Raw genomic sequence first — 57,671 nt, 5'->3', positions numbered from 1 at the left:
TTTTAAAAGATAATAATAAAAAAGATGAACTGAGTTTTTCTATAATTCCTCTTCTTCCTTCAAACCTTTTCTTCAATTTATCAAGTGAAAATTAGATTTCAATAAAAAAGAGATTAAGAATAAATGAAATTATTTCTTAATCTTCTTTAATCAATCATATAAAGCTACTCTCGAGATTCCCCTTAGAACCTTCGATGTCAAACGTCATGGTGAACTGTGCATATTCTTACTATTAAAATTTAACTTTCTTTAATGGTGTATCCTATACCTCGAACAGTCTCAATGAGTGAGGTACTAAATCCTTCTTCAACTTTCTTTCTCAAATAACTTATATAAACATCAAGTACATTTGTGTCGCCATCGTATTCATATCCCCATACATTCAGTAAGATACCTTCACGCGTAACCGTTTTATTTTTATGAAGGACCAAATAAACCAATAAATTATACTCCTTAGGTGTTAAGCAGATTTTTTGCCCAGCTCTAATTACTTCTCTTGATTCGGTATTTATAACTACATCTTTAATTAATAATAATGAGTCATTTTCTGTCTTATCTCTAATAACAAGATGCTTATAACTTAGTAAAGAACGTATCCTAGCTAGCAATTCTTCAGTTTTAAATGGCTTAGTTATATAATCATTTGCTCCATGATCTAATCCCATTACCTTGTCTAGAGTTGAATTACGGGCTGTTAAAAGAATAATAGGCACGTAATTTTCTCTCTTTCTTAATTTACGCAAGACCTCTATACCACTCATTTTCGGCAGCATAATGTCAAGTAGAATTAAATCAAACAAATCTGATAAGGCTGTTTCGAGACCATCTCTTCCATTGTTTTTTATTTTCACTTGGTAACCTTCATGTTCAAGTTCCATTTTTAATATGTTTCCTATTTCTACTTCATCTTCCACAATTAGAATGCTTTCTTTCATCGAACCCCTCTTTTCAAACTCTGGATTTTTACATATCGTTGTTCCCATAACGAAGAGAAGTGTATAGCTACCACAAACCAACACCTCGTTGAAAGATAGGGAATTTTAAGTGCTGAACATAAAAACATAAGATAAAAGACTGCTATTAAGATGTGATATCAAATTCCCTACCCATTGTTCTTTGCTTTAATAACAATTACTTCACTAATATCATTAAAGTTGGATGAGGGTTTTACAATGGCCAATTGTGTTAGTCCATATTCATCGGGTTTTACTTTAATTACTTTTCCTAAAGCTAATTTCCCTTGAAAAATTGAACTGATAGGAGAGGTTTGAACTTTATCTCCTACATTGACCTCAGCCTCACTAGGAATTTTTCTAATAATTAAATTACCCTTTTTATCATCATAGCCTTCTAATGTTCCATTTACGTTTTTCTTATCCTTTAACATTACCGCCATGCGATTTGTCCTAAGGTTTGAGCTAATTAGTTCTACTATAGAGGTTGACGAGAAAACTTTAGATACCTTCCCAATGACTCCATTTGTACCTAGCACATTCATATCTATTTTTAACCCCTGATTCTTTCCCTTATCAATTGTTATTTCATTGTTCCAATTGTTCGTTGAGCGACCAATTACGGTAGCTGTTACAGGATTATAGGCTTTCACCTTAGCTTCTGTTTTTAGAATTTTTTTAAATGCTTTATTTTCATATTCCAACTTATAAACATTTGCTTCATCCTGATTTTCAGTGGCTAGTTTATTCTTTAAGGTAACGTTTTCCCGGTAAGTGGAAAATAATTGACTCACTTGTTGAGGTTCACTCCAAGAAACCTTGTCTAGAAAAGGTAAGCTATCTTTGTACAAGCTCCCAACAACAATGAATCCTCCTATAGCAAGAATCCCTCCTATCAAAATATATCTATGTCTTCTCTTCTTTCTTTGAAAACGTATCAAAATGGCACCTTCCTACCAATAGTCATGCTATTTATAATATTATTAGCTGTTTCTTAAAAACTTCTTAAGTATTATCATCTTTGAACTCTTAATAGCTGTTTGACATTCTCCTTCTTTCAATGAATTGTACTTATTTTCTTGTTTCAGAAGCTGAAGGCATAACGTTAAGTTTAAAAAAATTGGCTCATATGATTTAAATTTAATACTGTGTAATGAAATTTAAATGAAATTTAAATGAAATTTAAATGAGAATTCAATGAAAAGTTTTTTATAGAAATCTCATTAAATTCTTATTTACTTTTCATTTTCATTTTATAAAAAGACTGTACAGTTTGAATTGCAATGATAAGGCTTTTAAAGAATTTTTTAGAAAAACTTTAGGTATGTGTGCCGTTTATTTAAGAGAATAAACAGTTAGCACAAGAAGGAGAGAAAATTTAAAAATGCAAGCATCTTCGCCAATGAATAAAATTGCACAAATTACCCTTGTTTTTTGGATTATGAAGATTTCTGCTACGACACTAGGTGAAACCGCAGGTGACTTATTAGCACAAACACTGGGAGTTGGATACGCAGTTAGTACGCTAATCTTTTTTAGCATATTTTTAATTACACTTGTAGCTCAACTGAGCTCTAGGAGATATATTCCGGCCCTTTATTGGACTGTTATTCTGTCAACTAGCGTAGCTGGCACAACAATGTCTGATTTTATGGACCGTACACTGGCATTAGGTTACGCAAAAGGCTCGATGATATTAATCACTATATTGTTGTCGATATTTGCATATTGGTATTTTAGCGAGCGTTCATTAAATATCAATTATATTAGAAATCGCAAGGCTGAAGTACTTTATTGGATTGCCATTCTTTTCTCAAACACATTAGGTACAGCTTTAGGGGATTTTTTGTCTGATACGTCTGGCCTTGGGTACATAGGTGGAGCTATTTTAATCGGCAGCTTACTAGCATTCATCGTTATATGTACCTTCTATACAAAGATTTCTCGTGTATTTTTATTCTGGGTAGCATTTGTTTTAACTCGCCCTTTCGGAGCAACATTTGGAGATCTTTTGACAAAGCCACATGAAAAAGGTGGTTTGGACTTAGGTACGACAGGATCTTCTCTAGTCCTAGCCTCCATTCTTATTGCCTTTATGATTTATACAACATTTAAACAAAATAACGTAAGTTCAGAACAAGCGCTGTAGATTTTCTTTTTTATTTAATACATTATAAAATTCATAAAAAGGAAAAATCTAATGAAGTGACTGATTGCATGAACACCCCCTTTTTCGCACATACTCGTACGGAGGTGGTGTTTATGGTTAATCAGTTAGAAGTTCTTACCCAGCATGTCAATGATAAACAATACTATTACTGGCTTCATCACGATTTATTTAGTGCCCAATGGTGGCTAATTGTGATTTTAAGTGCGCTCTTTCTATTCATTTTTTATCTGCTAGTTGACCGACAACGAATGGTATTTATTCTCTTAGTATTTTTCATTAGCTTTGTATTAGTAGGTATTGTGGATGAACTGGGAAAGTTCTTTGATGTATGGAGCTACCCTCATCAATTCCTAGTGTTTACCCATCGGTTTAATTCCGTTGATTTTGCGGTTATCCCAGTTATACTTACGTTGGTGTACCAATTCTTTAGCAAATGGAAGTTCTATTGGATTGCACTATTATCAAATTTGTAGTCCCACTTATAAGCCCCTACTTTGGATGCTGGCTCATACTTAGCTAAAAACCATTTGTTATTTACATTCATCTTTATATTTTCCTTTATAACCTTTATATTTTGCCATCTAAATAGACTAAATCACAGGTTTATTCTATTTTAATTATATATCAAAATTGAGTTGGGAAACTTGAATATCATATACAAAGTTAGTTAACATAATCACTCTTTCCAGAAAATATGTGAAAAACGATCCCTTGATAATCAAGGGATCGTTCACTTTTTGTTTTTCTTTTTTATCTTTGAAATACCATTGGTTATTGTACATTTTTACCACTTATAGCTTAAACGAGATTGTAAGAGATTGTCCTTAGTGACCCATAAAAAATTCCCCTCCACGTATAGTGTAACCCTCACTCTCAAAGAGTAGTTTTTTCACACTATATTTAGAGGGGATAATACCAAATTTTACTTATTTTCTCGCATTACTTGAGCTACTTCAGTAAAAATTACGCCTAAGCCATGTGCACCTGCGTCCGGATAACCAAGACTTCTTTCTCCAACCGTACCAGCACGTCCCATACGTGCAACAATCTGTTCGGTTGATTTTGCTCCTTCAACAGCAGCTTCTGCTGCTTTGACAAGAGCATGTTTCAAGCTTTCACCTTCAGCAGCACTTGATGTTAACGTATCTGCATAAGGTACTAAGGCATCGATTAAAGTTTTATCTCCCACAACAGCTCCACGTCCAAAAGAACGTTCTCCTGTTGCTTGAATTCCTTTTACAGACGCTTGGACCATTTTAGCAAATTCTGCTAAAGTGAGTTCGGTTTTAGATTCGGTGTTCTTTCCAGCCGCACGAAACGCTGATCCCCAAATAGGTCCTGATGCTCCACCACAGTGCTCCATGATAACGATAGAACACGCCTCTAAAAAGTTGCCAATATCATTTGATTTATTTTCTAGAATTTCGTGCCATTCAGATTTCAACTGTTTGAATCCTTTAGCAACACTCATTCCAAAGTCCCCATCACCAGCATGGGAATCTAATTCACAGAATGGTATTTCATTTCTAATAATACATTCACTCATTTGGTCAACCATAAAAATAATATTATTCAACGTTAATCGATTTTCCGTTACTACGGAATATTCTTTGTTGGTTTGCACCTCATAGGACACTTTCGGGGCCTCCACGGTACCGATGATTTCATCATAAGTGACAGCTGGTACTTCACCTTTGATTCTTAGCGCAGGAGTATCGCACTCTTCAGATAAGAGACTCTTTAAGTTTTCATCTAATTTCATAATTGAAATAGAAGCACCGGCCATATCAATGGCTGTCATATAGTTTCCGACAAACGTTCTTGCAATCGTTACTTTTCTACGTGACAATTCACGAATGACAGAATGATTTAATAAATATAATTCTTGAAGAGGTGTGCTTCCAAATCCATTAATTAGGACAGCCACTTCTCCTTTTCCATCTTCTATACCTATTTCTTTTAATAATGCCGTTACCATGCGCTCTGCAAGTTCGTCTGCTGAAATGATTTTTTCACGACGGATACCAGGTTCTCCATGAATGCCAACCCCAAATTCCATCTCATCTTCTGCAAGCTCAAACGTAGGAGTTCCTTTAGCAGGAACTGTACAAGAAGTTAGCCCAATACCAATGCTTTTAACATTCGCAATAGCGTTTTCTGCTGCCTCTTTCACTTTTGGTAGATCATATCCGCGTTCTGCTGCAGCACCTGCTATTTTATGGACAAGAACAGTACCAGCTACTCCACGTCTTCCAACTGTATATAAACTGTCCTGTACAGCAATATCATCATCTACTTTTACATAATCCACTTGAATTCCATCTTCTTCTGCCAGATAAGCAGCATTCTTGAAATTCATCATGTCACCACTGTAGTTCTTAATAACTAGTAAAGCTCCCTTATCGCTTGCTGTTTCTTTAATGGCTTGATAAATCTGTATTTGAGAAGGTGAGGCAAATACATCACCACAAACTGCTGCATCTAACATGCCCTTCCCAACATATCCAGCGTGAGCAGGTTCATGTCCACTACCGCCCCCACTAATTATACTTACTTTGTTTTTATTAATTTGCTCTTTTTTAATGACTTTATATTTTTCAATTAAATTCAGTTCAGTATGTGCTAGAACCATTCCTTTACACATTTCAAGTACGACATCTTCTGGTTTATTAATAATTTTTTTCATCTTATATTAACCTCTTCTTATAATCATTTCCAATTTGATCTGCTGCGATGATAGCTGCAGCTACTGACTCTGGAGTAATAGGGAATGGCATAGAATAAATAGATTCCTCTGGAATACAAGCTTTATTAGCTACTTCCATTAACTCTTCTTGTGTGATTTGTTCTACTCCAATATCAGCAAGACAAACTGGAAGTCCTACTGCTAAACAGAAATCTAACACTTCTTCTATTTCCTCAGTTGGGGCATTTTCCAATACCAATTGTGCTAATGTACCAAAAGCTACTTTTTCACCGTGGAAGTAGTGGTGCGCACTTTCTAAAAGAGTAAGTCCATCATGAATTGCATGTGCGCCAGCTAATCCACCACTTTCAAACCCTAATCCTGATAATAAGATATTGGCTTCAATAATGTTTTCTAAGGCTGGAGTAACAACATTATGATCGCTTGCAGCTTTTGCTTTAACCCCGTCCTCTAATAGAGTGTTGTAGCAATGTTTTGCTAAAACTAACGCTGCATTTGTACCTTTTGCTGGTGCACATAAGTCCTCACGCACTCCACAAGGTAATCCAGCATTTACATTAGAGAAAGCACGTGCTGTTGCTCTTGCTTCGAAATAAGTGGATAATGCATCTCCCATACCAGATACTAAGAATCGAGTAGGTGCATTAGCAATCACTGTTGTATCAATCAATACAACACTTGGGCTTTGCTTAAAGTATGCGTAATTATCGAAAGCACCCTCTGGTGTATATATAACTGCGGAATGACTTGTAGGTGCATCTGTAGCAGCGATTGTTGGGACGATAATTAATCCCTCTCCCTCTGCCACACATTTTGCTGTATCAATTGCCTTACCGCCACCTAAACCAATTGTACAATCACAGTTGTTTTCTTTTGCTATTTCCTGCAATCTAGAAATTTCTGGTCTTGAACATTCGCCATTGAATCCGCCTTCAAAAAATGTAATACCATATTTTTCTGCTGTTGCATCTAATTTGTCTTGTACACGTTTAATATCTTCAGGATGTGCTATTAAAAGTGCAGAAGTACCAAATGTTTTCACGAAATAACCTAGGTTTAAAATTTCATTTTCACCTTGAATGTATTTTGAAGGACTAATAAATGCTTTCCTCATAAGTAAAACCTCCTAATTGACTTTGTAATCCCTTACAATTGGAATTTTACTATCTTTTGTCCAAGATTACATTAGTCTTAAATGACGAGTTTTTACAACCTTTTATCGTATTTTTTTGCTCTCTTCATTTAATATGGTATTATTATGACATTATTTCAGGTAAAAATATTACCAAGTTCATGTTGAGCAGAGATGACCTTTATCGCTAAGAACTCTTTTATTTCATGAACTAAAGAATAAAGAAAAAGTATTCTCAAATAGTTGATTTAAACTACCACAAGGTAAGTAAGGGAGATAAAAACATCATTGAAAACTACTTACATGAATTTAGATAAAATACTAGATTTAAAAAAGTGGCGAAATCTTCAAGATTCGCTTGCTCTTGTTACAAAATTAGCGATTGTCACGGTTAACTATAAAGGAGTGCCCATTTCTCAACACAGTAGCGTACGTCCATTTTGTGAGACTATGCGTAAAAATCCTAATACAGCAAAACTTTGTGAAAAGTGCGATGCGCGGGGAGGACTAGAGGCAGTCAGAACCAATGCTCCTTATATCTATTTATGCCACTGGAATATTGTCGATATTGCCATTCCCATTATAATTGATGATAAATATGTAGGTGCCATCATGGCGGGAGAAGTGAAAATTAAGGATGGTGACAAACATCCTCCCTTGGAGCAAATGCTTACTGTTCCATCAAAGAGATTTGAACAGAATTTAAATAATAATGAGGAAATACAGAGTCTATATGATTCTATTCCTACTCTATCCTATACAGAAATTAACGACGCTGCTCAAATGTTATATGGGCTTTGTAACTACATTGTAGAGGAAGCTATGAATAAAAACTTAATTTTAGAAGTATATGAAAAGATGGCTCCAGTAAAAGAGGACCTTTCTACTGAAGACATTTCTTACGGTTATTCTCTAGATAATATTCAAAATATAAAAAAGGAATTAGCCAACACAGTTACTAATGCTTACGTAAAAACGTCTATTAACGATCACTTAGTTTGTAAAAACAAAGTATTACAGCCAGCCTTTGACTACATTTATAAACATAAAAGAGAAAAAATATCTCAACAAAAGATGGCCGATTTATGTCACATTAGTACAGGTTATTTCAGCCGTATATTTACCAAAGAAACGGGTATGAATTTTTCTGTTTTTATTTCTCTCAAAAAAATAGAGTGGTCCAAACAATTATTAGAAAAAACGGATTTGTCTATTGCACAGATTAGCGATGAATTAGGTTTTAACGACCCCGGGTATTACATCAAGACATTTAAAAAATATGAAAATATAACTCCTAACGTCTATCGGAAATATTATCAAGAAAAGCTGTAGAATTTTCAGTCCTGATGTAAGAAATATATATAACTTTTCCATACTGATACTATTACTCTAAAAAGGGATACTCTCAGTATGTAAAAGCAAAATCTCTTTAAGTGGAAACACGATTGATTTTTATCTGAGTAAAATAAGAAATAAACAAGCAGCATATTAAATAAACAAATTTTTTATTTACTCCATCCACTTCATTGGGAGTATATCACACATGAATGAACCCATATAAAAAGACACCTTGATTGCCAATATCGAGGTGTCTTATACTTTTTTCATAAAAAATAAGAACTAATCAGCCGTAGAGGCCTCTTTTAATTGGTTTAGCAATTGATCAATGGATTGGCTAATTACAATGGTATTTTCACTGGTGAATCCTTCCTCTAAAACAACTTGAATCATAAGTTCTCTTCCTACCTCTATATCTACAAGTAAAGCTTTTATTAAAAATTGTTCTTTATATATACTTGCACTTACCTAATCACCTATTGTTCTAAGTTGCTACTTTTTTATTTAACACTAACTATATTTTGGCTTTTCAACAATTTTTTTCCTGTAAAATCCAATTAAAAGCTCGGAATCCCCTTTTTAGGATTTGAATAGCTCATTTTTTATAATTAACATAGAGATATTCAATTTTTAAATTAGAAATTGAATATTTACCCTACCACCAGAATGACAAAAAGGACAAACATGATGACTTGTTTGTCCTTTTTACATAGATGATATGTAAGATTTAATTTGCTATCAATCACTTATTTGTTTTAAACGTACTAAAGTTAAACAGTATAACAGCAATAATAAGCTCTATGATAGCGCCTATTTTTCTTTTAAATCAGAGGTAGGCATGAAGAAAGAGACATTTTACAATAAGGTAAAAGTATAGGGGGCAAGGAAGTAAAGTCTTCTTCGTTTCCTAATTTTATTAGATGTCCTAACAAAATAAGTGACTCAACAGTTTGTTAATAATCAAGCTTATAGCTTTAATAAAATCACAGTTTTTTTAAAAATACGTTGATTTAAAAAAACACCCTGAATTAGGTATTCTTCATTTAGATATTCATACTTCCAATTTGGATCATGTTCAACTACTGTAATGTTCATTTTTCTCCCCCTTAATCATTTATTACATGGACAATATAATAAATGATTAAATTAATTCAAAAATCTTAGTATCTCCTAAATTATAATATGTGCCTTCCTATAAAGTACCCTTATTCTCCAATGCATTAACGATGAGGGTGCTTTTTTCTATGTGAAAAATTCATGAGTGCTTGCCAACTGTATGATACAAGTATGGTTTGATAAAAATACATAGCGAACAGGTGTAATTAACATGACAGAAAGGAAGAGGGCTGCTCAGTCTTCTGGCTGCAACTCCAATCAAAATATCAAATAAAAAAGAGCTTATTTCTTTTGCAAGTTTACATAAGATAAATTATAAGAAGTAACAAACCTTTAAAATCCCTATTATTAAAGGTTTTTGTATAGTTGTAATTCAAATGTCGTAAAAGAAAAGTTCCTAAAAGGATAATAACTCTTGCCTTGTTATATTCTTTAGGATAAAATACAATACTGAGATATATTCTCACCATTTTTATTCTGATTTGAAAACCTACTGTACTCTTGTTTGCACAGTAGGTTTTCTATTATAGAAAAGCGTACAATTCAATCACAGTACAAATGATTGGAAAAGGAATGATTAACTACTAAATAGTGATAATTGTTATCTTTATGTAAAATCTAATAACTCTTCTTATAGCTGTAAGTAGATAAAAAACATATTGACATTTAATTTCAAACTAACTAATATGATATACATTACATACACTTTAATTTAATAAACAAAAGCTAAGATAGGATCTTAAGTAATCCTAATCTCCCTGTTATAGAGAGCTGATAATTGGTGGAAGTCAGTACAAAGATTAGAGATGAAATTCACTCCTAGAGCTTCCTCTTCTAATGGTGTTTTAGAGAGGACGGGTAAAACCGTTATGCTAATTAAGAGGTAAGATGTTTTTACAATATAGGGTGGTACCGCGAAATTTTCGTCCCTGCTGAATAATTCAGCAGGGACTTTTTTATGTTAAAAGGAGGGCATCATGAAAGAAAATACTGCATCAAAGAATACGTTAAAAAAGCAATTATTACCGCGACACATTCGAATGATTGCTATTGGAGGAATGATTGGGACAGGGATTTTCAAAGGGAGTGCTGATACAATTGGATTAGCAGGACCTTCGGTTATCTTTTCGTATCTATTTGCTGGACTATTGCTTCTTATTGTAATGGGAGCTTTGGCTGAAATGGCTATTGTATACCCATCCCACAATATGAAAGATCTAATTCAAAAAGCTTTTGGAAGACGTTTTTCTTTTGTAACGGGAGCTACTTATTGCTTTATGTGGCTTACTGTATGCGTTATTGAAGTCATCGCTGCAGGTAGTTTTCTGCAATATTGGTTTTCTTCTATCCCCTTATGGATTCTTTGTCTTATTTGTTCAATTGTACTTATTTTAATTAATGCTACAAGCGTAAAGTCTTTTGGAGAAATTGAGTTTTGGTTTGCTGGTATTAAAATCTTTGTTATTATTGCTTTTATTTTATTAGGTATAGCGATACTATTTGGAATTATGCCAAGCAATAATTCATCTTCTCATTATCTTCATAATTATAGTGATTTTATGCCAAATGGCTGGAAAGCCGTTTTCTCTACATTACTTGTAGTCATTTTCTCGTATGGAGGATCAGAACTCATTGGTTTAACTATTACAGAGACGAAAGATGCTGAAAAGGTATTGCCAGGGGTAGTTAAAGGCGTTATGTGGAGAGTAGTTCTGTTTTATACTTTGCCTATTTTTATTATCTGTGGCTTGATACCATGGGATAAAATTGATGCAAATGCTAGCCCTTTTGTCCAAGTATTTGAAACAGCCGGGCTTCAAGGGGGTTCTCATGTTATGAACTTTATTTTATTAACAGCTGTCCTTTCAGCAGCCAATTCAGGTATTTATGGCTGTACAAGGATGCTTCATTCTTTATCTCAGTCGGGAGATGCTCCTAAAAGTTTGTCCTATGTAAATAAACAAGGCGTACCTGTTTACAGTTTAGCTTTCAGTGTCCTATTTTTATTATTGGGAACGTACCTCGTATACTTATATCCTGAAAAAGCTTTTTCTTATTTATTAGCTATTCCTGGATTTACAGTTTCTCTTATATGGATTAGTATTTGCTTAGCTCAGCTAAAGCTACGTCCTCAATATAAAGAAAAACCATATTTTAAACTTTGGGGCTTCCCTTATTTAACGCTTTTTGCCGCATGTACATTAATTATTAGCTTCATAGTCTTTCTCATAGACAGTGCGAATAGGTTAAGCTCTATAGTTTGTGTAGCATTCGTTCTTGTAATGGTAATTCTTTCATTTTTCAAAAGGAACACCAAACCTACTTCTCTTGAAGTACCGAATGATACCAATTAGATTTTACATTCTTCAAAAACTTAAATCAAAAAAAGATACTTTATAAAGTATCTTTTTTTGATTTATAGAATCACTTGCTTCATCTGAGAGCATTTTTAGTGATTTAACGATTTGTTTTTGGGATTTTTGCTCTTCATTCCAAGCCTCTAAGGTTTCAAGACCTGTTAAGTGCAAGATACTCTTTGCATCTCCTTATAGTTGTTTTCGCTGTGAGTGTAGTTTATTCCTTTAGCGTAATATGCCATGTTCATTTTGAACAATTCTTTCATTTTCTGCATAGCTTGTAGATTAAAATAAGCAACATCGATTTCCATTAAGTGCCCAAAATGGTGATGTACGATTGTGTTTGACATACCTTTGTTATCCACACTGTAAATTCGTTAATCATGTTAATTAACTCACGAATGTACTTGTTTTTGTGATGATCAAACTGTTTGTACGTTTCCTCTACTTTGCTAAAATCAATCCATTTCTTTAGTTTAATCATAGGCGGATTAGTGCTCAAAAAATACGCGAGTTCTTGCAGCTGATTACTGATCCTCAGCCATGTTTCTGCTTTGATTTCTGTCACTTGGGTAGGTTGATACTGTGGCACATACTTGCAAATCGTGGTGTAGAAATAAGCAAAAGCTTCATCAGCAAAATAGACCGATTCTTTATTCCAATACTTTGCATTGTACTCACCTGGTTTCACTTCTATATAATAAGCATTTTCGACCTTGTCCACATTGGTTATCATTTCAAAAGGAGATTCCATAGTAACACCTCTTTTTTAGATAACGTTAGTATGTCCTTTTTTATTAGTGATTTACCTAAAAATTACTCCTAAGTTAATATCATGTACTTTTATTTTTTTAACCATTTATAAAACATAGGTATGATTGCCTTTCCTTTGAATAGGTTAGTTGTAAAAAACCATATAGCCGAAAGGAAGTAGCAATTATGCATATAGAAATGAATATCTTATTTACTTTAGGTTCTTTACTGGGTTTATTAGTAGGAGGAGGAATTCTCAAATTAGTAAACCATCTGGCAAGGGGAAGAATCCAATTTATGTATGCTATATGCGGTGGAATCTTATTGGGCTTATTGTTCTTTGATATCCTTCCGTCTACTTGGCATCTATATGATTTAAGAGGCGTTTTATTAGGAATTGTAGTCGGATATATCATCATGCTATGCATTGATCTCTTTTTGCATAAACAAAACAGCGAAATTTCACCCTTACAGGCACTTATCTTATTAACGGTTGCTATCTTTTTTCATAATGTCATCACAGGTATTACCTTTGGAATAACAGATATGCACCAATCAGCTTCTGTATTCGCAGCTACCCTTTTACATCAGGTCCCAGAGGGGATGGCAATTATGACAGTCCTCTCTATAGCAAAAATACCGAACACCTTCTTTTTACTAATTATAGCCCTTCTATCGCTGTCCTTAGGAGGCAGTTTATTTATTGGTGAAAGTGTACAAGTTTCCTCACTTAAACTACAAGCTTTATCGACTGGTGCAGCAATCGGTACACTGTCTTTTGTTATCTTTCATGAAATAATTGGAAATACCATCAAGCACTTCAGGAAATTGCATGTATGGCTACTAATTTCGCTAGGATTCGTAATTATTTATGTTTATCAATATTCCCTTTCATTATTTCATGGCCATTAGAATGATTAAGTTTAAGTGTCAAAAAGACAACTACAAATGTATGAAGCTATACCTCATTCTGATCATTTGTAAAAGAAGAACATTTCATACAATGTTCTTCTTTTACATTACTCCCTAAGCATGGTGCAGGAAAGCAGTGCTATGCCCTTTCTTTTAATGGAGATATTGATGGGAAGAACTACCTTTACTTACTGCTTTAAAACATGCAGTAGGCTATGGGTTTCCTTCTCTTATTGTATGTATTCCAAACAAACTTGCCTATTTTGAAGCTGAGTAAGTTTATGGCCCTCCACCACGTTACATTTTAAAGCGATAAATTAAAAATAAATACAATCTCCAGGTTTACATAATGCGTGTTCTTAGTAATAACGTATAAAAGCCCTTTAAAAGGGCTTTTATACGCGATCCATTTATCTATTTATTTTTATTAGTAGCTTCTTCCCATGATAATTGCTCAGTAGGTTTTCTCAACTGCTCCCCTACCTCTGGATATTCTTTGATAACAACGGTATGTAGTTCCTTTAAAAATAACTGCTTAGAATCCATATTTCATTCTCCTATATGTAAGCATCTGTATGTTACCACTCTCTCCACTCTTCTGTGATATCCTCTTCAGTCTCTAAGCCAGCTGCATTTGCGACTTTAATGATAAACTCGCAAAGTTCTTCTCTTTCTAACGTTTCAATGAAATAGTCAAATTGTTCATTTAACTCATTTAATCCTATAACTATCTCTTGTACATATTCTAAGATATCTTGTTCTGACATTTTATCTACAGAACCTTCAAGTTTATTCATATAAATATCAAGGATTTCATCGGTGGCTTTAATATTCTCTACAGTGAAAATCTCATCATCTTCCATTCTTTGTTGCCAAGCTGTTGTCGGTTTATTATTTTTTAGTTCTTCCATCATTGTATTATCACCTTAATCTTATTTGGATTTCCATTTAGCCATAAGCTTAATGCTTATATGATTATATACCAAACTTAACCTAGAAGGTTGTAGATACCTTTTTTATTTTTAGTTACTGTGAGACAGGTGATTATGGATATAAAAAATGTGCTAATTAGTGGATGAACCCTACTTTTCACCTAAATAAAAAGTCAATTTCTTCTTGATTATAATCCAAAATCCAATTATTATATTCTTCATAAAGAAAGCGTATAGATTCTTTACTGGAGGCTAAGACATCACATCCACGATCATCATACAAATGAAGAATCATTTTTTTAGAGAGGTTAATAAAGTAAATATCATAACCACTTTGGGGATTACTCTTCAGAATAGTAGATGGATGAGCAAAATCTTCATAATTAATAGCCTTTAAAAGTTGCGCATACCTTAATTCTGTTTTCTTACAAGAAAGTACAAAGCGATGAGTCAAAGATTGATCATCGTCTTCGTCTTCATCCTGAAATACACTCGGCAAACAGTGATGGTTTAATTGATATAGCCGCTGTTTATCTTTTATGTATTTTAAATAAACGTTTAAAGGTCTTTTTTGAAGGAAACGATCTTTGTTCGTAGTATGCACATCCGTAACAAAAAGAATCTCATCTCCCTCTTCAAATACCCTTTGAAATAATGTGATTGATCGATGAAAAGCTTGATTCAAACAATCTTTTTCGTGAGATGAAATTAATGGATCTGATATTTCAAAGCGAATGCTATATTTCCACGAATAAAACAGAGCTGGGCTTAAAGTTAACCCTTCAAAGTTTTTTTCTAAAAATGAAGGTAGAGTATTAGTGCTCATGTATTTCCCTCCATATTTCTTAGTTTTTATAGTTTATAAGTAACTTTCTTTCAGTTAAAAATCTAAACATCAAGTAATTGTTTTAATTCTTTTTTAAGCTTTTATAGTGCCAATTAATATGGTCAAGTTCTAACTCTATTTCAATTAATTGTTCTATAACTTTCTCTTTATCTAGTGAAGAGCTAAGAAGAGCTTTAATTAACCGCTCAATTTTATTACTACTCTCAGATATGTCATTTAAATCTAAATCAGTCTATTTATTAAAATAAAAAGCACCTCAATTAATAGATGCCTAGTTTTTATTATTATTTTTCTTCTGTAATCATAAACTGTACCACGTTATTTAAATTGATGTGCACTAGCTCTTTTTCATTCGAAATGAATCTTTCATATTTTGTTATATGACTAATGACTTCTTTCTTTGATGTGGCTTCGAATTTTAATTCCTTTGTCCTGCCATTTATAAATTCGAAAATAACTTTAAATTTAAGCATAGGTGTATCTCCTCATTATCTACTTATTATTTTTGTTTCATTAATTCTTCTTCAAAGAAAAAAACACTTGAATATTTAGTAACCGTATAAGAGTATCTTTTTATGTTTTTTACATAATGACTTTTTAAGATTGTTACTAATTCATTCGATACTCTTATAGTTACTGTTTTTCCATTACTAAATATTTTCACGCTTATATCCTTCATCTTCTCTCCTATTAAAAATAATAAGATTATCGTATTATTCTTATAATAGAGCTGAGAAAAGCTTACATCAACCCGTATAGATTTTCCTCATTCTGGTATATGGGCTCAAAAAGTATATAGTTATAAAATAGTAAAGGATTATTTTCTATAGATTTTTTTATGACCTACTGTCGCATTTCTACCTCTCCTACGTTCTGCTCTTGCCTTTTTATTAGCGAACAGAGCCAAGGAATGCTCGCTATTAATGATGGGTGGGAAAAATGTGTCAGCCTCTAGTCATTCCTACTATCTTTGGGCGAACATTTACATACGCATTAATGCACCATTAGGCTTTGGTAACTCTTCAGCTGTTATCAGATTCATTTTACAAAAATGTTCAAAAAATTGTTGTGCCAGCTCTCTTTCCTTTGGGTCACTTTTCAACTCAGCTATATCAAGCAAAATTTGAGCCATCCATAAATTATCAAAATAACGGTATTTACCTGTATTCCATGTCATTTTTTGGGATGACCTTTCATTTACATAATATTTCCAGAAAGGCATCTGATCCGATTCCTGTTCTGTAAGTTGGAGTCTGTATTTTGAATGAGCAGGAATATATCCATCTTCACAAAGCTTACCAATAAAATCTTCATTCACCATATAGACGCCTAAGATACGTCTGTCTTTTTCAGGCATACTGGAATCTATTGCTGTTAACAAGACAGCACTATTTTGGTGCAAACGGATGGGTTTGGTTGGCTTCCCCTTGTTATTACCGCTTTTTATTACGCCTGAAAAAACCTTCCACTCTAAAAGAGAACTATTCTGTTCTTCTGTGTCACACCAAAAAACCATTTGTGATTCAGAATGAAGTTTATGATTTTTCATAAGTTTTTCAAGTCCCCAGCGAAGTTCTTGGTTTTTTCGTTGCAGTTTTTTTTCCTCTTCCTTCTTCCGTTCTTCCTCGTTGTGTTCCATTTTCTTTTTTTCTATAATTTTTTCGAGTGAATGAGCAACACTTTTATCATGCAGTTTTAGATGCTTTCCAAATACATCGGGGAAAACAAACTTTTTATTTTCCGATGCGAAATGTATTTCAATACTAGAATCATTATATTTAACTATACTACCTATCCCAAAAAGCTTGTGTGTAACTTTCTTATTGATTAGATTCATTATTCTAGACCTCCTTGTAGAATAAAAACTCGGTTACTATTAGATAGTAAATTAATAATTTTATTCAACTAACTTACCTTTAAAGCTCACACAACTGTTTGAGTTTTTTTAGTTTAAAAAAGTATTGAAAAAATGTACCCATAATTCTATCTGAAAAAAACACAGCGGAATTTGGAATACGATCGAAAAAACAATTGTAAAACTATTATAACATTTTTTGAAAATATTACAAATTTTTCATTGACAATATATTTTAATTTGAGGTAAAATGGAGTTTTGTTATTTATAATAACTCGAAATAAAAGTCTCCAACAAGTCACGAAACTTCTGGAAAGTCCCTATAAATAACAACTTGATTACCGGTGATAAGCGAAATGATTCCACCATTAAACTAATCATTAAACTAACCCTCATTACGTTGGAGGCTTAGTTTAGGGATGTACTACTACAGTAAGTAGTGTTACAAGTAAAAAGCAAAAGAAGAAGATATGAATATTATTACCAAGTGTTTAAAAATTCTCATATCACAAATTCCGTGCATTATTCAATGAAAATAAAGTGGTAAAAAAACACCAATTCATATAAATGATTATTACTCCTTTATAAGCTATAATATAATATGAGGAGTAGTGATGTTAGTATGTATTATTACGGCAAAAGAAATCAAGAACCTTTAGCTCAAGAACAAACAGAGGTTTGGGAATGTATAGTAGAAGATTGTAAGGGCTGGATGAGAAAAGATTTCTCTTACGACAACCACCAAAAATGCCCTTTGTGTGGAAATCACATGGAAGCTGGAGAACGGCTTATTAATAAAATCCCCCTTAATCCCCATCGAAGATAATTTGTACCAAATTATTTAATTTAATTGAAAATATAGTTAATTCATTTGCATTTGCTTTCTATTTCTATTGTATGTTATAACTAGTTATACCTTGTATCGATCGTCTTGTCTAAAACCCAGGCTTTTTTTAAAGCCTGGGTTTTCTATTGAACTAATAGTAGATAAATCATGGTTTTCTAATTATAAGACCATAAAAAAGGACTCCTTCATAAGGAGTCCTTTTTGTTATCACTTTTAATTATGCTTTGTGAACGTTAGCAGCTTGTGCTCCACGTTGACCTTGCTCGATATCAAAAGTAACTTTTTGACCTTCTTCTAATGATTTGAAACCTTCACCTTGAATAGCACTGAAATGAACGAATACATCGTCTCCGCCTTCGATTTCAATGAAACCGAAACCTTTGTCTGCATTAAACCATTTTACTGTACCTTGTGTCATAATATTGCCTCCTGCTGTGGAATACTCCACAAATGTATTACCTCTCTTGCCCAATCATACTATTTCAAGATAAAAACTTCTGTTTAAGGTTTTTCTTCTCTCAATCTTATACCGAACAAAAATAAGTTAAGTATAGTCTAACACATAGAGATATTCATAGCAAATAATTGCTTTTTTCCATTCCTTCACAAAAAACAGTATTATGAGAAACGCTCAGAATTGCAACGAGTGGACAATGACCCGCGAAATAAAGAATATCTTCTTCTGGTAGCTTATCAGTACAACATTTCAACACTTATGCACCAGAATCCCCTTAACTATGTATAGTTAATTTATGGTTAAGGTTGTCCAATATAGATAGTCTCAAAAAGTACACTTTTTGGGATTGTGAAAAAATGACTTAAAAAACAGCTATCCCATCCGAAAAAGTATACTTTTTCGGACTCCTAATTCTATACTTTATTCAAACACTAAAGGAATAAAGTTAAAAAATTTATTGGAATTAATAAAATTGCTTTAACGAAACTCAAATAAAAGGTTAATTAATACTTTTTTATGAATTAATTTACTTTTAATTTATTTTTAACCATATTTTAATGATTCAATATAATCATTGGATTATAATGGAATTACCAAAGTGATTATCCTTCTTTCAACTTGCTTTCTATCTAAAGCAAGTCTTTTTATTTATCGGAATGAAAATGACTAGAATGATATAGGTTGCACCGTATCCACATATTTCATTAGTAATCAAATTAAAATATATTTCAAATATACAGAGAAATGCTCTCTGAGGGAATGAACTTTGGTTTTACATATAATAAATGGTTCGACATAAATTTGAGCAATTTAGAAGCTCTTATTTTCTTCTTATTATTGATTTTGAAACACTTGCTTTTTGAAATTAGTTAACCTAATGTCACTCTCAAGAACTACAAACGCCTTTCATCAAGAAGTATTTATAACGTGCTATATTTAATAAACTTCATTTCTATATACAATCCAAAAGTTAATAACATATATACTGATAAAGCATGGAAATAGGAGAGGATATTCTTGACTAAAAATCATCCATATTTAGATGAGAAAGTTATGACTATAAAAATCGTTACTGAAATGACAGGTTTATCAGAAAGGCAAGTTCGTTATTATGAAGAGCGAGAGCTTATTTTCCCGAAACGAAACTCTTCAGGTACCCGAATGTATTCCTTTTCCGACATTGAAAGGTTAATGGACATCGCAGAAAAAATTGAAGATGGGGTTCGAACACGAGAATTGCGTAAGGATTTATTTTAAAATAGGTAAATTTGATTTGTTCTTTCAGTCTTTGTTCATGTTTACTCAATCCGTATCTTCAATATTTAATGGATTATTTTCATTTTAATTTTTATAAGTGTATATAAAACAAGATTTTTATGCATCCCATTACCATTTAGCCTAGAGAGAAACATTGATACATAAAGAATGTATAAAAATTTGCATATTCTATAAAAATGACTCTGTTAGAACCCTTACTCCCATAAGGGTTCCTTTTTAAGTTGTGTACCGTAAAGAGGTATTATGTTAACTGAACATTCATAGGTTATAGAGTCAAAAAATAGAAGGAACTACTGTCCCTCAACAGTAATTCCTTGCTGTAATATAAATGTATTTTGGATGATCTAATTTATCTGAAGTGGTTTATACAGAAAGAATGATTGACGAATAACTCACAGAGATAGATTCTTTTTTAGTTATTTACTAACTTCCACTACGAATGGAACTATAAAGACTTTGTTACTGCGCTGAAACTCTCCCTAAATTTTATAGATGCCAGGTGAAGGAAATGTTGTATGGAACATAGCATTAGATCCTTTTACCCTTTCATCCATCGGGTGTACGTGCAGATATTTTGTTGCGTCTTGATTTAGAATGACAACGTGTCCTACAGCTCCAAGGTATGGTTGTAAATCCTGAATAGGCTGTTTGGTTTGAGCGTCTTCAAAATGAAAATTTAGCATAGTTTCCTGATTCGCTTTTAGCTGGCTATCTATTTTAAGAGACACTTGATTCCCATTAACAGCTTTTACTAATTTCTTATCAGGTGTAAGGCTAACAGGAGCTGGTGTATTTCCCTTAACAGAAACCGTATGCATTTGAACTGTATCCGATTGTCCTTTCGGTACAAAGTCAGCAATTAACTGAAATGATCCTCCCTGAGTAAACGTAACAGGTACTGTGAACACACCTTTTCCCTTATAAGTAGGATGGATGTGTTGATATTTTGACAAGTCTTTGCTTGCAACAATCAGATGCATTTTCTTTTCGTGATTTACCTCAAATTCGGAAATAGGCTTCCCTTTATTATCTTTGATTGTGATTGTTAACTGGTTGGTTGTATTAGTCTGAGGATAATGGTCAAACTTCCAATCGGTTTGTACGGCAACTTGTTGTTTTTCTTTTGAAGCATCGTTATGGTCCATGTTTGCCATGTCGTGTTTCATCTGCTTATGTTCAGAATCCTTATTACATGCTACCAAAGCAATCATAGTTAAGAGAGATACCACGATAAATAGTAACTTTTTCATATCTACACCCTTTCATTTGAATCAATACATTCAAGGGTTATCTACTAATTCAATTTATAAGCACGTTGAGGTCTTTATAAATCATATGCCTGTTTTTAAAGTGCTATGACTTTTTGTCCTTTAAAAAACAAACTACCTAAAAATAGAAAAAACTACTGGGACAGCAGTAGTTTTTTCTATTACAAACTAGGTTTTTATTGATGACTTTAATCATCATGAATAGTGTGGTTACACTAATGAATTTTATTCCTAGATAATCGATAAGAAAGAAAGCTGCCAGGGAGGGCAGCTTTCTTTCTTACAAGGTTGCAGTGGAAGACGCCGTTCAGACATCTTGAGTAGTTTGCTCAAATGATAAAAAAGTATTCAATTTAGGCAAGTTGCCTGATAAAGAATGAAAACATATAGTGTAGTCAGAATGCTTTCGGCTCTGAATCCGTATTTTTTATAACTTCCCTGATCTATAAAATTTAAAAGCGCTTTTCCGATAAAAACATTCATGACAGCTAGCTAAAGCTTATACATATAGTAAGAGATAAATTGACTGAAAAGGTGATTATTATTCAGAAAATACTGGTTGTTCTAGTCGGAAGCTTATTGTTAAGTATAGGAATTAATGGATTTTTAGTTCCTCATTATTTGTTAGATGGGGGAACAATTGGGATTGCTCTCATCCTTCACTATTATTTTGAATTTCCTACAGGTGTGATGATTATTATTTTGGGTTTTCCATTATGCTGGTTTGCCTGGGTTTATGAAAGAAATTATTTTTATAATAGTTTTTATGGTTTAGTTATTTCTTCTTTATTGATTGATTGGCTAGAACCTATTAAAGACCAGTTTCAACTTCCTGTTTTTCCTAGTGTAATTCTTGGAGGAGTGTGTATTGGGACGGGGATTGGTCTTATGCTTCGATATGAGACAAGCACAGGAGGAACAGATTTACTAGCACAACTTATATCAAAAGCTTTTTCTTTAAACATAGGGATGGTTATTTTAATTATAGATGGTTTTATCATAACAGCAGGTCTTCCTTTATTAGGACCTAAAACGTTTCTTTTTTCATGTTCGACAATTTTCATAGGTGGAATGACGACTTCGTTAATTACTAAAAAAGAATAATCTGGATTATAAAATTAGTATCTTCTATCCTCCATTTTTTGCACTTTCTTGATTTTTATAAATTCAAAAGGCCCTTATAATAATTCTGAGATTGACTAAAGGGTTCTCTTTTATGGTTCGTTCCTAGAGAATCCATTATGGTAACTAAAAGGCGAAAAAGCTACCTTTGGGGAAGATGGCTTTTTCTACTGATAAATAAATTAGGTTGTAAGTGGAGTCCTAAAAGACTTCTTAAGTAGTTTGCTCATTATATAAGTTTTTATCAAAGTTATTTTATTACTCAATTGGACCGAGCATCTGTTGGGCCATATCTTTATACTCTTGCATCCCAGAGCTTTTAGCAAACTCAGCAACAGTAATTGCCTGTGTTGTTGCTAACTCTATGATATGCTCTTTCATAAGTGGCCACGCTTTTCCCCCTGCTTTCTCATATGCAGTAATAGCTTTTTCCAATCCACCTTCTCCAGTAAATAAATAGTGAGCAAGAAAATCACGAGATACATCTGTAACGGCTACTTCGGTCCAATCTATTAAGCCAGTGACCTCTGATTGGTGATTAATTAAAATATGCCCCGGATGAATGTCACCATGGCTAAGGCCGGTATAGTTTGGCCACATACCATCATTAGCTACCCAGGCTTCCCAACGATTCAACAAATTATTACGCACCTCATATTCATCTTTTACTTTTTGCATTTTTTCTTTCATTAACTCTCTTGCTTCCGTTGCCGTATAAACCTTAAAACCAGCCTTCTTTACTACGTTTGTTGGCAGTTGATGTAACTCTGCTAACATGCGTCCGAATGATTCGTAATAGGTGGTTGGAATATTTTCTATATCTAAAACCCACTCGTAATTTTGAATTTTAGGATTAATGGTACCCACAGGCACTCCGTCTAATAATCTATAAGCAATGAGTTCATCGGTGGAAATTTCCCAATTGGGTGCTTGAATGGCTGTATATCGATTTACAGCATCTAAAACCATCTTTTCTTGATTAGCTTTTGCCATATAGTCTAGTCTGCGCGGGATTCGTAAAATCCATTTTTGTCCCTGCTCATCCTCTGCATGGGCAACTTGAAAATCTAAGCCTGATTCATTCAATTTCATTGTTTTTTCGATTACATTTAGGCCTTTTCTTTTTGCTAATTCTTTAATTTCTAGTTTATTCATCTTAATTATCCTCCCATAAATATTCAATTTTTTCACTTTGTTCGTTGCCCTTTTTATTCTCTACAGCTCTTCTTCTCACAACTAATGTTATCAATTAATAGCTATTTATCAGTATAAATCAACAGTTAGAAACACAAAAAAACTGCAGAAATCTCTGTCTGCAGCTTAAAGTAACCAAGTATCAACCTCCATGTACTCAGTAATACCTCGAAGAAACCATAACAGTAGATTGTTCAAGGTAAATGAGTGCATTTTTAGGTTAGGTATAACAAAAGAAAGATAGATGAACCCACCTTTCCTCATGTCACACATTGCTATGTCCGTTGAAGATTATTAAAAATGGACAGACTGATCCTGTTTACTCTGCAAGTATTAAACAGAGCCTTTGAACATATTAAATTACTTGTTCAAAGTACGGATACGCAATCTGATTGAAGCAGTCATTTTTAATAATCTTCCTTATTGTAGAATGCTTTCATTTTATAACATAAAATTATTATTTTCAATCCCCCGATAAAAGTCTATTTTACTTATCTAAAAGGTCTATTGCTAGGAGTAATGTTTGCACGAGAATTAACATATTAGGTAATACTTATCAAAAAATTCACTCTATAAAGATTTATACTAATACTCTTCCGGTAATGATCATGTTAACTAGATATGTATGCGGTATTGATGTTATTAAATAAGCTTATAAGGATTACCATGCTTGGGATACAAACGAACAGATCAGTTTGGATTTAAATAATATCAATACAGCATTGAATTTACCGATATTATGAAAAATTTCCTGGAACAGTTTAACACTAACCAAATAAACTGTTTCTATTAAACCATTTTGATTTTATTTGGCAGAAGTAAATAAATTTAATACTTCTTGCTTACTCGTGTTTGTTTTACACTATATAATGAAAACAATTAATTGACTATTTTTATTATGAAAAGGTTGGAGCAGGAAATTCATCAATTTTGATACGAAGTAAACTATAAGGTTTCTCTCGTAAGTCTTTTCCATAATGAAATCTAGGCTGTCGATGTAATTGGTTTACAATGACATACAAATATTGATCCGGGCCAATTGAAAAAGTATCCGGCCACAAAATTTTCGGATCATGTGCGATAGTTTCCATTATGCCATTTGGCAATATCTTACGAATGCTGTTGTTTTCGTAATCTCCAGCATAAACAGTTCCCTTTGCATCGGTGATCATTCCATCAGAAGCACCTTTTTCTCCCCAATACTCCACATGATAAATTAAATCTTTATCTGGTATAGTTCGGTCCCTTAGAACTTCTGTTGAAATCGAGAAAAGATGACGACTGGTTAGTGGACAAAAAAATAAAACTTTGCCATCGGGAGAAATTGCTATTCCATCAGAAGCCAACCTAAATGGGGAAGTTGAGCCATCTATGTTTCTATTCATCAAAATTTCACCTTCTACCTTCGGTAAAAAATAGGGATCGGGTGAAGTTGATTTTTCTCCATTTAATCGTCTAAACGCGTTTCCATTTGATAAATCTACGACAATAATAGCTCCTGGTCCTCTTGAAGAAGAATCCGTTATATAGGCATAACCTGCTTTTCCAACACGAAAATCAAAACGTACATCATTCAGATAAGTTGTAGGTAGAACAACATCTTCTGTAAAGGTATATACTTTTCTTATTGTATTGGTTTCTAAATCAACAGCGACTAATTTTGCTCCCCCTTTAATAGGTACAGAAAAATTGGGTGCACCTGTATCTAATATCCAAAGCGTTCCCCTTCCATCAGCAACTACACTTTGGACACTGATGAAAGTCATTGTGATATTTTCGGAGTTAACCAAATTGGTTTCTAAATTAGGATAAGACTGCAATTTATCCTGAACAATTTCCGCCACTGTAAATTTAACATCGTCTCCCCATTTCGGAAAGCAAATGAAAATACGACCGGTTTCTGAAACAGTAACACCTGTAGGCATAGCCCCATAAAATACATAAACTAGTTCTAAATTACCGAAATATTTTTCACTAGGTAACATAGGTTTCATAATATCCTCCTCAAAATATCCTCCTCAAACATTCAAACGGGATATCTCATATATATGATTTATATTTTTTCTAATGCATGTTTCTTAATAAGGTTTTCTATACGAAAAGATGATTGAATTGATTGTTTTCGAAATTTAATAAGTCTGTCAGAAGAAAGGAAACATTTTAATTTAAAGGTCTCCAGATGAAGTAGAATTCAATTAGTAGGTCCTGAAGTTCAATATTCCCGTATCAACGGTAAGCTGTTATAAATAAGAAATTAGGAAAATTTTCTTTTTTAACTTTATGAAGAGATGTATTTAAGCTAAACTGCCTCTTTAGCACAATAAGTACTTCAATCTTTAGCAATTTAAGTCCACTACTCTTTTATCATAGCTTTGCTTTTTAAAGAAATTTCGTATAAAGTGATGATTACATAGAATACTGTATCAGTCAGTGGTTTAATAACATTTTGGAGGGAAAATGCCAATGAATACAAAAGAGTTAAGAAATATCCATGCCCTCGTAACAGGTGCTTCAAGCGGCCTAGGATTTTCCATGGCGGAGGCTTTGCTTCAAGCTGGAGCCACGGTGGCGTTAGCTTCTAGAGGTGGAACTAAATTGGATCAAGCAGTAGAGAAATTAAAGCGCGAGGGTTATCCTGCTGTTGGAATTCCTTTAGATGTTCGATCAGAACAATCCGTCAATAACGCGGTCGAATGGGTGAAAAGAGAATGGGGGAAACTCGATGTTCTCGTCAATAATGCGGGAATTGGGATGAGGACAGTAAACCCGCGTTTTTTAGTCGAGCCTCAGCCGTTTTTCAAAGTAACACCAGAGGGGTTTCGAGATTTAATTGATATCAATCTCACAGGATATTTTTTAGTAGCTCGAGGGTTTGCTCCTTTAATGATGGAACAAGGTCATGGGCGAATGATTAATATTTCTATGAACCATGAGACTATGAAAAGAAAGGGTTTTGTACCTTATGGACCATCGAGGGCAGCTACTGAATCACTCTCATATATAATGGCCGAAGATTTAAAGGAATATGGAATTATGGTGAATATGCTTTTACCGGGTGGTGCCACTACTACCGGGATGATTCCGGACGAAGTTCGAAAAGAGATTGAATCAAAATTCCAGCTATTAGATCCAAGGGTTATGGCCGAGCCGATTGTTTTTTTAGCCTCAGCTGTTGCAGAGGGAATCACAGGTGAAAGAATAATTGCCACCGATTTTCAAGACTGGCTTCTTAAAAGAAAATAAGTTTTTAATCACAGGGACGGATCCTTTCCTCTTTGAAAAAGTAGAGCTGTCCCTATGATTATTCTTTTATATTTTATAGAATGTCCAGCTCCAGCACGGGTATAAGCCAATCCGTCAAGAAGACTAAAGAGCAAACCTTCTCGCTAGCTTGTCTAGAGTCACGCCTCTCATCTACACGCTTCCGCTTTTGTTCCTTCGGGTTCTGCATAGTTTTATAACATCTGTTATCCATAGTCAAGGAAAGAAATCCTTCTTCAACTAACTTGCCCCATTACTTTAAGTACCTTCCTCCACCATCAAAGAAAGCGTCGCCCATGACAACATCATCAATGATGTCAAAATTGGGCTTACTGCCGTTCAATTTCCCCGACTCATCCCCATTCATATAGAATCGATATCTCATAGATCGCAAACCCCTACCATTAATTTTATTTTTAATTTTACTTTTAAGTACTTCTCGTTCACATCGCTTATAATACAGGCATTTCCGTACAATGGTATAGTCGTTTTCTGTAATTAATTTAGTGAAAAAAAGAACCCAAATTGAGTTCTTTTTCACGGTGGCCGTTTCTATTTTAAATAAGTGAAGAAGCGATTTTACGTATTAAACATTTGCTACCCGTTAGTTTAAGTGAAAATGTTCATAACCAGGAAACAATTTTATATCAAAATAGAACCTTGCTTATTCACTGTTTACTGATCTAATTTTGGAATTTCCTTAGTATAACCTCCTACATCAAAGATAAACTATCTTTGTGGAGGTGCTAAAATTGGATCGAAAATTTGAAATAAACCTTGTAAAATTCCTTTATTTCTTTGGTATTAGTTCTTTTATATATTTAATAAAAAAACCACTTGCAAAGGAATGGCTCCTTGTTTTCTTTATAAAAAGTTACTATGCATCATTGGTCGATAATCTGGTTGTAAAAAGAGGCTATGTTCAATATCCCACCCGATTTCCAAAACAAGTTAAAACAAGCGTGTTGTTTGATTACATACTTTTCCCAATTACTTGTGTCTTTTATAATCAACTAACTAAGGATTCCCGCATCATTCAGTGCCTTTTAAAAGTTCTGTATTTCAGTATACCTATGACTATTGCTGAGCTATGGCTAGAAAAAAATACACGCCTTATTAAATATAAAAATGGATGGAATTGGACAACTACTTTTTATTCTCTCTCTTTTTCCTTATTATTGGTTAGATTTACAATGTCTGTTATAAGACGTATTTTTAATAATAAGTACGATTTATCTTAGATGGTGCTTATTAACCAACAATAAGAGGCAAAAAATATAGGAACATTTGAAGAATGATTAAATCTGCCTATTTGTTTCAATTATTCACAATTTCTTCTCTACATTAACTTAAATATCCTACTGATTTTTTGTTAATAAGCACCGAAAATGGTCAGCTATATGGAGAACTTTTTTAAAATGCATTAAAGGTATCAATAGTTTCTTTAGTCACTTCGATAATTTTGTATGTAGTTACAATTCGATTGTTTCTTTTATCAGTTGATACAGCAAGTACTTTTGGTATTATAATTAAGGTTACTGTGCCTATTCTAGCTTTAGCTACAATCCTAGAGTTTATTTATTCTTTCTTTATCATCAATAGAAGAAACACGTCAAAAAAATGGGCTTTACTCTACAAGAGCAAATAGGTATTTGCTGTATTAAATGTGGAGGAAATCGCTGACTAAGAATTAGAGCAGAAGGGCTAAGAAAAAAGAGTTATTTATTAATTTTGCATTTGAACGACCTTAATACGATGGATACTTTATTTCTGTAATTATCTCATTCGATTCATACACTTTAGGCAGAGATTCTTTAAATGGGAGTATAAAATACCTCATGCATTGCTAACATCTCTAAAGAATTTACCTGTTAACTTGTCCATTAGGAAAATAAAAAAATCCATGAAATTATTTGAATTTCAAGGACTTTTTTATTATGTTTGTTATATGATATCTACTCACTTTAGTACTTCGTTAAAACAGTATAAAAGCCTGTCTGCCATATTGATTATCCTTACTTTCAACCCACTTGTTTCTCAGGTGAATAACTGCTCTTGTTTTGTTTTTCTTCACCTGGTAATTTCATAAATATCATCAAAATAGCACTAACAAAATACAAACCAGCAAATATCCACATGACTCCGTGTACACCTATGCTACCAATGAATGTTCCTACAATTGCAGGTGCAATAAAGTAAGACATTCCAGCCCCAAAACTTACAATAGCCATAGCTGAGCCTTTCTTTTCCGGTGCTAATGAACTTACTAGAGCAGAGAGTGGTACATAACCACATAGAACGATTCCAAAAAATATGCCTACCACAGTTAATGCCCAGAAATTATGCCCGAACATTTGAGGAGTATAAAGCATAACCAGAGTCATTACACCGCAACCGACACTGCCAATCCACATAATTGTCTTTCGCCAACCTAACCATTTGTCACTGATATAGGGAATGACTAAGTTAAAAGAGATATTGGCCACCCACATAGTTCCCCATACTTGTAACCATTCTTCTGTACTGTATCCATATTCAGAGGACAAGTATAGAGGGAAAAAGATTGGAAGAGCACCTACGCCGGTGGAGTTTATTATACGAACAACTCCTCCTATTGCGATTTTTGGCTTTTCAATACAAATAGTTAGTCCACTAAGTAAACTTTTCAATTTTTCCTTGCCGTTACCCTCACGTTCATGTACTTGGCCTTTTACAACAACAACTCCAATTAATCCACCGATTAACACCCATACGACTGCACTCCACATTAATCCGATATATCCGATTTTCGGAATCATATAAGCTGGAAAATAACTTCCAACAACATAAAGACCGCCACTCCATGCTGCCCAAAATAGCCCTATTGCCGTAGCTAAAATACGGTCAGGACTGCGATACGTAACCCAAACTAAAAACGAATAGCAAAATAAAGGATAACCAAATCCTCGAATAGCATAAGTCGGTAACATAACTGCATAATTATGCGGTTTTAGACCATATTCAATAAAAAGAATTTGACCTACTAACCAGATAACCAAGCCTGCTATCATAACCTTTCTTGGTCCCCATACTTCTGTAAGGACACCCGAAAAGTAGGAGGCGATTGCTAATATAGCTCCGTATGCTGCAAAGAGAGTAGAAGATTGTTGAACGGTTAAGCCATGTTCAATAAGATACGGTGAAAGCCAACCATGTTCGAGACCATCTCCTACCATAAAAATTAGAGTTGCGATATAGCCCCAAATCATAGCTGATGGAAGACCTTTGGTGTTTTGCTCTCTTTTTGAAATCGCATTCATTTTAATCACCTCAAAATTATATATTTAACAATGCTGATAGTCACATTTACTCATTAGATGGTTCTCTTCAATGGTTAATGATAAATACCCAGTCAGATATTTATCATTAACTATATAGGAAATATACTGTTACGCCCACCACATTTCAGTTAATTGTTCTTTAAATTGTGCGCCTTTTAATAAAGAGATGGCCTTACTTAATCCTTCATCTAACGAAGCTAGCATATCTTCATGTTCAATGGATATTACATAGTCATATCCTACCGCACGAAGCGTACTCACCATATCTTTCCATACTTTTTCGTTTTGCCCATATCCTACGGATCTAAATGTCCACGAACGATTCAAAGTATCACTGTAATGTTTTGTATCTAATACTCCATTAACACTGATATTTGCCTGATCCAAATACGTATCTTTTGCATGAAAATGAAAAATAGCCTCTTCTCGACCAAGTTTTTTAATGGCTTCTACTGGATTAATCCCTTGCCAAACCAAATGGCTTGGATCAAAATTAGCTCCAATACTTGGCCCAGCATGCTCTCTTAATTTCAAGAGAGTTTCAGGGTTATACACAACAAACCCCGGGTGCATTTCAAGCGCAATTTGATGGATACCGTGTGACTCTGCAAATTTCACTTCCTCTTTCCAGTAAGGAATGACTACTTCATTCCATTGCCAATCTAGGATTTCCGTATATTCCGGCGGCCAAGAGCAGGTTACCCAGTTCGGATTTTTTGCACCTGGGTGGTCACCTGGGCACCCAGAAAATCCATTAATCACCGGCACTTCTAAACGTTCAGCTAATAAGACTGTTTTTCTCCACACGTCATGAGCCTTTTTGGCAACCATCTTATTTGGATGCAGTAAATTGCCATGACAACTTAGACCACTTATTGTAAGTCCTCTACTTGTAAGGGCAGCTTGAAATGTTTTTAATTTCTCTGGGTTCTCTAGTAATTCATCCGGATTACAATGACTGTTTCCTGGATAATTGCCTGTGCCCAATTCAACGGCCTCTACACCCATTTCACATAGTTTGTCCAGCATCTCTTCAAAAGGTAAGTTTTGATAAAGAACTGTAAACACCCCTAATTTCATGCACGTACCTCCTGCTTTACCTTCACCTTCATCCATTTTTGTTGTTCATGACTTGCTAAAATGGCGTCGGTAATGCACATGGACATATGTCCATCTTCAAATGTCGCGAAATTGGCTTTATCACTTAAAGGATTTTTACCTTCTCGAATAAAGGTATAGAAATTCAACAATCCATTTTTTAATGCATCTGGCCAGCCTTCATTATGGCCCCCCGGATGATGAATGGACGATTTTGCTTCAGGATTAAATAAAGTAGGATCTGCAAGAAGAGTTTGATTTGGTTGATCTCGATAGCCAATCCACAGCTTTTCTGGTTCTTCTTGATTCCAAAAAGCAGAATTTTGACTGCAAGCGATTTCGAAGCTCAGTCTATTTTTTCGCCCTGCACTTACTTGAGACACAGTAAATAAGCCTTTTACCCCGTCTTCAAAACGTACAAGAACAGATGCATAGTCTTCTGTGTTAATCGGAACATCTTCATATGCTTCTTCTTGTCCTTTTTGTCCCCCAAAAGTAGATCCTTGAGAAGTAGATTTTTTTCTTACTGGTATAACAGTTGCTAGATCAGCAAAAACTTCGACGATTTTTTTACCTGTTACATATTGAACTGTATCACACCAATGAGAACCGATATCCGCTACCGCTCGTGATTTCCCTCCGACTTCAGGGGCTAAACGCCAATTAAAGTCTGTTTCGAACAATAACCAGTCTTGTAAATAACTTCCGTGCACTAAGTTGACTTTCCCTAACTCACCGTTTCTGATCATCGTTTCTAATTGTTTCACAATCGGAAATTGGCGGTAATTAAAGTTTACGCCATGTACGACCTGGTGCTCTTTAGCTAATTTCAATAGCTCGGCTGATTCTTCACTAGACATAGCTAATGGTTTCTCCGATAACACATGTTTGCCTGCTTGAATAATTTCTTTATTAATTTGAAAGTGAAGGTGATTAGGTGTACAGTTATGAACAACTTGAATCCCACTGTCTTTTAACATGTCACGATAATCCCCATAAGCTTTCGGAATTCCAAGTTCAACCGCTTTTTGTTCTGCTACTTCCTGGCCATGTTCTGCTAATCCAACTACTTCTACAAAACCGAGTCTTCTGATAGCCTCAATATGAGTAGGTCCAATAAACCCTGTCCCAATAACTCCAACTTTTATTTTTTCCATTTCTTTCTCCACCTTAATAAACTGTATTTTCCATGATTTCTTTTACTTACGTAGTAGCTAAAAAGAGAATTAAAACCTTTATAGCCGCTTGTTGACTTGCCTCTATTGATCCGAATCACAAATCAACAACTCTATTTCTAATAAAGGCTAGTCTACTAGGACTAGCCACTACTAAACTATTATTTAAGCTTTCACTAAATTTTCTGTAAGATTAACCCATACACCTTTTTCAGCTGATTCAAGGATAGCATCTGAAATAACGGCGATTTGATAACCGTCTTCAAAATCTGGTGATACGCTTGTATCTTCAGCGATTGATTTGAGGAAATCATATGTTTCAATAATTTTTGTTTCCCCGTACCCAATTCCTAATGCTGGGATTGGCCATAGACCTTCTCCATATGGATGTGCAGGTCCTGTATAAACCGTTCTGAATCCGCGGCTATCACTTGGATCATCGGAGAAACATACTTGAAGCTCATCACGGCGTTCATAGTTAAAGTATAATGAACCTTTCTCTCCATGAATTTCAAATGTTAAGAAGTTGTTGCGGCCCCAGGCATTACGAGTCGCTTCAATACTTCCAACTGCGCCGTTATCAAATTTAATTAAAGTTGAAAACTCATCGTCTACATCAACTTTACCCTTTGGTACATCAGCTTCTGCTTTTACAGTTCCTAGTTTATCTACAGCACCACTTTGAATCGGTCTTTCACCAATCCATGTCTTTGCAATAGCCATTACCTCTGAAATGTCACCCACAAGATATCTTGCATAGTCAATCACATGTGTTCCGATATCACCTAATGCACCTGAACCGGCTCGTTCTTTTTGGAAGCGCCATGATAAAGGCGAGTTAGGATCCGCAGACCAGTCTTGCAGGTATGTGCCTCGGAAGTTTAAAATCTTTCCGATTCTTCCTTCCTCAATATATTTTTTTGCTAGAGCAACGGCTGGTGTTCTGCGATAGTTAAATGCGACCATATGTTTAACACCTGCTTCTTTTACTGCGTCAAGCATTGTTTTTGCTTCTGCTGCAGTTCGTGCTAACGGTTTTTCTGAAATGATATGTTTACCTGCTTTGGCAGCTGCAATAGCAATCTCTGCATGAGAGTCATTTGGTGTTACAATATCAATAATATCAATTTCAGGATCTTCTACTACCTTTCTCCAATCAGATGAATAGTTTTCAAATCCTAAACGTTCTGCTGCATCTTTTGCTAACTCTTCGGTCACATCAACGACTGTGTGTCGTTGAGGAATTGCTGGTGCCGGCCAAAAAAACATTGGCATACCTGCATAAGCAAGTGCATGCGCTTTCCCCATAAATCCTCCGCCAATCATACCTACGTTTAACTTTTTCATTTTTATTCTCCTCCTATAAAAGTAGTCTATTTATTCGGAACTACTATCTTTTAAATAACATCTGCTATATCGTTATGGTAAATTAGGCTTCAAGTTCCTAATATATTATCTCTGCTACTTTCTTCTTGACCTTAAGACTTATTTGCCGTTTCAAAACTTAATAAGAAGTTAAAACTGATTTCTGCTCCTTTTTTCGGATCATTATAGCTGTCTAATTCTACTGTAAGCCATTCGCTATATCCAATATCATCCAGCACTTGGATCATCTGGTCAAACTTTTGATGACCTTCTCCTAAAGGAAGAAATTCTCCATTATAATAATCTTTGAAATGAATATATTTAATGCGATCTACATATTTTTTAATTACTTCTACCGGATTCCCTCCACCTGCTTCGATATGCGCTGTATCCGGACATAAATTAATCGTTGTTAGTGCCATTAATTTGTCCAGCTGGTCTGGGGCCTCTACGTTTGTTCCTAAATGCGGGTGATAGCTTGGAATAAGATTATATTTCTCTGCAATTACTACTACTCGATTAAGCGCATTGCCTAAATCAGCGTAATCGCTTTCTAAAATACCATTCGTACGGATAGCTCCTCCGCCAATTACTAGATGCTGCGCTCCTAGTTCAGAAGCAAGAGCTGCAACCTCTTCAATTTTTAATAATTCCTCTTCCAAAATATCCGGGAAAATAAAATTCCCTCCAGTGTAAACTCCAATAAAGTCTAAAGAGTAACGGTTCAGCAATGCTCTAAATTCTTCTTTTCTATCTTTAAATTCCATTAGATTTCCGTCAAACATTTCAAATCCTTTATATCCAACTTCTGCAATATCTTTTAAAGCTTCTTCTGTTGATCCATTTGCAAGGTAATAAAGGTCTTTTATCGAAGTGACTCCGGCAGGGTGCCCTACTACCCCGCCCCACGTATTTGTCTGATATCCTAGTTTCATGGTTTCTCCCCTATCTTTAAAGATTCCTTATGAGTGCATGGTGTATTAATACTGGGATTTCATCACCTCCCTAAATTAATTTAGATAAGAAATAATTGAACCAAAATACATGTAATCGATTACAAAGTATTCTAGACAAAGACTGTATTTTTTAATTCATTATAAGAAGAAGTTGTTTTTACTACCTATACTTGTACTTGATTGTACTTATCAGAAATCTAAACTAAAAATCCCTTTTTAATTGGATATTAAATAATTCTTTTTCCAACCATTTGTAATCGATTACATCTTAATTTTTAAAAAACAAGAAGATTTAAATCATCAGATATATTTTCAAAAGAACTCTTATTCCCTTATGAAATATGTGTTGAGCATGAATCACGTATGATAAGCTGATCTTCCATTAGGTATTGATGTCTTTCAATTTCTTCCTTATTCATCAACTTTATAAGTAATTTCATTGCCATCGTGCCCATCTCAAAAGCTGGCTGTGAGATGGTTGTAAGAGCCGGTTTGAAAATAGATGAAAATTTTATATCATCAAATCCTACTACGGAAATATCATGTGGAACACTTAATCCTTTTGAAGAAATAGCATTTATAGCTCCAAATGCCATCTCATCATTGGCTGCGAACACGGCTGTTGGAGGATGATTAAGATCCAAAAATTGATTCATTATATTAAAACCGCTTTCATAAGAAAAATTACCCTCCTGCACTAGAACGGACTCAATTGTAAGGTTGTATCGTGCCATTGTCTGATAAAATCCTTTTAATCGATCCTGGCCTATCACTCCATCTAGAGGACCTGATATAAATCCTATTCTTTTATGTCCCAGCTTAACCAAATATTCTGTTGCTTTTTGAGCCCCACTGATATTATTAATAGAAACGGTGGGGATGGCTGAACCTTCTATATATTCACATGCCAAAACTACAGGATATTTGAGAGCCATTTCCTCAATGTTCTTCGATTTCATTCTCGCCGTTAGTAAAACCATTCCATCAGCTTTTTTTTGGAGAAGTATGTTTAAGTACCCATTTTCTCTTTCCAAATCATTGCCCGTATCCCCAAGCAGAACTTGATATCCGTTTATGACGGCTACAGACTCAATTCCTCTTAATACTTTAGAAAAAAAAGGATTTGTTATATCAGGTACAATGACTAGAATCGTTTTGGTTTCTAATGTTCTTAACTGGCGAGCTAATGCATTTGGCTGATAGTTTAATTCTTTAATTACTTGTAATACTTTCTCAGTCGTTTCTTCCGTTACAGTGTTAGGTTTACTTAGTACTCTTGACACTGTAGCAGTTGAAACATTTGCTTTTTTTGCTACATCTATTATTCGCACCATTTTACGACTCTCTTTTCTTGTTCTTCTCTATAACAGAATTGTAATCGCATACAAAAATATTGTCTAATTGGATTCAGACAACATTTTCTGAGATTCAAACTCTTTAAAATTCCTTATAAGCGTCGTTTTTATCCATATAAACAAAAAAACAACAAATTAAAAAAACTCAGCACTTATTGCTGAGCTCCATGTTTTATAATAATTTGTACCTTTGCAGATTGTCTACTTTATGCTTGGAAATCCTTGCGGTTTCCTTATAATCTTTAAAATAGGCTTTATACATTTGACCCGTTGCTTCGATTCTTGTTAAAAGTTCCACATTTATAATATAAGATCTATGAGATATCATAAACCTAGAATCAACGGCACCTTCCAAGCTAGTTAAAGCTTCATTTGTCTCGAATTTACCATTCTTAGTATGAATGACAGATTTCCGATCAAGTCTTTCAATAAAGATAATTTCTTCTAATGGAATAAAAATTATATTTTTCTGCTGTTTAATCATTAAATCCTTTTTAAATGAATGTTCTTTATCGACTAGTGAAATAGACGCTTGGGAGGCTCTCTCTAAAGCACCATATAAACGATTTCTATCAATTGGCTTTAAAATATAGTCCACTGCCTTTACGTTAAATGCCTCAAGTGCATAATCATCATGGCCAGTAATAAAAATAACTTGTAAAGTCGGGAAAAGTTCTTTACATGCTTTAACCGCTTCCATCCCATTCAATAAGGGCATTCCAATATCTACTAAAGCAAGATCCGGTTTTTCTTTTGTAACATAGTGTATCAATTCTTCACCGTTGGCGGCCTCTCCGACAATTTTATATTTGGATAAACTCCCAATAAAGTACCTTAACAATTTTCTTGAGGTAACATCATCGTCTGCGATCAATACTTTCATCTTGTTGTTCCCCCCTTTTCCCTAGCGCTTCTTGATTTCGCAACACTTTGAATAATATCTGGAGCGTCTTCATGATAAACGAGCTGCCAAGCATCAATTACATTTTCTTTCATTACTTTTAGAGACGGAACGGCTACATAAGGGGGCGCTTGTTTTCCAAGTAGGCCGTACCCTGCTAGAATCGCTTCGGCGACTCCTTGCTGGTATGGTAGCTGGGCACCTAGTCCTTTAATAGGTCCATCCTGTGCAATTTCCAAGGCGACATTCATACCCAAATCCATTGTCGTAATGACTAAATTGCTTTTTTTTGCAGTACGAGTTGCCCTCAAAGCTCCTTCAGCCGGTACATCCCATACAACAAAAATACCATTTAAATCCTGATGTTCAGCAATCATAGCGGATGCCACTTTTTCTCCATCATTCGAATCAGTAATGCCCCTGCGATCCACAATTTGAATGTCAGGGTACTTTTCCTTTATAGTTTTTTCAAATGCTTCCGTTCTTTGTTTGGTTGCAAAAAAATCAGCATCATGATAGATAATCCCAACCTTACCTTTTCTATCTAATTTCTCAGCCATGATATTGGCCGATTCAATGCCATTTCCATAATTGTCCGCTGAAACAATACTTACATAATCCTTTCCATGCTGCAAACCATTCGGTGTATTGTCCATAAACACCAGCTTCACACCCGCTTGGGCCGCTTTTTGATATACGCTTGCAGTCAATTCTGGATCAACTGGAATGCTCACCAGGATATCCGGGTTTTTGGCTAAAATGCTTTCAATGTCGGCTACTTGCTTTTTCCATTTAAATTCTGCATTTGTCACGGCTACTACTTCAATGCCCATTTTCTCAAAAGTAGTTTGCATTCCTTCCAATTGAGACCTTGACCAATCATTTCCAGTATAATGCATAGCAATAGCAGCCTTATATTTCTTTTTCTTAATTTTTTTTAGCTCTTTCAAAGATAACCGCAGTGTTTTTGCTGAGACAGCTTCCTCGCCATGTGGTCCTGTACTTAAAATTTTATGATCTGGAATATTTTGATTAATTGTATTGTTTAGCGTTTCACTTAGGATTGTCAAAAACTCTTGTACATGAATGGGCTTTGTTAAATAGTTATCAAATCCTTTATCCAATGTATATTGAATATCCTTTGGCATTGCATTTGCACTTACAGCGATGACAGCAATATCTTTCGTTTCTTTGCCTGCTTTTAAAATTTCAAATACTTCATATCCGTTAATATCTGGGAGGTTAATATCAAGAAGAACCAAATCTATTTTTTCGTTTGCTACAATTTCTATTCCTTCTTTTCCTGTACAAGCTGATAAAAGCGTATAGGAAGGCTGTGATTTAATGATGTTACTTACTAAGTGCAAGTTGGATTCGTTATCTTCAATATATAGCAAACGATAGTTATCTTCCTTCCTATTATTTGTTGGAGGAAATTCAGTTTGTTCACCCCATTGTATGACAGTCTTTAAATCATTTGGAAGAGGAAGACTAAAGCAAAACTCACTTCCTGTTCCTTTATTGCTTGTTACATTAATCTCCCCTCCCATTAGATGCACCAGCTGTTTAACTAAAGATAACCCAATGCCTGTACCTTCTTCTTTTGTACTTTCAATTCGATAAAATGGAACAAACACTTTAGTATATTCCTCTACAGAAAAACCCACACCTGTATCTACGATATGAATGTACTGCTTATTCTCTTGTAAACGACAGAAAACGATGACTTTTCCATTTTCTTGATTGTATTTAATAGCATTATCAAGTAGGTTCAGCAATATTTGTTTAAGACGTATAGGATCAGCAAGAACGATCATATCTTCCCATTGATCCAGTTGGCTATAAATACTGATATTCTTCTTCTTAGCCAGTGGTTGTACAATATTGATACATTCCTTGATGACAGTTAGAAGATGAACTTCCTCTACAGAAATTTTTAAATTTCCTGTTTCTATTCTTGACACGTCTAAAATATCATTAATTAAACTTAATAAATGGCTTCCTCCACTTAAAATCTCCTGTACAAAATCACGCTGTTGTTCATTTAAAGATTCATCCATCTCCAATAACTGAGCAAAACCCAGAATTCCATTCAGCGGCGTACGCAGTTCATGACTCATCTTAGACAAAAAACTTGATTTGGCCATGTTCACTTTTTCAGCTTCTTCTTTTGCCTGAATAATAACTCTTTCCATGTTTTTTTGTTCTGTGATATCCTCAAACTCCCATAAGTAGCCTACAAAATCATTTTCCTCATTTAAAGGAAAACAATTGTAGCGTAGTGTCATACCTGTATCCATTTTAATCTCTTTTGTAATTCTCGTTCGTTTTTCTGTATTTTCGAGCTTAATTTTATTAATTTCTTTATCAAAAAGGGAATGTAAATCCGAAGCGTGCATCCCAATATGGCAATCAATTTCCCCCTTCAACTGGAAAAGCTCATAAAATTTCCTATTTAAGATCCTTATTTTTTTATTGCAATCTGTTACTGCAATCCCACTATCTAACCGATCAATCAAACTACGCTGGAATGCATAGGAATTCATTAATTTTCGTTCTTGTTCTTTTAGAAGAATATCCTCTTCCATAATCTTTTTGTTAGTAATGTCCACACAAGTTCCCACTACTTCAGCTACTTTATCCTTATGAAATAAAGGTCTTAAATAAATTACATAATAAATACCTCTAAATTTACCTTCATATTCAATATACTGTCCTCCCCATGCTTTTTTGTAATATCCGTTTAATAAATTGGCAGTGTCAATATCATCCCAATAAAAATCATGAAGCGTCTTTCCGACGATGTCCTCTCGATTAAACCCCAATCTATACAGTAATTCCCCTTCGGCAAAAGTATGAATAAACTCGTTACTTCTTTGTACAAACTTAAAAATCATCCCGGTATCAGTAAAGCCTGGTTGTGAAATATATCTGGAATCCTTCATTTATTTCGCCCCTAGTTAGTTAAAAAAATATAATAGGGATTCTATATGATGAATCCCTTACTTTACGTTCTTTACAGTGCTTAAAGATTAATTTGAAACCAATTATTCATTTGTAATGATTATTGTAATCGCTTTACAAATTATACTTTTCTTATTATAAGCTTCACTATATTGATTAGTCTAACAATACTTACCCATAGGGCTGCCACACCTTTATTAAAGAAGGAAAGGATCAAAACAAGGAGTCGTCTTTTTGACATTACTAAAAGGAAAGATATTTATGTCGCTGATCCTTCTATGGAGCTTTATATAAAGACTTCGAATTATGAATGCATTTTTCTTCATCTTTTCCTTCTGCTTTTGACGGGTCATCAAAGCCCCAGTGAACTCGTTTCACATGTAGAAAAATTACAGATCAATGCTCTACTACGTGTTCGCATAGTGTCACAACTAAAGCAGATTATTAAGAATTTCAGGATTGATTACATCAGATGTTTGGTTTGAGATATTGCTTCCTACTTCTTGCATTGTTTTTACGGCATTAGGATTTAAAGTCTGAGCTTCAAGGCCAGCACCTTTTACCTCCCGCTATTTCCCTTGATACTTTTTAGCCTAGCCTTCTGCCATGCCATATTCAAATCAAAAAGCTTGATGTAGTTAAAAGAGTTCTTGTTCAACTAACATAACGTTAGCTAACAAGAAAAAAGACCACCGAAGCGTTCAGCCTCAGATATTATCAATTAATTTTCCGAATTATATGTATATTATAACTACTTAATTTAATTTACCTTTAGAAATATTATAGAATGTTTTCTCTTATATTCGGAACAATAACATTGTATTCACGTAAAAAGGAGGGTAATCAGAAATGGATATTCAAAAATTAGCCGATCATGAGTCATTGGATCTACATGAAGTTATTAATTTTAAAACCCTTTGCTTAGCGAAATCAAAACTAATGCAAGGACTGGTATTTGATGATGATTTGAGAGAATTGATGAAAAAAGATGTTGAACAATCGATACAAGCGTTGGGGGAATTACAGGCAGTTTATCAACGTGCCCCTTTTGAAGCCCCTGTTCCTCAAAACCGGCCAACACCAATAATAAATTGAAAAGGAGGTAAATTCATTGAATCATGACTATTTAGATCCTATAAACTCGCTACACGTACCAGAGCTCGCAGATACCACATTTGCGATGGACTTTCTTCTTCGTGCCAAGGAAGGTGTTCGCAATATCGCAGTCGCATTAACGGAGTCCGCATCACCTGATGTTAGAACTCTCTTACGAAAACAGTTAATGCAAGGAATTGCCATGCACCAAGAAATTACAGAACTAATGATTAGTAAAAAATGGTTCCATCCATACGAATTAAGTGAACAATATCAATTAGACCAACTCTCTGCCAACAATACATTGATGATTGGCAAAATGAATCTATTTCCTGTTGAGACCAATAGAAAAGGTCTGTTTGACCGGACACCTGATGAACACTAACACTGGAGGATATCTATCATGAAGGCAGTAACGTATCAAGGTATTAAAAATGTTGTAGTCAAAGAAGTTCCAGATCCAAAGATTGAAAAACGAGATGACATGATTATTAAAGTAACCAGTACAGCTATATGTGGGTCTGATTTACATTTAATTCATGGCATGATTCCTAACCTGCAAGAAAACTATGTGATTGGCCATGAACCAATGGGAATCGTCGAAGAAGTTGGTCCAGATGTGACGAAGGTAAAAAAGGGAGATCGTGTCATTATTCCTTTTAATATAGCATGCGGTGAATGCCTTTACTGTAAAAACCATTTGGAAAGCCAATGTGATAATTCTAATGATAATGGTGATATGGGTGCCTATTTCGGATATTCTGGTACGACGGGTGGCTATCCAGGTGGGCAAGCTGAATATTTAAGAGTACCGTTTGCCAACTTTACTCATTTCAAAATTCCAGAGACTTGTGAAGAACCAGATGAAAAGTTAGCAGTTATTGCTGATGCGATGACTACTGGTTATTGGAGTGTTGACAATGCAGGCGTAAAGGGTGGAGATACAGTTATTGTTCTTGGCTGTGGTCCGGTTGGTCTTTTTGCTCAAAAATTCTGTTGGCTAAAAGGAGCAAAGCGTGTCATTGCCGTAGATTATGTAGATTATCGTTTGCAACACGCCAAACGTACCAACAAAGTTGAAATTGTAAATTTCGCACATTTTGAAAATGCAGGAATGCATTTGAAAGAAATGACGAAGGGCGGCGCTGATGTTGTCATTGATGCAGTTGGTATGGACGGCAAAATGACTGATATGGAGTTCCTTGCGAGTGGAATGAAACTGCAGGGCGGAGCATTTGGTGCGTTTATCATGGCTTCACAAGCAGTACGTAAAGGCGGGACAATCCAAGTTACAGGCGTTTACGGTGGCAAATATAATGGATTCCCAATGGGAGATATTATGAACCGAAACGTCAATATTCGCTCTGGACAAGCACCTGTGATCCACTATATGCCATATATGTTTGAATTAGTTTCGACCGGAAAAATTGATCCAGGAGATGTCGTGAGTCATGTACTTCCACTTAGTGAAGCAAAGCGTGGCTATGAGATTTTTGACACTAAAATGGATAATTGTATAAAAGTCTTGTTAAAACCTTGAGGAAGGAGGTAGAAAAAATGAATTACGCCTTACATGAAGTTCTTGAGGTCCATGAAATGGCTGCATTTAAGACCAATTGCTTGACTAAGTCCAAAACGATGAGAGGGTTAGTTACAGATCAGCAATTAAAAGATATTATGCAGCAAGACATAGATGTATCTACGAGACAATTACAAGAATATACTTCTATCCTTTCTAACGCTAAGCAGTAAAATAGGAGATGAATGAACATGAATCCAATTATTGAAAATTTAACTGGCATGAATGCACTATCCGATCAAGTGGTTGCAATGGATTTATTGATTGCAGCTAAAAGTGGAGTTAGAAATTACGCCATGGCAGTTACGGAGGCAGGAACACCGGAAATTAAAGAAATCCTCACTCGCCATTTAGTGGAAGCTCTTGATATGCATGAACAAATTTCTGCATATGTGGTAGAAAAAGGATGGTACCACGCTTGGGATACAAACGAACAAATCACTTTAGATTTAAATAATATCAATACAGCATTGAACTTACCCACTCTATAAAAATAAAATAGGAACAGTTTAACATTACCAACCTAAACTGTTCCTAATAAAACATTTATATTTAAATGATGGAAATATACGATTGCAATCGTCATTTTCTTTTACAATTACAAATTGGATGTCTTTTCTTTTAGGATTAGAGCTAAATGAAGCCAATTGCGACCTGTTGGCTCCATGCTTACCCGTTCAAAGATTAAAAAATGAACCAATTATTCTTTATACCAAATAGTAGTATAAGGAAATTAATCGATTTGCGTATGAAGTAAACTATAAGGTTTCTGTCCTAAATCTTTTCTAGAATGAAATCTAGCCTGCAGATGTAATTGAGTCAAAATGACATACAAATATTAATCCGGACCAATTGAAAAAGTATCCCGCCACAAAATTCTCGAATCATATGCGATTGTTTCCATTATGCCATTCGGCAACATCTTACGGATACTGTTGTTTTCATAGTCTCCAGCATAAACGGTTCCTTTTGCACCTGTGATCATCCCATTAGACGCACCTTTTTCTCCCCAATACTCCACATGATATAATCCATGTCCGGTATCGTTCTGTCTCTTAGGGATTCTGTTAAGGTTGAGAACAGATGACAACTGGTAAGTGGATAAAAAAATAAAATCTTTCCATCGGGAGAAATCGCTATACCATCAGACGCCAATCTAAAGGGAGAAGCACCGCTATCTGGATTTCGATTCATCAAAATTTCACCTTCTACTTTCGGTAAAAAATAAGAATCCGGTGAAGATGAATTTGCTCACCTTAGTGGAAAAAGGGTTCAATTAGCTTTCTCTACTGATGTACCTATTACATCCACTATCCAATAATTGGTAAATTAACCTCTCTTAAAGGCTGCCAAAAATAGTGATCGATACCTTATAGAAGTAGCAAATGAAGAATTATTGAAAGGACTTGTTCCTAATTTAAACCTCCTTGCTACTCTGCCTATTACGGATTTAGTCGTAACCAGTCCTGCAACTAAGTATGATTTTATTCCTCGTTATTTTGCTCCTAGAATTGGAATAGAAGAAAATTTTGTAACGGGTTCAGCCCATTGTGGTCTAGCTCCTTATTCGAGTCAAAGATTAAGTAAAAAACAGTTATATGCTTTCCAATCCTCTGAAAAAGCTGGAGAGTTATTCAGTTATTACCAAGATGATTTAGCTTATATAACTGGTAAGGCCATTACTATTTATAAAAGTCATTTCAATGAATTGTTACTCTAAGGAAAAAACATTCAACAACAGAAAAAAGGGTTCTGGTGCAATAATTTCATTTTTTTCTAAAAGGTATAACTGTCCTGTTGGTGTTCAATCTTATAAAGTTATTCCAAATAGTTGATGAATGAATCTGACTGGATTTTCGACAGACTTCACCTCCTGATAAACCTGTTTCTTTTTCATCATATGCATGACCTCTATTCCAGAAATAATGGCTTTTGCTGTACGAAAGAGTGATGATGTTAACTAAACATGTATACGATATACAGCTTAAGGACAGAAAAAACGCTGGGCCTATTCAGTGGTTTTTTTTGTTTATTGAAAGGTAGTCGTAAAGTGATGATTCAATCCGTCTTAAGTAGTTTATTTAAAGAAATAAACTTTATGAAAAAAGATAGAAAAAGCTAATGAAGCCTTGAGGATTGAACCTTGTTCTTATACAAATAACAAAGGTTATAATTTACTTAATAGGCTTGGATAAAGTAGCAATATAATGTTTAAAGACTACAAAGAATAAAAATGATATAAAAGGCAACTCTAAGAAAAAATAAGCTTAGGAGATTATACATGAGAACAATTAAACCAACTAAAATAGGCTCAAAAAAGTCAAATTTCAATGGAAAATTGACAGCACCAGAAATGGGAAAACTTTGGGCAACCTATATGGGTAACAGCATGTCTAATTGTATTTTAAATTATTTTCTACAACATGTTGAAGATCAAGACATAAAAAAACTAGTAGAACATGCGAAAAGATTAACTGAAGAATTTCAAAGGAGTGTAAAGGAAATCTTTATCAAAGAAAACATACCTCTTCCACATGGTTTTACGGAGGATGACGTTAATCTAAGTGCTCCAAGATTATTTGCAGACGAGTTCTATGTACATTACTTAAAATATGCAGCAAAAGCAGGACTTAGCATTTATAGCATTGCTATACCTTTGATGTATAGAGAAGATGTACGCAATTTCTTAACTTATTGTATGAACTCGACAATGGAACTAGTGGAAGAAATTAAAACAATTTTAATGGATAAAAGCCTTATTATTGAACCACCTATTATTCCAGCTCCAGAACAAGTAAGAATTGCCGACACTGATTATTTGAGTGGTTTTGTTGGAGACGTTCGTCCCCTACACGCATTAGAAATAGCTCATTTATACGATAATATTGAAAATAACGTAACAAGCAAAGCCTTAATCATGGCCTTTAGTCAAGTTGCCAAAAGGGAAAAGGTTAGAGACATATTTATAAAAGGGAAAGACATTACAAATAAAGCAGTTGAACGTTACATGGAAAAACTTCACTATGAGAGCTTACCAGCTCCAGGATTTATTGATCATTTAGTCACCACTTCAACTTTTGCACCTTTTTCTGATAAATTAATGCTGTTTCATAAGGTCGATATGTTTTCCATGAAAATACGAGCATTTGGGAATTCACTAGCTGTAAATGGAAGACATGATTTAGCGTTACTATATGGAAAGTCATTAATGAATATAGCAAATTTTGTTAAGGACGCATCAAATATTCTGATAGAGAATGAATGGATGGAAATCCCACCCGAAGCTGTAGATAGAGAAAATCTAGCTTCAAAATAGTATCTTTGATAAAAGTGAGAAAACAACAACAAAGCCTTAATAAAAGGGATTTTTTGCATGTGATTTCTGATAAAATCCATTATGGTGCCTAAAGAAGATACGACATCAAATGGACCTGCAATGGGAGGCTTGAGCCGATGCGTGTTGAAAGGGACTCGCACGGTTCTTAGGGGAGGCAGGGGCGTGATGCCCCTAACTTACCCGACTTAACTAAACATGTATATCATATAAAGCTTAAAAACAGAAAAACCACTGCTCCCGTACGTTAGTTTTTCTGTTACACATATTTTATGTTTAAGTACTGATGCCTCATGACGTCTTAATTAGTTTTACGTATATTTAACACTTTATTCGTATTATCCTAACGTTCTAAGATCTTTTGCCAGATAAAGTGTTATCTTTTACATACATTTCATAGTGTCCATTTATGTAACTAGATACCTTTAAATTAAGTAAAAGAGCTTTTAGGTTAACTATTTTTTCAGTATCTAACCCACACTCTTTTGCTATATCTTCAATTCCTTTTTTACTGATTTGTATGTTATCTTCCAAATCGTTTACTGTTTCTTTACTGTACTGGAAAGGAACTTCATCTATAACTTCTGTAATTAATTGATCCTGCCCTTCATACTCTAGTCTCCCTTTGACTGCAGCATGTTTTCCAATTAATACAGCCTGCTCTTTTATATCCGATAGAAGAATCATTAATCTAATTCGTTGATTCATTAGAATATAGTGATTATCAAAAATAGAGATAATTTTGGTTTGATAATCATCCATGGTTGTATGAAGTTGATGTTTTGCTTCTCTTATTACTTCTTCGCTGTTTTTAATAAGTATCATACTCAAGTTCTCTGCACTCCCCGTATCATATATACTTTCATTATAACAAACTATAAAAAGGGAACGTCATTTTTCACTACTTATCACGATAAATAATGTATATAAACAAATATTATCATGGATTCATTAATCATTTACATTGATTGTAGGGAAGTATACCGACTCATAGTTTTTAAAGATTTACACCAATAATAAGCGACCTCATTAATTTCAATTAGAATTATAAGGTCGCTTATAAGATATTCTGATTCAATTTTTGTATTTTTTCCGTTCTTTTATTGCAAAGCAATTGTTTTATCATTAAACTCTCGTCTCATTTTTAACATGTTTATCAATTGTACTAAGCAAATAAATAAGGTAAGAATTTAGTTTGAATTGCTTCTCTTCAATAAAGTCAGATAACATTAGACTGGTATTATTAGTCACTCCAATTTATATTTTATCTCTTTCTTATGCATGGTGACCATGATTATTCTTTTGACCCATTTTTCGTAAAATAAAGCTTACAATTAACACTAAAATAATTGATCCAATAATTGCGGGGATGATTGCAAATCCACCTACGACTGGTCCCCAATTACCTAAGATAAGTCCACCTAACCAGGCACCAATAAAACCAGCAATAATATTCCCAATAATACCTCCAGGAACACCACGTCCTGTAATTAAACCAGCGAGCCAGCCGATAATTCCACCGACAATTAGCATCCATAGTATTTCCATTAAGAATCGTCTCCTTATTAAAAGATTTAGTTGACTTTACCCTTAATTGAGACGAATAAAACTGGTATTTTTTTCTGTTTAGAGGCTTTCCTCTCAGTTAAGTAGAAAATTTCACATAGATTTCTTTAAATAGTTACTAAGCGCTATTCCTATTCACCATATGAATTTCCTAAATAAAAATACGCCATATATCATAAATTTATTTGCTTCTATGGGTCGTGTAATTCGGTTTATGTTAACTAGAGATCACTAAGAGATCATCGCTACTATGCATATGAGCAATGATCTGTCATTGTCTCCTTTTTATTTCATTCAAGTGATAAGAACCTATTCTTTTATATAAAAAAGAGAAAAACAATCCGATTTAAAGATCAATTGTTTTTCTTGACAAATATATAACTTCTACTATCTAGATATTCTTTTTTCATATCCATATTTAAGTACTTTTTTTTAAAATACTATCTGATTGTATAACTCGTTCTTAGTAGGTAGATGCCTACACTTATCATAATCCGCAATTAAACATTTAATTTCCCTATACAATAGGAAACGTTCATAGTTATCGAGCATCTCCTCCCCTTCTGATGTTATATCTTTTACATTACCCCTTCGACACATATTGACACATGATCTCTGATAATTTACATTATGGTAACTAATCTCTTATATGATATATATCTTAAATCAAATTAACTCAAGAAAGCTAGGAACTTTAATCCCCTAGCTTTTTTGAGTTTCTATCGCTTGTTTAACCGTTGCATAGGTTTTAATAGATGAGAAATCGATTCCATTTCTAACAATAGTTTGGGCAAGTTCAGGCCGTATACCAGTCATCATCACCTCAATACCTTGTAAGCGAAGAACACTGTAAATATCAAAGAGGTAACGTTCAGCTATAGCGTCTATAGTTAAGATACCTGAGAAATCAACAATTAGATACTCTACCTTCATTTCAAGAATTTTCAAGATAACATTCTCCAAGATATATTCAGCTCTTTCTGAATCAATAGAGCCAATTAGTGGGAGAACGGCGGTTTTATCTTGAATGGGGACCACAGGAACAGATAATTTCAATACTTCTTGTTGCGCCTTTTGAATAATTTTATCTTTCACTTGTTCAAATACTACAATCGTTTCATTAATACTTATATCGAGCAAATAGTTAAATCGCTTATTAATAAATACAACTTCTTCTGAAGAGAGTCCATGCTCTATACTTATTTTAGTAAGGTAATCGATGAAGACTAGGCGCGTAGGAGGATAGCGTGTAATAATAATAGAGACTCTCTCCCCTTGAGATGCTGTACGCTTACCATTGGTCTTACTCCATTCAACAAGCCCTTCAGGTACGTTGTTTTCACTACTAAAGAGACTCTTTCCTAAAAACTTAATAAATTCAGTATAGACGATAATTGCTTGTTCAAGTTCCTCCTGTAAAGCCCCAAAATTGGGGTTCTGAGAAATTTCTTGCACAATTTCATTTGCTAACATTTCTGCGTTATCATCTAAGTACTTAGCAACGCCTATAATCCCTTTCAATGATTATCACTCCCTCATCTTCTTATTCATGAATGCATTTAGGTAGTCATTTTATCTCTTGCTTTCCTATTTATTGTTTTAAACACCAATAAGTAGATCTTCTATCGCCTTTTGTACACTTGATTTTATAGTCAAATTACTGAAATCAATACCAATACTTACAACAGTCTGTGCAACTTCCGGCCGAATTCCTGTTAAGACTGTTTCTACACCTAGAAGCTTTAACGAGTCTATCACTTTGAAAATCCGATCTGCTACCATGGTATCTATAATATAAACACCCGATAAATCTACTATTAAACGTTGAAGCTGTAGTCTGTTCGCTGATTTCAACGCTTCCTCCATTAGATAATTGGCTCTTTCCGTATCTATATTTCCAATGAGAGGCAAAATAGCCATCCCTTTAGCTAAAGGGACAACGGGGACCGATAATTCAAGAAAGGCACTTTGCGCACGTTCAAGAGTTAATTGATAGAAATGTACATAACTTAAACTAAAGGAATAAGCTGCATGATCGAGAAGAGGATCAATAATTCCGCCTACTTCAAATACAGTATCTATTGATAGATTATTTTCCTTTATTACTTCCTTCAATGTCTTCCATAAGAAAGTGCGATAATATTTTGTATCTTTTAATGCTTCATCCAATGGCACCTTCAAATTGCAAAACATTTCCCCTGTTTCTTTTCCCCATTGTGTAAATTTTTGGAGTGCTCTTTCTTCATTTAAATGATCCCTAAGAACTTCACCAAATAGACTTATAAAGTGAGCTCGGATATTAATAAGTTCCACTTCAAAAGGAGCCAATTGTTTCTTTTCTTCTTCTGTAATATCAACTATTCTATTTTCATGTACTTCATTAGCGATTTTAAATCTATATTCTAAGATTTTATCCCCTAAAAACCCTATTTCATCTTCCATGTTTTCCTCCGAAAAGCCTGTTGAGGCTATTATTTAGTTTTTATATTAATTATACCACCACGTGTCAAAATACTTATTTTTTTGTTAATTTCTTAGTATAAAATTCTCTACTCTAACCTTCATGATTTATTAAACAATTTGTTACAAATGGTAAAAAAAATCAAAGCCGAATTCGCCTTCTATGATATGATTAATCCAATAAATAGAAATCTTGTATGTTATACACATCATAAAACAGAAAAACTACTAATCCATTAGTTTTTCTGTATATTAAAATATAGACATTAAGCTGATGCTTTATGGCAACTTGAATAGTTTACTCAATATATTAAAGGACATTTAACGTCGGAATATGTAAAATTAACACAAATAAGAATACCTTATTACTCTATAGGCTTTTTAAATTTTTTTGCCAAAACCACTCTGAGGTGAACTATGAAAACAATTAATTCCATATCTAGTTCTAAAAAATTTGATAAAGGTCATGTCTTTTACCGTTTTGAAGATAAACAATTTTACATAAATAATTTAATGAGTTTTATTAAGAATGGATTAGAGAGTAAACAACGTATATTGATAATTGAGAATATGAGGGCGCTTCCCCTAATAAAAGCTACTATTGATAAAAAGTTTATTCATAAACAAAAAGAATCTATTCGTTTAGTTAATAATTTTGATTATTACTTGGCAAATGGTGATTTTCACACAAAAACTATTCTTACTCATTTTCAAGAAGATTTGTCTATGTTGAAAATAAAAAATACGATGATAAGAACATGGGCTCACGTAGAATGGGCTTCAGAGAAACCAGATGTTCTTTTACTAGAAGAATTTGAATCAACTGCCGATAATTTTGTTGAGGAGGAAGGTATGGTTTCAGTTTGTGCATATGCTGCTGATTCTTTATCTTCTACTTTGGATACTACTCTGCAGCAATTACATCAATACATTATGACACATCATAACTTTTTTATTTCCCCCTTTTACAATGGGTGAAGTTATTAAACGTATGGCCAACATACGAATTTTTCTATAAGATATGTAATAATTAACGTTAATTTTAATAAAATACGTTAGGTATTACTCTTATTAATAACTTTAAATTACATTTATATAAAATAATATTATATCTTTTGTTTTTTATTATATGTTATAGAACTTTATCTTTTATATTTGTAAATAGAAAAACTAATATAATACATAAAATAAGTTAATATTTACTTATTAAAGTATTGTGTTTTATAAACTTATTTTATGATTTAGATATGAAATAATTATTCTTGTTTATAAAGATATTGCACTAAGAGGACAAGTGAAAAAGAAGAAGAATTTATTCCTTTAGAAAGAGAAAAAGACAATCTGTTAATAACAGTATAAATGACAAGAATAGATAAGTTATGTTAACTGGGTACGAATATTTTGAAGCACTAGAGGTAACTAAGTTATATTCTTCTCTCCCTATAGGTGGTATAATATGGATGATTGTATCAGTGAAAGGGGAGAAAGAGATGAACAAACTTGTATTCAAGCAATTTGAAATTGGAAGAGAGTACTTCCTCAAAATTATAGGGGCTGTGTCTGAGGACCAAACTGATGTGCAGCCAGATGGTTTTAACAACACAATTCATTGGCATACAGGTCACGTTTTGACAGTTACTGAACAAACTATGTTTGGTTTTCCTCATGCAACAACCCATCTTCCAGCAAACTATATGGAATTGTTCGGAAATGGTACGAAACCAGCCGATTGGAAGGGAGATGTGCCTACTATGGATGAGCTTATGATACAGCTAAAAGACCAATTGGCTCGTATTCAGCAAGTTCCTGCTGAACAGTTAAACAATACCTTAGAAAAGCCATTTCTAGGATGTAAAACCTTTGGAGAGCTTGCGGGTGTTACACTGATGCATGAAGCCACTCATATGGGACAGATTCAGGCAATGAAGCGAATAATTGAACATGTGGGCGTAAAAAATTGAATTTGACAAAATGATATAACAAAGTTATCGGAAAGTATAGCCATTTTCTCCTTTTCTTTATATTAAAAAGAGAGAGTGGGGTTCACGTTATTACCTTGTATTAGACAGGCTTTATAAGATGTCTTCTTTAACTATTGGCTAGTCCCAGTAGTTTTTTCTCTTTTTAAGATGAATATAATATACAAAGTTAACATAATGTTGCTTATCTGTACAAAAACAAGACAAAACCTTTTTACAAAGGGTTTTGTCTTGTTAAATATATACTAAAGGTTTTCAAGTTTACTAATAGCTTCTTTTAATTCTTCATATCTGCTTACATAGAGATGATTTTTGTTGCAACTGTTTGTTGAAATGCTTGATCATGCTCAACGATAACCATTGTGGGACTAAAGCTTTGAATGAGCTCCTCAATCTGCATACGCGAATAAATATCAATAAAATTTAATGGTTCATCCCAAATATATAAATGAGCTTTTTCACATAAACTTTTGGCTATAAGCAGCTTTTTCTTTTGTCCACCAGAATAGGAAGATATATCTTTCTCAAATTGAATTCGGTCAAAATCCATCTTACGTAGGATGGATTTAAATAACGTTTCATTAATCTCATATTCTTCAATAAAGTCCGATAATCGTCCTTTCAAATGAGAGGTATCTTGTTGGACATAAGAAATAATGAGGCCTGAACTTAAATTCATTGAGCCCGTATACTGTATTGGTTTTCCTAGAATTAGTTTTAGAATACTACTTTTTCCACTTCCATTCTTTCCATCAAGTACAATACGGTCACCTTGTTCAACTTTAAAGCTAATTGGCTTGTTTACTATTTGGTCATTATACTCAACAGATACATCAGTCAAATTAATCAATTCGTTTGATTGACATTCTAATGGTTCTAATTTTAACGACTCGGTTTTTTCCACATTTTTCAACAGCTTTGACTTTTCTTCAATAGCTTTTTGTTGCCTTGATTCAAGGTTCTTTGCTCTCTTCATCATCTTTGCTGCTTTATGTCCTACAAAACCTTTATCCAACTTAGAACCAGAATTTGTTGTTCCATTTTTTGAAGATTCCACTTGATTAGACCAACCTGTTGCACGCTTTGAAGATTGTTTTAATCTTCCAATGTCTTTTTGTAGACGATGATTTTTTGCCTCTTCGTGCTCCTGCTGTCTATCAAAGTTTAATTTCCACGAAGAATAGTTCCCATTTTGAACTTCAATGTTTGCTCTATTGATAGATAAGATATGATCCACGCATCCATCTAAAAACATTCTGTCATGTGAGATTAAAATAAACCCTTTTTTCTTTCTTAGATAATCAGAGACTATCTTTCGTGCATCAGTATCTAGGTGATTGGTTGGTTCATCAATCAATAAAAACTGACCCTCATTCAAAAAAAGTCCTGCAAGCAACACCTTTGTTTGTTCCCCATTTGATAATGTTTTAAATGGTCGGTACATGACCTCCGCATCAACATTTAAATAGGATATTTCACGAAGAAATTCCCAATCTTCTACTTGGGGGCAGATTTCTTCTAAGATTTCATGAGTATACTTGTTTTTATCTGAAACTGGATAAGGGAAATAATTAAATTCTACCGAGGAAATGATTTTCCCACTATACTCATAATTCTCTAATAATAAATTAAAGAATGTTGTTTTACCTCGTCCATTTCTACCGATAAATCCAAGTTTCCAATCCGTATCTATTTGAAAGTTTACATCTTCAAAAATATTGTCAAAGCTACTTGGATAAGAAAAAGTTAAATTTTGAACTTGTATCATTGACATAATAATTCCTCCTTTGTATATCAACACTTTTTACTTTTTATACAAAGTCGGCACATCCATCTATTCTAAATTACTCTGTATAAGTTTGATGGATATTAACGACTTATACAGAGTATTACATGCGTAACAATAGTGTCTAAATTGCTCATTTCTCTCTCTCCTCTATTCATCAGATTAAGTTGCAGAATTAAAAAATATTAAGCTTACCTATGAGAGCATAAAAAATCCTCCCAATTTGTAATTGGAAGGATTAGTCTTTCACTTATGTTAAATAAGTGCTTATTTGCCATCGGAATAATGACAAATGAAGTATAAACTGATTTATAAAAATGGATAGACTAACCCTATATTTTGTAGTTTGAAGTTATTCATTTCAAATAAAAATATAGATTAGTTAATCATTGTCCATTCATCAGTCCTCTCATAATTGTATCTTTATATTAACAATTTTTTTTATGGAATACAATGTCGCAATGTATTCCATATCGTTTACGATTTCCATCTGTAATAAAAACCAAATTAGAAGTAAGCTTTTATTTATAAATTTAATGTTAAGTAGTCTTTCTAGTTAACATTAAACATTTTATCGGTAGAAGTAAAACAGCCCTTTTAAGGGCTTTTATGGCTAACGTAGTTGTTATGTACCTTGTACCTCTGTTTTGAGCGTTAAACATTCCTTACAAAAATAAAAATATATAATCATTTCTCCCAGAAAGAGGTCCACCACTGATATAAGATCTGCATTAAAATCCTGAGTAACACTGGAAACATATTTCATGTCGTGATTGCAAATTGGACAGCTTATATCGTTTGGCTTCTCGACATATAGAGGCGCTCCTAACACTCTACATATATACTCCTGACCAAATAAGTCAAATGCATCATAATAGGCATCTTCATTGACGGGTATATCTTCTCCTGACATATTGATAAGTTTGAGTTTCGTATAAGGAAGTGGAACTGGTATTTTATCTTCTTCATCTTGAATCCATTCTTCTTTATCATTTTGAATTAAAATAGTAACATTTTTTGTGGTAGGATTTAATTGAAATAGTTGAGGCTCCCATAAAGTAGAACAATTTAAGCATGATATTAAAGGTAATTCTTCAAGTTTAGAAGTTCTTAGTTCACTTAATCTATCATCCTTTAGATCAAAACATAAAACTTGATGTAAATCTTCGCCACATAACTGACATTTTGGTACATTCCATTCTTGTCCTCCGAAACGATGATTATAAACATCATTGCCTTCAATGGCTCTAAAGCCTTTATGACCCTTCCAATGCTGTCCATAAGGTTCATTTATCATTATAAGTCCTCACTTTTATATAATTGTTAGCTTTATTATAATCCAACATAAATTACATTTAAGAATTTGTATACTCCATTCATTATTAGTTTACATAATCACAGTTACAGGAACCAAAAGGAGCACATTAAGTGCTCCTCTTCTCATTACCTTATAGTATTTCTTAAAGAATTTTATTATTGCTCTATTTGTCTTTATTATTTAAGTCGTGCCAATCCCAATATGAACTATACAGTTCATCATGTAAAAATTCTTCATCTTCATCTTGTTTTTCTTCTAACTTTAAACCAACCCATATATCTTCTTCGTTCTCTAATACAGGACATCTAGTAAACAAAAAGCACTATGAAAAGCACCCATAATGTTAACTCTTACGATTTTTTCTATTGCAATAATACTTTCGTCAGTAAAATTTTGAGAATTTAAAGCACTTATTTCATCTTCAGTTAGATCAAATTCCTCCCAGGATAATTGTTTATCTGGTTGTTTCAATTGGCCCCCGACTTCTGCATATTCCTTAATTATACTATGTAGTTCTCTTAAAAATAACTGTTTAGAATCCATATTTAATTCTCCCATGTATGTTATAAGTTCTATTTATTATATCAGTTTCACTTTGATACTCAGTGTATAAAGTATACAAATTCAGTTTATATAATACCAATTATAGGAAGAAATCTAATAACGAACGATTACGAGTTTAATTAGAATAATGTATTAGTGATATACCAACAGATATAATATAATGAAATAAAAAGGGAGAAATATCCAAAATAAAAAAACGCTTGTTGAATTGGAGCATTATCATTGGAATTACTACTATTTTGGCTATTGGTATACCACGAACAATAAGTAATGAAGCAGAGGGTTTGAGTTCGCCAGAAGAAGAAAAAAAGGTAGAACAACTTGAAGGAGATTTCCGAAAATGGTCACTTAGACCACTGGACAAATTTATGGTGCAAAGTTACCAAGCTAAATCGAATGGACATCAGTGGAACACCGTAGAGCAAAAATCAATTGAAAATTATCGCGTCACATATTACACCTTTTTTGGCATACGTTACATGGAAGTAGAAGTTAGTTAAATCTAATAAATATATATAAACATAAAGATAAGAAACCGTGGGAACAAGGAGTCCTTACGGCTTCTTATCTTTATGTTGCCCCCAAAACTGCAACTATTGTGATTGATAAAACAGTGCTTAATAACAAAGAGATGATCCAGTCTTTTTTATCTGTCATTTTCAAAAGTATATTTAAGGTTGAACTAATCGCAAGCAGAAAAAGAAAAACGAATAAAGTCATAATAAATTCCATTTCCTCATCTCCTTTTTTCCTTATAATTACATTTTATCACATTAGAAAGATAGAAAAGTGAATGAATACAATATTCAAAGCTAGTTTACATAAACATTCTTCAAGGAAGCAAGAAAGCAAAAGAACCCTTACAAGAAAAGGGTCCTCTCATGGATGCCTTTAATCGGATATGCAGCCTTTTATACACCATTGATATGATGGTGATCTCTCCAGGTATGTTTGAAGAAAAGGCGTATAAAAAGACTACCCTTTATACATATGTCGATTCATCCAAAAATAGCCATTGTGGCAAGAATGTGCTATTGTTTACTTGCGGTTATATTTTGGTACTTTATAATTAGCAATCCTATAAAAAGCTATCTCATTCTAGGAGATAGCTTTTTACTTTTATCTTTTACAGCATGCTTTCAGGTAATAAATCCAAAGAAAAAATTAGAATCATGAGAGCTAAAAGAAAAGAATGTTGATGTGTATTGTATAATAGTGTAACTTTGCTGTTTTATCACACATTTTCACTTATACCTATGTAAAAGTTTATAAAAACGAGTTATAGATAAAGGAAAGAATTGAGTGGAGGAAAATTACAACATGAATCAATGGACGCATAATAGTTATTCAAAAAAGAAAGTAAGGGGATTAGGGAGAAGATATCGTGCTTTTTCAAAGTATATTGATGAACAGCTAGATTCTCTTCCGACTCCGGATAATATCGATCCTTACTATACAGGTTATACATCTCTTCACCTTTCTTTTGCTATGTTTTTTACGGATTCAAAGAAAGTTCCAAGTAACGCAAAAAAGTTCTTTGTCCAGAAAATTATTAATAGAGTCCAATACCTTCTTGATCTAAGAACAAAGGAACAAAAGGAATATCGTATCTTTTGTATCTTTAATTCATCTGATCTAGAAGGTTCTAGTATTCTAATTTTATTTACTAAAAAAGGAATGGAAAGTTTTTATCAGGGTTTTTTTAGCACAGAGATAGAAGAGGCACCTTATATTCACTTACATCACACTCAAAATCTTGAAGCAGAATGGGGAATAAATATATCTGAAGGATCGAGTGTTAAAGGATACAAACCATGCAATACTGACTATGAAGATGAGGTCCAGGATGAGATATGGTTTATCGGAAGATTAGATTGAGTTAAACATTATTGTGTAAATAAAACAAGCTACCTCGGGGTATTAAAGGGAGGCAGCTTATAAGGAACGCTTAAAATGTAATCTGTTTCTAATAAATTATGGCGTAATTTTAAAAAAGACTATTTTTATAGGAACTAGCATATTTATAAAAGCTGCATGAAGTATAAAATTCACTCATCGAGAACCCTTACTGCCACAAGGGGTTCTCTTAGTGGTGTGTTCCTAAAAGAGTGTTTATGTAAACTAGCAATGTATATGGTATACAGTCCAAAAACAGAAAAAACTCCCCCAGAGCGTTAAGGGAGTTTTCCTGCTACATTTATTTATCCAAAGGGTTGAAACCTTATCAGTTTCTTGAGTAGTTTGCTCACTATATAAGAATTTACTCATTTTTCTTTTGCAATTTCTTTTCTGTTAGGAGCAAGTGGTGGTTGTTCTAACCATTTATTTTTCACCATAATGTTAAACCATTTTTTTGT

Annotated in this window: 55 protein-coding genes, 5 pseudogenes and 1 other annotated feature; of the genes and pseudogenes, 21 read left to right on the top strand and 39 right to left on the bottom strand. The window is 33.8% G+C overall.

The features are described 5' to 3' along the window. Nucleotides 1–239: 239 nt before the first annotated feature. Both LAV82_RS28620 and mreC read right to left on the bottom strand, forming a co-directional pair. Nucleotides 240–935, bottom strand: coding sequence for a response regulator transcription factor (locus LAV82_RS28620; RefSeq protein WP_499717453.1), 696 nt, complete (start codon nt 933–935; stop codon nt 240–242). Nucleotides 936–1,102: 167 nt separating this feature from the next. Beyond that, on the bottom strand, nt 1,103–1,894 hold the full coding sequence (gene mreC, locus LAV82_RS28615) for a rod shape-determining protein MreC (RefSeq protein ID WP_029324503.1): 792 nt from the start codon (nt 1,892–1,894) through the stop codon (nt 1,103–1,105). A gap of 443 nt (nt 1,895–2,337) precedes the next feature. On the opposite strand from mreC, the gene LAV82_RS28610 reads away from it, so the two are divergent. Then, nucleotides 2,338–3,102 (top strand): COG4705 family protein, encoded by a 765-nt coding sequence (locus tag LAV82_RS28610; RefSeq protein ID WP_223268917.1) that lies wholly within the window; start codon nt 2,338–2,340, stop codon nt 3,100–3,102. 113 nt (nt 3,103–3,215) lie between these two features. Then, nucleotides 3,216–3,596 (top strand): hypothetical protein, encoded by a 381-nt coding sequence (locus LAV82_RS28605; protein WP_211079466.1) that lies wholly within the window; start codon nt 3,216–3,218, stop codon nt 3,594–3,596. A 449-nt stretch (nt 3,597–4,045) separates the two neighbouring features. Here LAV82_RS28605 and dhaK read toward each other — a convergent pair whose 3' ends face one another. Both dhaK and LAV82_RS28595 read right to left on the bottom strand, forming a co-directional pair. Then, the gene (gene dhaK / locus LAV82_RS28600; RefSeq protein WP_499717452.1) at nt 4,046–5,809 is read right to left on the bottom strand and encodes a dihydroxyacetone kinase subunit DhaK; all 1,764 of its coding nucleotides are present in this window, start codon (nt 5,807–5,809) and stop codon (nt 4,046–4,048) included. Between the two features lies 1 nt (nt 5,810). Continuing rightward, nucleotides 5,811–6,944 (bottom strand): glycerol dehydrogenase, encoded by a 1,134-nt coding sequence (locus LAV82_RS28595; RefSeq protein ID WP_499717451.1) that lies wholly within the window; start codon nt 6,942–6,944, stop codon nt 5,811–5,813. A 306-nt stretch (nt 6,945–7,250) separates the two neighbouring features. On the opposite strand from LAV82_RS28595, the gene LAV82_RS28590 reads away from it, so the two are divergent. Next, the gene (locus LAV82_RS28590; protein WP_499717450.1) at nt 7,251–8,294 is read left to right on the top strand and encodes a PocR ligand-binding domain-containing protein; all 1,044 of its coding nucleotides are present in this window, start codon (nt 7,251–7,253) and stop codon (nt 8,292–8,294) included. A gap of 288 nt (nt 8,295–8,582) precedes the next feature. Here the strand turns inward: LAV82_RS28590 and LAV82_RS28585 are convergent, their stop codons facing one another. After that, on the bottom strand, nt 8,583–8,714 hold the full coding sequence (locus LAV82_RS28585; RefSeq protein ID WP_307872060.1) for a Spo0E family sporulation regulatory protein-aspartic acid phosphatase: 132 nt from the start codon (nt 8,712–8,714) through the stop codon (nt 8,583–8,585). Nucleotides 8,715–9,266: 552 nt separating this feature from the next. Continuing rightward, nucleotides 9,267–9,395: a GrpB family protein gene (locus tag LAV82_RS28580; RefSeq protein ID WP_141528257.1), complete on the bottom strand. Its 129-nt coding sequence runs from the start codon at nt 9,393–9,395 to the stop codon at nt 9,267–9,269. Nucleotides 9,396–10,135: 740 nt separating this feature from the next. Then, nucleotides 10,136–10,350 (top strand) — a binding site (T-box leader). Between the two features lie 43 nt (nt 10,351–10,393). On the opposite strand from LAV82_RS28580, the gene LAV82_RS28575 reads away from it, so the two are divergent. Then, entirely contained in the window at nt 10,394–11,770 is a 1,377-nt protein-coding gene (locus tag LAV82_RS28575) for an amino acid permease (RefSeq protein WP_211079463.1), read from the top strand. A gap of 12 nt (nt 11,771–11,782) precedes the next feature. On the opposite strand, the gene LAV82_RS28570 is transcribed toward LAV82_RS28575, so the two are convergent. Then, the gene (locus tag LAV82_RS28570) at nt 11,783–11,944 is read right to left on the bottom strand and encodes a hypothetical protein (RefSeq protein WP_155660512.1); all 162 of its coding nucleotides are present in this window, start codon (nt 11,942–11,944) and stop codon (nt 11,783–11,785) included. Nucleotides 11,945–12,083: 139 nt separating this feature from the next. Next, the gene (locus LAV82_RS28565) at nt 12,084–12,527 is read right to left on the bottom strand and encodes a hypothetical protein (RefSeq protein ID WP_013056506.1); all 444 of its coding nucleotides are present in this window, start codon (nt 12,525–12,527) and stop codon (nt 12,084–12,086) included. 185 nt (nt 12,528–12,712) lie between these two features. Here LAV82_RS28565 and LAV82_RS28560 point away from each other — a divergent pair, with 185 nt between their 5' ends. After that, on the top strand, nt 12,713–13,438 hold the full coding sequence (locus LAV82_RS28560) for a ZIP family metal transporter (protein ID WP_013056505.1): 726 nt from the start codon (nt 12,713–12,715) through the stop codon (nt 13,436–13,438). Between the two features lie 414 nt (nt 13,439–13,852). Here LAV82_RS28560 and LAV82_RS28555 read toward each other — a convergent pair whose 3' ends face one another. The 6 genes from LAV82_RS28555 to LAV82_RS28530 form a co-directional block, all read right to left on the bottom strand. Then, nucleotides 13,853–13,984: a hypothetical protein gene (locus LAV82_RS28555; protein ID WP_255256002.1), complete on the bottom strand. Its 132-nt coding sequence runs from the start codon at nt 13,982–13,984 to the stop codon at nt 13,853–13,855. 32 nt (nt 13,985–14,016) lie between these two features. Next, on the bottom strand, nt 14,017–14,352 hold the full coding sequence (locus tag LAV82_RS28550; protein ID WP_499717449.1) for a hypothetical protein: 336 nt from the start codon (nt 14,350–14,352) through the stop codon (nt 14,017–14,019). 175 nt (nt 14,353–14,527) lie between these two features. Next, a complete protein-coding gene (locus tag LAV82_RS28545; protein WP_499717448.1) occupies nt 14,528–15,196 on the bottom strand; it encodes a DUF3885 domain-containing protein in 669 nt (222 codons plus the stop codon). A 305-nt stretch (nt 15,197–15,501) separates the two neighbouring features. Continuing rightward, nucleotides 15,502–15,690: a hypothetical protein gene (locus LAV82_RS28540; RefSeq protein ID WP_013056501.1), complete on the bottom strand. Its 189-nt coding sequence runs from the start codon at nt 15,688–15,690 to the stop codon at nt 15,502–15,504. 26 nt (nt 15,691–15,716) lie between these two features. Beyond that, a complete protein-coding gene (locus tag LAV82_RS28535) occupies nt 15,717–15,896 on the bottom strand; it encodes a hypothetical protein (RefSeq protein ID WP_013056500.1) in 180 nt (59 codons plus the stop codon). Between the two features lie 303 nt (nt 15,897–16,199). Continuing rightward, nucleotides 16,200–17,054, bottom strand: coding sequence for a malate synthase (locus LAV82_RS28530; RefSeq protein WP_499717447.1), 855 nt, complete (start codon nt 17,052–17,054; stop codon nt 16,200–16,202). A gap of 640 nt (nt 17,055–17,694) precedes the next feature. Here LAV82_RS28530 and LAV82_RS28525 point away from each other — a divergent pair. Continuing rightward, complete coding sequence (locus tag LAV82_RS28525; protein ID WP_025601730.1) at nt 17,695–17,898, top strand: cold-shock protein; 204 nt, start codon at nt 17,695–17,697, stop codon at nt 17,896–17,898. 238 nt (nt 17,899–18,136) lie between these two features. Here LAV82_RS28525 and LAV82_RS28520 read toward each other — a convergent pair whose 3' ends face one another. Beyond that, complete coding sequence (locus tag LAV82_RS28520) at nt 18,137–18,337, bottom strand: cold-shock protein (protein ID WP_013056497.1); 201 nt, start codon at nt 18,335–18,337, stop codon at nt 18,137–18,139. A 1,092-nt stretch (nt 18,338–19,429) separates the two neighbouring features. On the opposite strand from LAV82_RS28520, the pseudogene LAV82_RS28515 reads away from it, so the two are divergent. Next, a pseudogene (locus LAV82_RS28515) lies at nt 19,430–19,627 on the top strand (MerR family transcriptional regulator); the annotation flags it as partial. Nucleotides 19,628–20,133: 506 nt separating this feature from the next. On the opposite strand, the gene LAV82_RS28510 reads toward LAV82_RS28515, so the two are convergent. Beyond that, the gene (locus LAV82_RS28510) at nt 20,134–20,904 is read right to left on the bottom strand and encodes a DUF8832 domain-containing protein (RefSeq protein WP_499717446.1); all 771 of its coding nucleotides are present in this window, start codon (nt 20,902–20,904) and stop codon (nt 20,134–20,136) included. Nucleotides 20,905–21,444: 540 nt separating this feature from the next. Between LAV82_RS28510 and LAV82_RS28505 the strand changes: the two genes are divergently transcribed. Beyond that, nucleotides 21,445–22,026 carry a YitT family protein gene (locus tag LAV82_RS28505; RefSeq protein ID WP_081113315.1) on the top strand — a complete coding sequence of 194 codons (582 nt, stop codon included), beginning with the start codon at nt 21,445–21,447 and terminating at the stop codon, nt 22,024–22,026. Nucleotides 22,027–22,302: 276 nt separating this feature from the next. Here the strand turns inward: LAV82_RS28505 and LAV82_RS28500 are convergent, their stop codons facing one another. Together LAV82_RS28500 and LAV82_RS28495 are read right to left on the bottom strand one after the other, a co-directional pair. Beyond that, nucleotides 22,303–23,199, bottom strand: coding sequence for a macrolide 2'-phosphotransferase (locus LAV82_RS28500; protein ID WP_499717445.1), 897 nt, complete (start codon nt 23,197–23,199; stop codon nt 22,303–22,305). 935 nt (nt 23,200–24,134) lie between these two features. Beyond that, nucleotides 24,135–25,232 carry an L-dopachrome tautomerase-related protein gene (locus tag LAV82_RS28495; RefSeq protein ID WP_454844351.1) on the bottom strand — a complete coding sequence of 366 codons (1,098 nt, stop codon included), beginning with the start codon at nt 25,230–25,232 and terminating at the stop codon, nt 24,135–24,137. A 463-nt stretch (nt 25,233–25,695) separates the two neighbouring features. Between LAV82_RS28495 and LAV82_RS28490 the strand changes: the two genes are divergently transcribed. Next, nucleotides 25,696–26,481, top strand: a complete 786-nt coding sequence (locus LAV82_RS28490; RefSeq protein ID WP_499717444.1) for an SDR family NAD(P)-dependent oxidoreductase — start codon at nt 25,696–25,698, stop codon at nt 26,479–26,481. A gap of 271 nt (nt 26,482–26,752) precedes the next feature. Here the strand turns inward: LAV82_RS28490 and LAV82_RS28485 are convergent, their stop codons facing one another. Next, nucleotides 26,753–26,884 carry a hypothetical protein gene (locus LAV82_RS28485; RefSeq protein ID WP_499717443.1) on the bottom strand — a complete coding sequence of 44 codons (132 nt, stop codon included), beginning with the start codon at nt 26,882–26,884 and terminating at the stop codon, nt 26,753–26,755. A 367-nt stretch (nt 26,885–27,251) separates the two neighbouring features. Between LAV82_RS28485 and LAV82_RS28480 the strand changes: the two genes are divergently transcribed. Then, a complete protein-coding gene (locus LAV82_RS28480) occupies nt 27,252–27,740 on the top strand; it encodes a CBO0543 family protein (RefSeq protein ID WP_499717442.1) in 489 nt (162 codons plus the stop codon). A gap of 780 nt (nt 27,741–28,520) precedes the next feature. On the opposite strand, the gene LAV82_RS28475 is transcribed toward LAV82_RS28480, so the two are convergent. The 9 genes and pseudogenes from LAV82_RS28475 to LAV82_RS28435 all read right to left on the bottom strand — a co-directional run. Then, nucleotides 28,521–29,798: an MFS transporter gene (locus tag LAV82_RS28475; RefSeq protein WP_211080052.1), complete on the bottom strand. Its 1,278-nt coding sequence runs from the start codon at nt 29,796–29,798 to the stop codon at nt 28,521–28,523. A gap of 129 nt (nt 29,799–29,927) precedes the next feature. Next, complete coding sequence (locus LAV82_RS28470; protein ID WP_211080051.1) at nt 29,928–30,899, bottom strand: sugar phosphate isomerase/epimerase family protein; 972 nt, start codon at nt 30,897–30,899, stop codon at nt 29,928–29,930. Next, entirely contained in the window at nt 30,896–32,074 is a 1,179-nt protein-coding gene (locus LAV82_RS28465; protein ID WP_499717441.1) for a Gfo/Idh/MocA family protein, read from the bottom strand. The genes LAV82_RS28470 and LAV82_RS28465 overlap by 4 nt, the downstream gene beginning before the upstream one ends. Nucleotides 32,075–32,257: 183 nt before the next feature. Continuing rightward, the gene (locus LAV82_RS28460; protein ID WP_013084314.1) at nt 32,258–33,439 is read right to left on the bottom strand and encodes a levoglucosan dehydrogenase; all 1,182 of its coding nucleotides are present in this window, start codon (nt 33,437–33,439) and stop codon (nt 32,258–32,260) included. Between the two features lie 131 nt (nt 33,440–33,570). Beyond that, the gene (locus tag LAV82_RS28455) at nt 33,571–34,392 is read right to left on the bottom strand and encodes a sugar phosphate isomerase/epimerase family protein (RefSeq protein ID WP_499717440.1); all 822 of its coding nucleotides are present in this window, start codon (nt 34,390–34,392) and stop codon (nt 33,571–33,573) included. 353 nt (nt 34,393–34,745) lie between these two features. Then, nucleotides 34,746–35,747 carry a LacI family DNA-binding transcriptional regulator gene (locus LAV82_RS28450; RefSeq protein ID WP_098278179.1) on the bottom strand — a complete coding sequence of 334 codons (1,002 nt, stop codon included), beginning with the start codon at nt 35,745–35,747 and terminating at the stop codon, nt 34,746–34,748. A 193-nt stretch (nt 35,748–35,940) separates the two neighbouring features. After that, entirely contained in the window at nt 35,941–36,651 is a 711-nt protein-coding gene (locus tag LAV82_RS28445) for a LytR/AlgR family response regulator transcription factor (RefSeq protein ID WP_499717439.1), read from the bottom strand. Then, on the bottom strand, nt 36,648–39,614 hold the full coding sequence (locus LAV82_RS28440) for a substrate-binding domain-containing protein (RefSeq protein ID WP_499717438.1): 2,967 nt from the start codon (nt 39,612–39,614) through the stop codon (nt 36,648–36,650). The genes LAV82_RS28445 and LAV82_RS28440 overlap by 4 nt, the downstream gene beginning before the upstream one ends. Nucleotides 39,615–39,948: 334 nt before the next feature. Next, a pseudogene (locus tag LAV82_RS28435) lies at nt 39,949–40,199 on the bottom strand (low molecular weight phosphatase family protein); the annotation flags it as partial. A gap of 283 nt (nt 40,200–40,482) precedes the next feature. Here LAV82_RS28435 and LAV82_RS28430 point away from each other — a divergent pair. The 5 genes from LAV82_RS28430 to LAV82_RS28410 are packed head-to-tail and all read left to right on the top strand — an operon-like array spanning nt 40,483 to nt 42,798. Continuing rightward, the gene (locus LAV82_RS28430; protein WP_499717437.1) at nt 40,483–40,728 is read left to right on the top strand and encodes a spore gernimation protein GerQ; all 246 of its coding nucleotides are present in this window, start codon (nt 40,483–40,485) and stop codon (nt 40,726–40,728) included. 16 nt (nt 40,729–40,744) lie between these two features. Beyond that, nucleotides 40,745–41,113 carry a spore coat protein gene (locus LAV82_RS28425; protein ID WP_013084321.1) on the top strand — a complete coding sequence of 123 codons (369 nt, stop codon included), beginning with the start codon at nt 40,745–40,747 and terminating at the stop codon, nt 41,111–41,113. A gap of 18 nt (nt 41,114–41,131) precedes the next feature. Next, a complete protein-coding gene (locus LAV82_RS28420) occupies nt 41,132–42,268 on the top strand; it encodes a zinc-dependent alcohol dehydrogenase (RefSeq protein ID WP_048019373.1) in 1,137 nt (378 codons plus the stop codon). Nucleotides 42,269–42,285: 17 nt separating this feature from the next. Further along, the gene (locus tag LAV82_RS28415; protein WP_013084323.1) at nt 42,286–42,480 is read left to right on the top strand and encodes a hypothetical protein; all 195 of its coding nucleotides are present in this window, start codon (nt 42,286–42,288) and stop codon (nt 42,478–42,480) included. An 18-nt stretch (nt 42,481–42,498) separates the two neighbouring features. After that, nucleotides 42,499–42,798 (top strand): spore coat protein, encoded by a 300-nt coding sequence (locus LAV82_RS28410; RefSeq protein ID WP_192994879.1) that lies wholly within the window; start codon nt 42,499–42,501, stop codon nt 42,796–42,798. A gap of 242 nt (nt 42,799–43,040) precedes the next feature. Here LAV82_RS28410 and LAV82_RS28405 read toward each other — a convergent pair. After that, nucleotides 43,041–43,558: pseudogene (locus tag LAV82_RS28405) on the bottom strand (L-dopachrome tautomerase-related protein); the annotation flags it as partial. A gap of 121 nt (nt 43,559–43,679) precedes the next feature. On the opposite strand from LAV82_RS28405, the gene LAV82_RS28400 reads away from it, so the two are divergent. Next, nucleotides 43,680–44,027 (top strand): PhzF family phenazine biosynthesis protein, encoded by a 348-nt coding sequence (locus tag LAV82_RS28400; protein ID WP_499717465.1) that lies wholly within the window; start codon nt 43,680–43,682, stop codon nt 44,025–44,027. Nucleotides 44,028–44,117: 90 nt separating this feature from the next. Here LAV82_RS28400 and LAV82_RS28395 read toward each other — a convergent pair. Beyond that, nucleotides 44,118–44,252 (bottom strand): annotated as a pseudogene (locus tag LAV82_RS28395) (IS6 family transposase); the annotation flags it as partial. Nucleotides 44,253–44,588: 336 nt separating this feature from the next. Between LAV82_RS28395 and LAV82_RS28390 the strand changes: the two are divergent. Continuing rightward, nucleotides 44,589–45,623 carry a DUF3231 family protein gene (locus tag LAV82_RS28390; RefSeq protein WP_098197797.1) on the top strand — a complete coding sequence of 345 codons (1,035 nt, stop codon included), beginning with the start codon at nt 44,589–44,591 and terminating at the stop codon, nt 45,621–45,623. Nucleotides 45,624–45,992: 369 nt separating this feature from the next. Here the strand turns inward: LAV82_RS28390 and LAV82_RS28385 are convergent, their stop codons facing one another. The 4 genes from LAV82_RS28385 to LAV82_RS28370 form a co-directional block, all read right to left on the bottom strand. Further along, on the bottom strand, nt 45,993–46,466 hold the full coding sequence (locus LAV82_RS28385; RefSeq protein ID WP_499717464.1) for a hypothetical protein: 474 nt from the start codon (nt 46,464–46,466) through the stop codon (nt 45,993–45,995). Between the two features lie 450 nt (nt 46,467–46,916). Further along, nucleotides 46,917–47,189: a GlsB/YeaQ/YmgE family stress response membrane protein gene (locus tag LAV82_RS28380; protein WP_192994883.1), complete on the bottom strand. Its 273-nt coding sequence runs from the start codon at nt 47,187–47,189 to the stop codon at nt 46,917–46,919. A 720-nt stretch (nt 47,190–47,909) separates the two neighbouring features. Then, nucleotides 47,910–48,728 (bottom strand): STAS domain-containing protein, encoded by an 819-nt coding sequence (locus tag LAV82_RS28375; protein WP_211080042.1) that lies wholly within the window; start codon nt 48,726–48,728, stop codon nt 47,910–47,912. Between the two features lie 78 nt (nt 48,729–48,806). After that, a complete protein-coding gene (locus LAV82_RS28370) occupies nt 48,807–49,649 on the bottom strand; it encodes an STAS domain-containing protein (protein ID WP_211080041.1) in 843 nt (280 codons plus the stop codon). Nucleotides 49,650–50,084: 435 nt separating this feature from the next. On the opposite strand from LAV82_RS28370, the gene LAV82_RS28365 reads away from it, so the two are divergent. Both LAV82_RS28365 and LAV82_RS28360 read left to right on the top strand, forming a co-directional pair. Further along, complete coding sequence (locus LAV82_RS28365) at nt 50,085–50,645, top strand: MEDS domain-containing protein (protein ID WP_499717436.1); 561 nt, start codon at nt 50,085–50,087, stop codon at nt 50,643–50,645. Nucleotides 50,646–51,157: 512 nt separating this feature from the next. Then, entirely contained in the window at nt 51,158–51,628 is a 471-nt protein-coding gene (locus tag LAV82_RS28360; protein ID WP_029324455.1) for a DinB family protein, read from the top strand. A gap of 313 nt (nt 51,629–51,941) precedes the next feature. Here the strand turns inward: LAV82_RS28360 and LAV82_RS28355 are convergent, their stop codons facing one another. The 3 genes from LAV82_RS28355 to LAV82_RS28345 all read right to left on the bottom strand — a co-directional run bounded on the left by LAV82_RS28355 (nt 51,942) and on the right by LAV82_RS28345 (nt 55,293). Continuing rightward, the gene (locus LAV82_RS28355) at nt 51,942–53,420 is read right to left on the bottom strand and encodes an Lsa family ABC-F type ribosomal protection protein (RefSeq protein WP_098548172.1); all 1,479 of its coding nucleotides are present in this window, start codon (nt 53,418–53,420) and stop codon (nt 51,942–51,944) included. A 637-nt stretch (nt 53,421–54,057) separates the two neighbouring features. Then, on the bottom strand, nt 54,058–54,729 hold the full coding sequence (locus LAV82_RS28350; protein ID WP_211077614.1) for a hypothetical protein: 672 nt from the start codon (nt 54,727–54,729) through the stop codon (nt 54,058–54,060). Nucleotides 54,730–55,041: 312 nt separating this feature from the next. Continuing rightward, nucleotides 55,042–55,293, bottom strand: coding sequence for a hypothetical protein (locus LAV82_RS28345; RefSeq protein WP_499717435.1), 252 nt, complete (start codon nt 55,291–55,293; stop codon nt 55,042–55,044). A 305-nt stretch (nt 55,294–55,598) separates the two neighbouring features. Here LAV82_RS28345 and LAV82_RS28340 point away from each other — a divergent pair, with 305 nt between their 5' ends. After that, nucleotides 55,599–55,814: a hypothetical protein gene (locus LAV82_RS28340; protein ID WP_499717434.1), complete on the top strand. Its 216-nt coding sequence runs from the start codon at nt 55,599–55,601 to the stop codon at nt 55,812–55,814. A 70-nt stretch (nt 55,815–55,884) separates the two neighbouring features. Here LAV82_RS28340 and LAV82_RS28335 read toward each other — a convergent pair whose 3' ends face one another. Then, nucleotides 55,885–56,046 carry a hypothetical protein gene (locus tag LAV82_RS28335; RefSeq protein ID WP_171843214.1) on the bottom strand — a complete coding sequence of 54 codons (162 nt, stop codon included), beginning with the start codon at nt 56,044–56,046 and terminating at the stop codon, nt 55,885–55,887. Nucleotides 56,047–56,616: 570 nt separating this feature from the next. Between LAV82_RS28335 and LAV82_RS28330 the strand changes: the two genes are divergently transcribed. Further along, nucleotides 56,617–57,192, top strand: a complete 576-nt coding sequence (locus tag LAV82_RS28330) for a DUF3916 domain-containing protein (protein WP_211077612.1) — start codon at nt 56,617–56,619, stop codon at nt 57,190–57,192. A gap of 386 nt (nt 57,193–57,578) precedes the next feature. Here LAV82_RS28330 and LAV82_RS28325 read toward each other — a convergent pair. After that, nucleotides 57,579–57,671 (bottom strand): annotated as a pseudogene (locus tag LAV82_RS28325) (DUF3231 family protein); the annotation flags it as partial.

It is taken from the genome of Bacillus sp. ILBB4 (assembly GCF_035064545.1).
Lineage (GTDB): Bacteria > Bacillota > Bacilli > Bacillales > Bacillaceae_H > Priestia.
This window is presented reverse-complemented; position numbering and strand designations above follow the sequence as displayed.

What these genes read in the sequence shown, in the direction of transcription:
- LAV82_RS28620 (WP_499717453.1), bottom strand. Translation starts at nt 935, where the DNA reads ATGAAAGAAAGCATTCTAATTGTGGAAGATGAAGTAGAAATAGGAAAC.
- LAV82_RS28610 (WP_223268917.1), top strand. Translation starts at nt 2,338, where the DNA reads ATGCAAGCATCTTCGCCAATGAATAAAATTGCACAAATTACCCTTGTT.
- LAV82_RS28605 (WP_211079466.1), top strand. Translation starts at nt 3,216, where the DNA reads ATGGTTAATCAGTTAGAAGTTCTTACCCAGCATGTCAATGATAAACAA.
- dhaK (WP_499717452.1), bottom strand. Translation starts at nt 5,809, where the DNA reads ATGAAAAAAATTATTAATAAACCAGAAGATGTCGTACTTGAAATGTGT.
- LAV82_RS28595 (WP_499717451.1), bottom strand. Translation starts at nt 6,944, where the DNA reads ATGAGGAAAGCATTTATTAGTCCTTCAAAATACATTCAAGGTGAAAAT.
- LAV82_RS28580 (WP_141528257.1), bottom strand. Translation starts at nt 9,395, where the DNA reads ATGAACATTACAGTAGTTGAACATGATCCAAATTGGAAGTATGAATAT.
- LAV82_RS28575 (WP_211079463.1), top strand. Translation starts at nt 10,394, where the DNA reads ATGAAAGAAAATACTGCATCAAAGAATACGTTAAAAAAGCAATTATTA.
- LAV82_RS28565 (WP_013056506.1), bottom strand. Translation starts at nt 12,527, where the DNA reads ATGGAATCTCCTTTTGAAATGATAACCAATGTGGACAAGGTCGAAAAT.
- LAV82_RS28560 (WP_013056505.1), top strand. Translation starts at nt 12,713, where the DNA reads ATGCATATAGAAATGAATATCTTATTTACTTTAGGTTCTTTACTGGGT.
- LAV82_RS28555 (WP_255256002.1), bottom strand. Translation starts at nt 13,984, where the DNA reads ATGGATTCTAAGCAGTTATTTTTAAAGGAACTACATACCGTTGTTATC.
- LAV82_RS28550 (WP_499717449.1), bottom strand. Translation starts at nt 14,352, where the DNA reads ATGATGGAAGAACTAAAAAATAATAAACCGACAACAGCTTGGCAACAA.
- LAV82_RS28545 (WP_499717448.1), bottom strand. Translation starts at nt 15,196, where the DNA reads ATGAGCACTAATACTCTACCTTCATTTTTAGAAAAAAACTTTGAAGGG.
- LAV82_RS28540 (WP_013056501.1), bottom strand. Translation starts at nt 15,690, where the DNA reads ATGCTTAAATTTAAAGTTATTTTCGAATTTATAAATGGCAGGACAAAG.
- LAV82_RS28535 (WP_013056500.1), bottom strand. Translation starts at nt 15,896, where the DNA reads ATGAAGGATATAAGCGTGAAAATATTTAGTAATGGAAAAACAGTAACT.
- LAV82_RS28530 (WP_499717447.1), bottom strand. Translation starts at nt 17,054, where the DNA reads ATGAATCTAATCAATAAGAAAGTTACACACAAGCTTTTTGGGATAGGT.
- LAV82_RS28525 (WP_025601730.1), top strand. Translation starts at nt 17,695, where the DNA reads ATGTATTATTACGGCAAAAGAAATCAAGAACCTTTAGCTCAAGAACAA.
- LAV82_RS28520 (WP_013056497.1), bottom strand. Translation starts at nt 18,337, where the DNA reads ATGACACAAGGTACAGTAAAATGGTTTAATGCAGACAAAGGTTTCGGT.
- LAV82_RS28510 (WP_499717446.1), bottom strand. Translation starts at nt 20,904, where the DNA reads ATGAAAAAGTTACTATTTATCGTGGTATCTCTCTTAACTATGATTGCT.
- LAV82_RS28500 (WP_499717445.1), bottom strand. Translation starts at nt 23,199, where the DNA reads ATGAATAAACTAGAAATTAAAGAATTAGCAAAAAGAAAAGGCCTAAAT.
- LAV82_RS28495 (WP_454844351.1), bottom strand. Translation starts at nt 25,232, where the DNA reads ATGAAACCTATGTTACCTAGTGAAAAATATTTCGGTAATTTAGAACTA.
- LAV82_RS28490 (WP_499717444.1), top strand. Translation starts at nt 25,696, where the DNA reads ATGCCAATGAATACAAAAGAGTTAAGAAATATCCATGCCCTCGTAACA.
- LAV82_RS28485 (WP_499717443.1), bottom strand. Translation starts at nt 26,884, where the DNA reads ATGAGATATCGATTCTATATGAATGGGGATGAGTCGGGGAAATTGAAC.
- LAV82_RS28475 (WP_211080052.1), bottom strand. Translation starts at nt 29,798, where the DNA reads ATGAATGCGATTTCAAAAAGAGAGCAAAACACCAAAGGTCTTCCATCA.
- LAV82_RS28470 (WP_211080051.1), bottom strand. Translation starts at nt 30,899, where the DNA reads ATGAAATTAGGGGTGTTTACAGTTCTTTATCAAAACTTACCTTTTGAA.
- LAV82_RS28465 (WP_499717441.1), bottom strand. Translation starts at nt 32,074, where the DNA reads ATGGAAAAAATAAAAGTTGGAGTTATTGGGACAGGGTTTATTGGACCT.
- LAV82_RS28460 (WP_013084314.1), bottom strand. Translation starts at nt 33,439, where the DNA reads ATGAAAAAGTTAAACGTAGGTATGATTGGCGGAGGATTTATGGGGAAA.
- LAV82_RS28455 (WP_499717440.1), bottom strand. Translation starts at nt 34,392, where the DNA reads ATGAAACTAGGATATCAGACAAATACGTGGGGCGGGGTAGTAGGGCAC.
- LAV82_RS28450 (WP_098278179.1), bottom strand. Translation starts at nt 35,747, where the DNA reads ATGGTGCGAATAATAGATGTAGCAAAAAAAGCAAATGTTTCAACTGCT.
- LAV82_RS28445 (WP_499717439.1), bottom strand. Translation starts at nt 36,651, where the DNA reads ATGAAAGTATTGATCGCAGACGATGATGTTACCTCAAGAAAATTGTTA.
- LAV82_RS28440 (WP_499717438.1), bottom strand. Translation starts at nt 39,614, where the DNA reads ATGAAGGATTCCAGATATATTTCACAACCAGGCTTTACTGATACCGGG.
- LAV82_RS28430 (WP_499717437.1), top strand. Translation starts at nt 40,483, where the DNA reads ATGGATATTCAAAAATTAGCCGATCATGAGTCATTGGATCTACATGAA.
- LAV82_RS28420 (WP_048019373.1), top strand. Translation starts at nt 41,132, where the DNA reads ATGAAGGCAGTAACGTATCAAGGTATTAAAAATGTTGTAGTCAAAGAA.
- LAV82_RS28415 (WP_013084323.1), top strand. Translation starts at nt 42,286, where the DNA reads ATGAATTACGCCTTACATGAAGTTCTTGAGGTCCATGAAATGGCTGCA.
- LAV82_RS28410 (WP_192994879.1), top strand. Translation starts at nt 42,499, where the DNA reads ATGAATCCAATTATTGAAAATTTAACTGGCATGAATGCACTATCCGAT.
- LAV82_RS28390 (WP_098197797.1), top strand. Translation starts at nt 44,589, where the DNA reads ATGAGAACAATTAAACCAACTAAAATAGGCTCAAAAAAGTCAAATTTC.
- LAV82_RS28385 (WP_499717464.1), bottom strand. Translation starts at nt 46,466, where the DNA reads ATGATACTTATTAAAAACAGCGAAGAAGTAATAAGAGAAGCAAAACAT.
- LAV82_RS28380 (WP_192994883.1), bottom strand. Translation starts at nt 47,189, where the DNA reads ATGGAAATACTATGGATGCTAATTGTCGGTGGAATTATCGGCTGGCTC.
- LAV82_RS28370 (WP_211080041.1), bottom strand. Translation starts at nt 49,649, where the DNA reads ATGGAAGATGAAATAGGGTTTTTAGGGGATAAAATCTTAGAATATAGA.
- LAV82_RS28365 (WP_499717436.1), top strand. Translation starts at nt 50,085, where the DNA reads ATGAAAACAATTAATTCCATATCTAGTTCTAAAAAATTTGATAAAGGT.
- LAV82_RS28360 (WP_029324455.1), top strand. Translation starts at nt 51,158, where the DNA reads ATGAACAAACTTGTATTCAAGCAATTTGAAATTGGAAGAGAGTACTTC.
- LAV82_RS28355 (WP_098548172.1), bottom strand. Translation starts at nt 53,420, where the DNA reads ATGTCAATGATACAAGTTCAAAATTTAACTTTTTCTTATCCAAGTAGC.
- LAV82_RS28350 (WP_211077614.1), bottom strand. Translation starts at nt 54,729, where the DNA reads ATGATAAATGAACCTTATGGACAGCATTGGAAGGGTCATAAAGGCTTT.
- LAV82_RS28345 (WP_499717435.1), bottom strand. Translation starts at nt 55,293, where the DNA reads ATGGATTCTAAACAGTTATTTTTAAGAGAACTACATAGTATAATTAAG.
- LAV82_RS28335 (WP_171843214.1), bottom strand. Translation starts at nt 56,046, where the DNA reads ATGGAATTTATTATGACTTTATTCGTTTTTCTTTTTCTGCTTGCGATT.